General features: G+C 72.9%; 47 protein-coding genes and 1 pseudogene (1 of these 48 cut by a window edge). 22 read left to right on the top strand and 26 right to left on the bottom strand.

Going from position 1 to position 57,292, the window contains the following annotated elements:
• Positions 1 to 348 carry the 5' portion of a phosphoribosyltransferase gene (locus AC07DW_RS15170; protein WP_478858107.1) on the bottom strand. Its footprint begins 303 nt before the window's first position, so only the first 348 of its 651 coding nucleotides appear in the window; the start codon lies at positions 346 to 348; the stop codon falls past the left edge of the window.
• A gap of 167 nt (positions 349 to 515) precedes the next feature.
• Here AC07DW_RS15170 and AC07DW_RS15165 point away from each other — a divergent pair, with 167 nt between their 5' ends.
• Complete coding sequence (locus AC07DW_RS15165) at positions 516 to 2,855, top strand: phosphoketolase family protein (protein ID WP_478858106.1); 2,340 nt, start codon at positions 516 to 518, stop codon at positions 2,853 to 2,855.
• Here the strand turns inward: AC07DW_RS15165 and AC07DW_RS15160 are convergent.
• The 6 genes from AC07DW_RS15160 to AC07DW_RS15135 form a co-directional block, all read right to left on the bottom strand.
• The gene (locus AC07DW_RS15160; protein WP_478858105.1) at positions 2,830 to 3,333 is read right to left on the bottom strand and encodes a GNAT family N-acetyltransferase; all 504 of its coding nucleotides are present in this window, start codon (positions 3,331 to 3,333) and stop codon (positions 2,830 to 2,832) included. The two genes, AC07DW_RS15165 and AC07DW_RS15160, sit on opposite strands and share 26 nt — an antisense overlap.
• A gap of 190 nt (positions 3,334 to 3,523) precedes the next feature.
• A complete protein-coding gene (locus AC07DW_RS15155; RefSeq protein ID WP_478858104.1) occupies positions 3,524 to 4,849 on the bottom strand; it encodes a lysine N(6)-hydroxylase/L-ornithine N(5)-oxygenase family protein in 1,326 nt (441 codons plus the stop codon).
• Positions 4,846 to 5,430 carry a GNAT family N-acetyltransferase gene (locus tag AC07DW_RS15150; protein WP_478858103.1) on the bottom strand — a complete coding sequence of 195 codons (585 nt, stop codon included), beginning with the start codon at positions 5,428 to 5,430 and terminating at the stop codon, positions 4,846 to 4,848. The genes AC07DW_RS15155 and AC07DW_RS15150 overlap by 4 nt, the downstream gene beginning before the upstream one ends.
• Positions 5,427 to 7,214, bottom strand: a complete 1,788-nt coding sequence (locus AC07DW_RS15145) for an IucA/IucC family protein (RefSeq protein ID WP_478858102.1) — start codon at positions 7,212 to 7,214, stop codon at positions 5,427 to 5,429. Before AC07DW_RS15145 ends, AC07DW_RS15150 begins: the two co-directional genes overlap by 4 nt.
• Positions 7,211 to 8,749, bottom strand: coding sequence for a pyridoxal phosphate-dependent decarboxylase family protein (locus AC07DW_RS15140; protein WP_478858101.1), 1,539 nt, complete (start codon positions 8,747 to 8,749; stop codon positions 7,211 to 7,213). The genes AC07DW_RS15145 and AC07DW_RS15140 overlap by 4 nt, the downstream gene beginning before the upstream one ends.
• An 11-nt stretch (positions 8,750 to 8,760) precedes the next feature.
• Complete coding sequence (locus AC07DW_RS15135; protein ID WP_478858100.1) at positions 8,761 to 10,572, bottom strand: IucA/IucC family protein; 1,812 nt, start codon at positions 10,570 to 10,572, stop codon at positions 8,761 to 8,763.
• Between the two features lie 193 nt (positions 10,573 to 10,765).
• On the opposite strand from AC07DW_RS15135, the gene AC07DW_RS15130 reads away from it, so the two are divergent.
• Positions 10,766 to 12,289: an MFS transporter gene (locus AC07DW_RS15130; RefSeq protein WP_478858099.1), complete on the top strand. Its 1,524-nt coding sequence runs from the start codon at positions 10,766 to 10,768 to the stop codon at positions 12,287 to 12,289.
• A 10-nt stretch (positions 12,290 to 12,299) separates the two neighbouring features.
• On the opposite strand, the gene AC07DW_RS15125 is transcribed toward AC07DW_RS15130, so the two are convergent.
• The 3 genes from AC07DW_RS15125 to AC07DW_RS15115 are packed head-to-tail and all read right to left on the bottom strand — an operon-like array spanning position 12,300 to position 16,230.
• Positions 12,300 to 14,375 carry an iron ABC transporter permease gene (locus tag AC07DW_RS15125; protein WP_478858098.1) on the bottom strand — a complete coding sequence of 692 codons (2,076 nt, stop codon included), beginning with the start codon at positions 14,373 to 14,375 and terminating at the stop codon, positions 12,300 to 12,302.
• Positions 14,375 to 15,370, bottom strand: a complete 996-nt coding sequence (locus tag AC07DW_RS15120) for an ABC transporter substrate-binding protein (RefSeq protein WP_478858097.1) — start codon at positions 15,368 to 15,370, stop codon at positions 14,375 to 14,377. Before AC07DW_RS15120 ends, AC07DW_RS15125 begins: the two co-directional genes overlap by 1 nt.
• Positions 15,371 to 15,426: 56 nt before the next feature.
• Positions 15,427 to 16,230, bottom strand: a complete 804-nt coding sequence (locus AC07DW_RS15115; protein WP_478858096.1) for an ABC transporter ATP-binding protein — start codon at positions 16,228 to 16,230, stop codon at positions 15,427 to 15,429.
• A 490-nt stretch (positions 16,231 to 16,720) separates the two neighbouring features.
• Here AC07DW_RS15115 and AC07DW_RS15110 point away from each other — a divergent pair, with 490 nt between their 5' ends.
• Both AC07DW_RS15110 and AC07DW_RS15105 read left to right on the top strand, forming a co-directional pair.
• Positions 16,721 to 17,671 carry an NAD-dependent epimerase/dehydratase family protein gene (locus AC07DW_RS15110; protein WP_478858095.1) on the top strand — a complete coding sequence of 317 codons (951 nt, stop codon included), beginning with the start codon at positions 16,721 to 16,723 and terminating at the stop codon, positions 17,669 to 17,671.
• A gap of 65 nt (positions 17,672 to 17,736) precedes the next feature.
• A complete protein-coding gene (locus AC07DW_RS15105; protein WP_478858200.1) occupies positions 17,737 to 21,195 on the top strand; it encodes an aminotransferase class I/II-fold pyridoxal phosphate-dependent enzyme in 3,459 nt (1,152 codons plus the stop codon).
• On the opposite strand, the gene AC07DW_RS15100 is transcribed toward AC07DW_RS15105, so the two are convergent.
• The 7 genes from AC07DW_RS15100 to AC07DW_RS15070 form a co-directional block, all read right to left on the bottom strand.
• A complete protein-coding gene (locus AC07DW_RS15100) occupies positions 21,188 to 21,745 on the bottom strand; it encodes a toxin (protein ID WP_478858094.1) in 558 nt (185 codons plus the stop codon). The genes AC07DW_RS15105 and AC07DW_RS15100 overlap by 8 nt on opposite strands.
• Entirely contained in the window at positions 21,742 to 22,182 is a 441-nt protein-coding gene (locus AC07DW_RS15095) for a helix-turn-helix domain-containing protein (RefSeq protein ID WP_478858093.1), read from the bottom strand. Before AC07DW_RS15095 ends, AC07DW_RS15100 begins: the two co-directional genes overlap by 4 nt.
• Positions 22,183 to 22,614: 432 nt before the next feature.
• Positions 22,615 to 23,772, bottom strand: coding sequence for an MAB_1171c family putative transporter (locus AC07DW_RS15090; RefSeq protein WP_478858092.1), 1,158 nt, complete (start codon positions 23,770 to 23,772; stop codon positions 22,615 to 22,617).
• Between the two features lie 40 nt (positions 23,773 to 23,812).
• Positions 23,813 to 24,523 (bottom strand): TetR/AcrR family transcriptional regulator, encoded by a 711-nt coding sequence (locus AC07DW_RS15085; RefSeq protein ID WP_478858091.1) that lies wholly within the window; start codon positions 24,521 to 24,523, stop codon positions 23,813 to 23,815.
• A gap of 498 nt (positions 24,524 to 25,021) precedes the next feature.
• Entirely contained in the window at positions 25,022 to 25,696 is a 675-nt protein-coding gene (locus AC07DW_RS15080) for a DUF3618 domain-containing protein (protein ID WP_478858090.1), read from the bottom strand.
• Positions 25,672 to 26,112, bottom strand: a complete 441-nt coding sequence (locus AC07DW_RS15075; RefSeq protein WP_478858089.1) for a phage holin family protein — start codon at positions 26,110 to 26,112, stop codon at positions 25,672 to 25,674. The genes AC07DW_RS15080 and AC07DW_RS15075 overlap by 25 nt, the downstream gene beginning before the upstream one ends.
• Positions 26,109 to 26,849: a hypothetical protein gene (locus AC07DW_RS15070; RefSeq protein WP_478858088.1), complete on the bottom strand. Its 741-nt coding sequence runs from the start codon at positions 26,847 to 26,849 to the stop codon at positions 26,109 to 26,111. Before AC07DW_RS15070 ends, AC07DW_RS15075 begins: the two co-directional genes overlap by 4 nt.
• Positions 26,850 to 27,130: 281 nt before the next feature.
• Between AC07DW_RS15070 and AC07DW_RS15065 the strand changes: the two genes are divergently transcribed.
• Together AC07DW_RS15065 and AC07DW_RS15060 are read left to right on the top strand one after the other, a co-directional pair.
• Positions 27,131 to 27,619: a DUF2243 domain-containing protein gene (locus tag AC07DW_RS15065; protein WP_478858087.1), complete on the top strand. Its 489-nt coding sequence runs from the start codon at positions 27,131 to 27,133 to the stop codon at positions 27,617 to 27,619.
• On the top strand, positions 27,616 to 28,446 hold the full coding sequence (locus AC07DW_RS15060) for a cytochrome c oxidase assembly protein (protein WP_478858086.1): 831 nt from the start codon (positions 27,616 to 27,618) through the stop codon (positions 28,444 to 28,446). Before AC07DW_RS15065 ends, AC07DW_RS15060 begins: the two co-directional genes overlap by 4 nt.
• Positions 28,447 to 28,532: 86 nt before the next feature.
• On the opposite strand, the gene AC07DW_RS15055 is transcribed toward AC07DW_RS15060, so the two are convergent.
• The gene (locus AC07DW_RS15055) at positions 28,533 to 29,651 is read right to left on the bottom strand and encodes a magnesium and cobalt transport protein CorA (protein WP_478858085.1); all 1,119 of its coding nucleotides are present in this window, start codon (positions 29,649 to 29,651) and stop codon (positions 28,533 to 28,535) included.
• Positions 29,652 to 29,764: 113 nt separating this feature from the next.
• On the opposite strand from AC07DW_RS15055, the gene AC07DW_RS15050 reads away from it, so the two are divergent.
• A complete protein-coding gene (locus AC07DW_RS15050; RefSeq protein WP_478858084.1) occupies positions 29,765 to 30,871 on the top strand; it encodes a winged helix DNA-binding domain-containing protein in 1,107 nt (368 codons plus the stop codon).
• A gap of 122 nt (positions 30,872 to 30,993) precedes the next feature.
• On the opposite strand, the gene AC07DW_RS15045 is transcribed toward AC07DW_RS15050, so the two are convergent.
• Complete coding sequence (locus AC07DW_RS15045) at positions 30,994 to 31,878, bottom strand: helix-turn-helix transcriptional regulator (protein WP_478858083.1); 885 nt, start codon at positions 31,876 to 31,878, stop codon at positions 30,994 to 30,996.
• A gap of 92 nt (positions 31,879 to 31,970) precedes the next feature.
• Here AC07DW_RS15045 and AC07DW_RS15040 point away from each other — a divergent pair, with 92 nt between their 5' ends.
• Complete coding sequence (locus tag AC07DW_RS15040; protein ID WP_478858082.1) at positions 31,971 to 33,647, top strand: AMP-binding protein; 1,677 nt, start codon at positions 31,971 to 31,973, stop codon at positions 33,645 to 33,647.
• The gene (locus tag AC07DW_RS15035) at positions 33,644 to 35,248 is read left to right on the top strand and encodes an AMP-binding protein (protein ID WP_478858081.1); all 1,605 of its coding nucleotides are present in this window, start codon (positions 33,644 to 33,646) and stop codon (positions 35,246 to 35,248) included. The genes AC07DW_RS15040 and AC07DW_RS15035 overlap by 4 nt, the downstream gene beginning before the upstream one ends.
• Positions 35,249 to 35,429: 181 nt before the next feature.
• Here AC07DW_RS15035 and AC07DW_RS15030 read toward each other — a convergent pair whose 3' ends face one another.
• A complete protein-coding gene (locus tag AC07DW_RS15030) occupies positions 35,430 to 36,218 on the bottom strand; it encodes a hypothetical protein (RefSeq protein WP_478858080.1) in 789 nt (262 codons plus the stop codon).
• 196 nt (positions 36,219 to 36,414) lie between these two features.
• Between AC07DW_RS15030 and gcl the strand changes: the two genes are divergently transcribed.
• Entirely contained in the window at positions 36,415 to 38,199 is a 1,785-nt protein-coding gene (gene gcl, locus AC07DW_RS15025) for a glyoxylate carboligase (RefSeq protein WP_478858079.1), read from the top strand.
• A 177-nt stretch (positions 38,200 to 38,376) separates the two neighbouring features.
• Here gcl and AC07DW_RS15020 read toward each other — a convergent pair whose 3' ends face one another.
• Entirely contained in the window at positions 38,377 to 39,297 is a 921-nt protein-coding gene (locus AC07DW_RS15020) for a peptidoglycan recognition protein family protein (RefSeq protein ID WP_478858078.1), read from the bottom strand.
• Positions 39,298 to 40,037: 740 nt separating this feature from the next.
• On the opposite strand from AC07DW_RS15020, the gene AC07DW_RS15015 reads away from it, so the two are divergent.
• Positions 40,038 to 40,199 carry a hypothetical protein gene (locus AC07DW_RS15015; protein WP_189549229.1) on the top strand — a complete coding sequence of 54 codons (162 nt, stop codon included), beginning with the start codon at positions 40,038 to 40,040 and terminating at the stop codon, positions 40,197 to 40,199.
• A gap of 457 nt (positions 40,200 to 40,656) precedes the next feature.
• Here AC07DW_RS15015 and AC07DW_RS15010 read toward each other — a convergent pair whose 3' ends face one another.
• The 4 genes from AC07DW_RS15010 to AC07DW_RS14995 form a co-directional block, all read right to left on the bottom strand.
• On the bottom strand, positions 40,657 to 40,866 hold the full coding sequence (locus AC07DW_RS15010) for a hypothetical protein (RefSeq protein WP_478858077.1): 210 nt from the start codon (positions 40,864 to 40,866) through the stop codon (positions 40,657 to 40,659).
• Between the two features lie 420 nt (positions 40,867 to 41,286).
• Positions 41,287 to 42,744 (bottom strand): catalase, encoded by a 1,458-nt coding sequence (locus AC07DW_RS15005; RefSeq protein ID WP_478858076.1) that lies wholly within the window; start codon positions 42,742 to 42,744, stop codon positions 41,287 to 41,289.
• A 180-nt stretch (positions 42,745 to 42,924) separates the two neighbouring features.
• The gene (locus AC07DW_RS15000; RefSeq protein WP_478858075.1) at positions 42,925 to 43,815 is read right to left on the bottom strand and encodes a 2-hydroxy-3-oxopropionate reductase; all 891 of its coding nucleotides are present in this window, start codon (positions 43,813 to 43,815) and stop codon (positions 42,925 to 42,927) included.
• Positions 43,816 to 43,849: 34 nt separating this feature from the next.
• Positions 43,850 to 44,701: a TIM barrel protein gene (locus AC07DW_RS14995; protein WP_478858074.1), complete on the bottom strand. Its 852-nt coding sequence runs from the start codon at positions 44,699 to 44,701 to the stop codon at positions 43,850 to 43,852.
• A 395-nt stretch (positions 44,702 to 45,096) separates the two neighbouring features.
• Here AC07DW_RS14995 and AC07DW_RS14990 point away from each other — a divergent pair, with 395 nt between their 5' ends.
• The 9 genes from AC07DW_RS14990 to AC07DW_RS14950 all read left to right on the top strand — a co-directional run bounded on the left by AC07DW_RS14990 (position 45,097) and on the right by AC07DW_RS14950 (position 53,388).
• A complete protein-coding gene (locus AC07DW_RS14990) occupies positions 45,097 to 45,369 on the top strand; it encodes a YkoF family thiamine-binding protein (protein WP_478858073.1) in 273 nt (90 codons plus the stop codon).
• On the top strand, positions 45,366 to 45,743 hold the full coding sequence (locus AC07DW_RS14985; RefSeq protein WP_478858072.1) for a helix-turn-helix domain-containing protein: 378 nt from the start codon (positions 45,366 to 45,368) through the stop codon (positions 45,741 to 45,743). The genes AC07DW_RS14990 and AC07DW_RS14985 overlap by 4 nt, the downstream gene beginning before the upstream one ends.
• A 152-nt stretch (positions 45,744 to 45,895) precedes the next feature.
• A complete protein-coding gene (uraD, locus tag AC07DW_RS14980) occupies positions 45,896 to 46,441 on the top strand; it encodes a 2-oxo-4-hydroxy-4-carboxy-5-ureidoimidazoline decarboxylase (RefSeq protein ID WP_478858071.1) in 546 nt (181 codons plus the stop codon).
• Complete coding sequence (gene uraH / locus AC07DW_RS14975; protein WP_478858070.1) at positions 46,438 to 46,842, top strand: hydroxyisourate hydrolase; 405 nt, start codon at positions 46,438 to 46,440, stop codon at positions 46,840 to 46,842. The genes uraD and uraH overlap by 4 nt, the downstream gene beginning before the upstream one ends.
• Positions 46,843 to 46,849: 7 nt before the next feature.
• The gene (gene pucL, locus AC07DW_RS14970) at positions 46,850 to 47,773 is read left to right on the top strand and encodes a factor-independent urate hydroxylase (RefSeq protein WP_478858069.1); all 924 of its coding nucleotides are present in this window, start codon (positions 46,850 to 46,852) and stop codon (positions 47,771 to 47,773) included.
• Between the two features lie 70 nt (positions 47,774 to 47,843).
• Complete coding sequence (locus AC07DW_RS14965) at positions 47,844 to 49,244, top strand: nucleobase:cation symporter-2 family protein (RefSeq protein WP_478858068.1); 1,401 nt, start codon at positions 47,844 to 47,846, stop codon at positions 49,242 to 49,244.
• Between the two features lie 80 nt (positions 49,245 to 49,324).
• Positions 49,325 to 50,725, top strand: a complete 1,401-nt coding sequence (locus AC07DW_RS14960) for an 8-oxoguanine deaminase (protein WP_478858067.1) — start codon at positions 49,325 to 49,327, stop codon at positions 50,723 to 50,725.
• Between the two features lie 274 nt (positions 50,726 to 50,999).
• Positions 51,000 to 52,475, top strand: coding sequence for a nucleobase:cation symporter-2 family protein (locus AC07DW_RS14955; protein WP_478858066.1), 1,476 nt, complete (start codon positions 51,000 to 51,002; stop codon positions 52,473 to 52,475).
• A gap of 265 nt (positions 52,476 to 52,740) precedes the next feature.
• A complete protein-coding gene (locus AC07DW_RS14950; RefSeq protein ID WP_478858065.1) occupies positions 52,741 to 53,388 on the top strand; it encodes a dihydrofolate reductase family protein in 648 nt (215 codons plus the stop codon).
• Positions 53,389 to 53,631: 243 nt separating this feature from the next.
• Here AC07DW_RS14950 and AC07DW_RS14945 read toward each other — a convergent pair whose 3' ends face one another.
• A complete protein-coding gene (locus AC07DW_RS14945) occupies positions 53,632 to 54,213 on the bottom strand; it encodes a TIGR03086 family metal-binding protein (protein ID WP_478858064.1) in 582 nt (193 codons plus the stop codon).
• Positions 54,214 to 54,452: 239 nt separating this feature from the next.
• Here AC07DW_RS14945 and AC07DW_RS14940 point away from each other — a divergent pair, with 239 nt between their 5' ends.
• Together AC07DW_RS14940 and AC07DW_RS14935 are read left to right on the top strand one after the other, a co-directional pair.
• Entirely contained in the window at positions 54,453 to 56,630 is a 2,178-nt protein-coding gene (locus tag AC07DW_RS14940; protein WP_478858063.1) for a hypothetical protein, read from the top strand.
• Between the two features lie 63 nt (positions 56,631 to 56,693).
• Positions 56,694 to 57,197, top strand: a pseudogene (locus tag AC07DW_RS14935) (fibronectin type III domain-containing protein); the annotation flags it as partial.
• Positions 57,198 to 57,292: the final 95 nt, after the last annotated feature.

Genomic DNA, 57,292 nt, shown 5'->3' with positions numbered 1-57,292 from the left:
GCGGTACAGCTCCTCGCGGCGGCGCGCCTCCCGCCGCTCGGCGTCCACCCGGTCGCTCAGCCGCCCGGGGGTCAGGCCGAGCACCGTGAGCGCCCGCTCGTCGAAGACCGGCGGCTCCTCCCCGACCAGCGCCCCGATCCCGACCTCCGGATTGAACGGCGCGCCGATCTTCCGGACGACGAGCACGTCCAGCGGCGCCCCCAGCGCCCCGGCGACCTCGTCGGCCACGGGCACACCCCCGCGCGGCAGCGCCAGCACCACCGGGTCCTCCAGCAGGCCCTGCCGCCGGCGCTCGACAAGTGGGGCGGCCAGTTCACGCCCGGCCTCCCTGCGGTCCTGGAAACGCATCGCGCCGCCTCGCCTCCGTCTCGTGTACGCCCCGGACCCACGGGTACCGCCGCAGCGGGCCGTGACACCCCCGCCGGTGGGCCGACCGGCGTACACACCCGCGCATGACCCCCCGCGACGGGGTACCGGGAGAACGGGCAGTCACGGCGTACGAGGGAAGGTGCTTCATGGAGCGGGACACCGACGGAACCGAGGCGTACCGGCGGGCCGCCGACTACATCGCCGCCACCCTGATCTTCCTCCGGGGCAACGTCCTGCTCCGCGAGCCGCTCCGCCGCGAGCACCTCAAGCCGCGGCTGCTCGGCCACTGGGGCTCCTGCCCCGGCATCACCATGGTGTACGCGGCCCTCAACGCCCTCATCAAGGAGCGCGGCAGCGACGTCCTCCTGGTCACCGGACCCGGCCACGGCGCACCCGCCAACCACGCCAACCTGTGGCTGGAGGGCACCCACGAGCACTACGACCCCGCGCTCGAGCGCACCGAACGCGGCCTCGAGGAACTCGCCCGCCGCTACTGCGCACCCGACGGGTTCCCCAGCCACCTCTCCCCGGCCGTCCCGGGCACCATCCACGAGGGCGGCGAACTCGGCTACGCCCTGGCGACCGCCTTCGGCGCCGCCCTCGACGCCCCCGGCCGGCTGGTGGCCTGCATCGTCGGGGACGGCGAGGCGGAGACCGGCCCGACCGCCGGCGCGTGGCACTCCACCAAATACCTCGACCCCGCCACCAGCGGTGCCGTGCTGCCGGTGCTCCACCTCAACGGCTACAAGATCTCCTCGCCGACGCTCTTCGCCACCATGACGGACGACGAGCTGACGGCGCTGTTCCGGGGCTACGGCTGGGACCCCCGCATCGTCGACGCGGCCACCGACCCCGGCGCGGTGACCGCCGCGGTGCGCGACGCCCACACGGCCATCACGGACATCCAGCGCCGCGCCCGGGACGGCGACCCGCCCGCGCGGCCCGCCTGGCCGATGCTCGTGCTGCGCAGCCTCAAGGGCCAGGGCGCCCCGCACGAGGTCGGCGGCCGCCGCATCGAGGGCACCTTCCACTCCCACCAGGTCCCGCTGGCCCGGGTCCACGAGGACGACCAACAGTTCGAGGCCCTGGAGGACTGGCTGCGGTCCTACCGGCCGCACGAGCTGTTCGACGAGGAGGGCCGCCCCCGGCCGCACGTCCTCGCCGCCTGCCCCGAGGGCGGGCGCCGCATCGGCATGAACCCCGCCGGCGACGGAGGCCGGCTGCGCCGCCCGCTGGACCTGCCGCCGCTCGAACCGTACGCCGTCGACGTCGGCGCGGGCCCCGGGACCGCCTCCGCCAGCCCCAACCGGGTGCTGGCCGCCTGGCTCACCGAGATCACCCACCGGACCGAGAGCAGCCGCGACTTCCGCATCATGTCGCCGGACGAACTCGCCTCCAACAAGCTCGACAGCGTCCTCGGCGCCACCGGACGCGCCTACACATGGCCGGTGGAGGAGTACGCCGAGGACCTGGCCCGCGACGGGCGCGTCATGGAGGTCCTGTCCGAGCACAACTGCCAGGGCTGGCTCCAGGGTTACCTCCAGACCGGCCGCCACGGCCTGTTCCCGACGTACGAGGCGTTCGCCTCCGTCGTGGACAGCATGCTCAACCAGTACGCCAAGTGGCTGAAGATGTCCCACGAAGTGCCCTGGCGCACCCCCGTCAGCAGCCTGACGTACTTGCTGACCAGCGAGGGATGGCGCCAGGAGCACAACGGCTACAGCCACCAGGGGCCCGGCTTCATCAACAACCTGCTGACCAAGAAGAGCACCGTGACCGGCGTCCACCTCCCGCCCGACGCCAACACCCTGCTCGCCACCATGGAGCGGCTGTTCACCGACACCGGCCGGATCAACCTGGTCGTGTCCGGCAAGCACACCTCGGCCCAGTGGCTCGGCCTGGCCGACGCCCGCCGCCACTGCGAGGCGGGGGCGTCCACCTGGCGGTGGGCGTCCACCGGCGACGGCGAGGACCCGGAGGTGATCCTCGCCTGCGCCGGCGGCATCCCGACGGTCGAGACGCTCGCCGCGGTCGACCTGCTGCGCCACGACCTGCCGGACGCGCGCGTCCGGGTCGTCAACGTCGTGGACCTGTGCGTGCTCGCCCCGCCGGACCGGCACCCGCACGGCATGGCGGACGCCGACTTCCGGGACCTGTTCGGCACCGACACCCCCGTGGTGTTCGACTTCCACGGCTACCCGGCGGCCGTGCACCAGCTGCTGCACGGCCGGCCCCGCCCGGACCGCTTCCACGTCCGGGGGTACGCCGAGGAGGGCACCACGACCACGCCGTACGACCTCCTCGTCAGCAACGGCGTCTCGCGGCACGACCTCGCCATCACCGCGCTCGGCCACCTGCGCGGCCGGCCGACGGTCACCGGCGACCTCGCGGCCGCCTACGCCCACCGCCGGGACCGGCTGCGCGCGGAGCTGCGCCGCACCGGGGTCGACCCGGCCGAGATCACCGAGTGGAAGTGGCGGCCCTGACGCGGAATCGGGCCGTCGTCCCGTCCTCGCTCCAGCGCTCCAGCCCCGCCTTCTCCAGGACCCGGACCGAGGCGGGGTTCGACAGCTCCACCGTCGCGCACACCGTGTGCACGCCCGGAGCGGTCAGACCGTGCGCCGCCATCGCCCGGGTGGCCTCGGAGGCGTAGCCCCGGCCGCGGCGGGAGGCGACGACGCCGTACCCCACCTCCAGCACGCCGTCGGACGGCGGCCAGAACAGGCCGATGGAGCCGACGACGAGGCCGCCGTCCCGCTCGGCGATCAGGCGCTGGCCGTGGGCGCCGAGGCTTTCGGGGTGCTCGCCGACGAAGCCCGCGATGACGCGGTCGCCCTCGGCGGGGAAGTCCTCCGCCCAGTGGGGGAGGCGGGTGCCGCCGAGCACGGCGCCGAGGTCCTCGGAGGACCACGGCCGCAGCACGAGGCGGTCGGTGAACAGATCGGTGGTGGAAAGAGAGGACACGCGACACTCCTGGTCGTGGGGAAGGACCGGGTCGCGCCTCCGCCGGCTAGCGACGCGCGGCGACCCGGAGGTGGGCATGCTGATGAGGCGTGTGGCGGGCCATATTCATCAACCTCCCTCGTCGGTGCCGGTGCGGTGATGATCTTAACAAGGAGCCCGCCGGACCGGAGGGCGGTCCGGCGGGCCCGGCTCACGACACCGCCCTCGGTACGTCGAAGCTGGTGAACGCGCTCCGTTTCGGCAGCCGGTAGGCCTCCCGCCCGGTGACCGCGTTCAGGATCGTGGCGTTGCGCACGGCCCCGATGTCCAGGTTCGGGGCCGAGACGCCGTGGCTGTGGATCTCGGCGTTGGCCACGAAGACGCGGCCGGTGACGCCGTCGGCGAGCTCGACCGAGTGGTCGGCCCGGACGCGCGGGCGGCCGCGGTCGTCCCGCAGCAGCAGGTCGTCCACCGGAGCGAGGAAGGCGGGCGTCCGGTCGCGGTAGCCCGTGGCGGCCACCACCAGGCCGGTGGTGTGCGCGAAGGTCTCGCCCGTGTCCCGGTGACGGCACGTCAGCACCGCGCCGCCCGACTCCCCGTCGACGGCCGCCGACTCCACCGTGATGCCGAAGCGCAGCTCCACCTCGGCGAGCCCGTGCTCCAGCTGGCGCCGGTAGAGCAGCTCGTGGATCTCCTCCAGGGTGTCGGTGGAGACGCCCTTGTAGAACTGCCACTGCTCCTTCACCAGCCGGTCGCGCACGTCCTGCGGCAGGGAGTGGAAGTACCGCATGTACGCCGGGGTCGTCAGCTCCAGGTTCATCTTGGTGTAGTCGAGCGGCGCGAACGACGAGGTGCGGGTCAGCCAGCTCACCGCCGGCCCGCCCGCCACGTTCCGCCCGAGCAGGTCCACCACCACCTCGGCGCCCGACTGACCGGAGCCGACGACCGTGACCTTCCCCGCCGCCGCCACGTCGGCCGCCCGGTACAGGTAGTCGGAGGTGTGCAGCAGCATCGACCCGGGCAGCTCCGCCAGCGCGTCCGGGACGTGCGGAGCGGTACCGATGCCCAGCACGAGGTCGCGGGCGCGCATCCGCAGCCGGGTGCCGTCACCGCGTACCACGTCCACGGTGAACCGCTGCTCCGCCGCGTCCCACCGCACCTCCTCCGCCTGGTGCGAGAAGCGGACGGAGGGCAGTCTCGCCGCCGCCCAGCGCAGGTAGTCCTCGTACTCGCGGCGCGAGGGGAAGAAGTTCTCCCGCACGGTGAACGTGTACAGCCGGTCCATGTCGTGCAGGTAGGCGAGGAACGACAGGGGGTGCCAGGGGGCGACGAGGGTGACGAGGTCGGCGAGGAAGTTCACCTGCATCGACGCGTCGCCGAACATCATCCCCCGGTGCCAGGTGAGTTCGGGCCGCTCCTCCAGGACGACCAGGTCGACGTCGTCGACGGTGGAGGCCAGCGCGGCGAGGCCCAGGTTGAAGGGGCCGCAGCCGATGGCCACCACGTCGTGGTCACCGGTCGGGACGGTTCCGGTCATCGGGGCATGTCCTTCTCGCGGCGCGGACGGACCATCAGGGCGGCGGTCTTGTCGGGGAAGGAGATCTTTCCGGCGGGGCGGAAGCCCGCCGCCTCGAACGCCCTCAGCGAGGGCGCGTTGGTCACGTCGGGTTCGGCGACCACCCGGGCGCAATCGGGGTCGGCGGCCAGCAGGCCCTCCGCCAGGTCCCGCAGCAGGGCTCGACCCAGCCCCTGGCCGGTCCGGCTCTCCTCGCCGATGGCGATGTGGACGCCCAGGTCGTGGGGCAGCTCGGCGTAGTGGCCGGCGAGCCGGTCCCGCACCACCCGGTAGACCTCGATGTACGCGAACGGCCGGCCGTCCAGGTCGACCAGCACCGGCAGGATCGCGTCGCCCGCGAGGTGCCCGGCGATCTCCTCGTACCAGCGCTCGCGCGGCCACGCCTGGTGCCAGAAGGCGTCGATGTGCGCCGACTGCATCCAGCCGTGCACCAGGTCCAGGTCGGCACCCTCGGCCCGGGCCGGCCGGGCCGACCAGGGGGCGCGCAGTAAGGGCAGCGGCGGGCCCGGGACGGTGGACGCGGCCGACTGTGCCGAGGTCATGCGGTGGCCTCCTTGAGGGGGTTGGGGGCGTCGAGGTAGACGGACTGGGCGTCGAGGGGGGCGAGGACCTCGTCGATGCCGTGCAGCCGGGTCAGCAGATTGCCCTTGCACGGCAGGGTGGCGGCCTCCAGCCAGCGGCGCGCCAGCCGGTCGCCGTCCGGCCCGGCGGCGGCGAGCGCGGGCAGCGCGGCCCGGAGCCGGCCGGCGAGCACGGCGAGCAGGTCCCGCTCGTCCGCCAGGCCGTCGACGGCGAGGCAGCCGACGACCGACAGCGCCTGGTTGCGCAGCAGGTAGTACGAGAGCCGGTCGTCGACGAGGGCGTCGTCGACCACCGCGAGCGTCGACGAGTCCGACCCGAGTCGCTTCAGCAGCCCCGGCAGGTGCGACGCCGCCAGGTAGTAGCCCTGGTTGTCGCGGAAGACCGAGCCGGTGACCCGGCCCGCCGCGTCCAGCCGGACCAGGGTGTTCTGCTGGTGCGCCTCCAGGCCGATGCCGGTCGCGGCGTACAGGTGCAGCATCGGCACCAGCACCTTGTCGGTGTAGTCGGCCGTCCACCGCTCGGCCGCCCCGGGCCCGAGCGCGGCGACCAGTTCACCCAGCGGGCTGCGGCCCAGACCGGGGCGCGGGGCGACCAGGCCCACCAGGCAGCGCAGGTCGGCGATGCCGTCCGGGACCTCGCGCACGGCCACGTCGAGGCCGGTCACGTCCGGCCCTCCGGGGCGGCCCGGCTCGTCCACCGCGAGCCAGGCGGGATCGCGGGTGATGGCGAAGCCGGGGTGCGCGAGGAGGGTGCTCTCGGCGTACCCGGCGTCCAGGAGCCGGTTGATCTCCAGGCCGCGGCGCAGCTCCGTACGGGTGGACTCGCGGCGGGAGTTGGTCAGCCGCAGCCCGAGCGAGAGCTTCAGCATCACCTCGGCGTCCGGCCGGTACACCGTCCGCACGCTGGAGGTGGGCCACCACTCGGGCCCCAGCTCACCGAGCGGCTTCAGCGCGCCCGAGGCGACCAGCGCCCTGATCCGGGGCCGGTGCAGCAGGTCCCGGGCCTGCCAGGGGTGGGCGGGCACCAGTACCCGCCCGTCGTCCGGGCGCCGCCCGGCCAGATCGGCGAGGAGGGCCACGGTGTCGCGGCCCGCCAGCGAGGGCGCTCCCGCGACCGCGTCGTGGGAGACGACCGACTCGTCGGCGGCGAACCAGTGCAGCCGGAACGAGCCGCGCAGCTCGGGCGAGAAGGCGGCGGCGTCCCGGTCCGAGATGCCGTCCCGGCTCTTGGGCGCCGGGTGGTTCAAGTGGCCCAGCAGCAAGCCCTGTTCCGCGTCCAGGAAGCCGTCCACACCGGGCGGCGGCTCCGGCCGGGCCCGTCGCTCGGAGATGAACGTCGCGACCCGGCGTACGGACTCGGCGGTGCGCTCCACGAGGTCGGCGACCTCCCCGGCCGGGACGCCGCCGGGGCGGCCGCCGCCGCGCACGGCCGCCTCGGTGGCCAGCAGCGCGACCGCAGTCACCGGGTCGGCGGCCGGGCCGAGCGGCCCGCCGGGGCCCTCCAGACGGGCGGGGGCGAACCGGTGCCAGCCGGTGGGGGAGCAGTGCGTCACCTCGGTGACGAGGGCCAGCCCGGTCGTGGGCAGTTCCACCCGGAGCGGGCCGGGCGCGACCGGCGTGCCGGTCTCCCGCAGCCAGCACCGCAGCAGCGCCTCGATGTGGGCGTGCTCGGCGGCGCCCCGCGCGTCCGGCGCGTGCAACGGGTCCTGGCGGGTGGTGGTTGCCGCCGTGGTGGTGATGCTCATGCGGCGCCCTCCTCGATGAGTCGTTCACAGGTGCGGCCGGCGTCGAGGACGGTGTCCACGAGACCGTCGATGTCGTCGGTGGTGGCGGTGGGGTTGAGCAGGGTGAACTTCAGGCACACCCGCTTGGGCGAGCCCGGTCCGCCCGTCCTCGCCTCGGTGCGCCCGATGAGGGCGGTGCCGGACTCCAGCAGCAGGCGGCGCACGGCGCCGTTCAGCTCGTCGGAGGCGGCCGGGTCCGCGGTGCGGTAGCGGAACAGCACCGTGGTCAGCTCGGCCGGGGCGACCAGTTCGAGCCCCGGTTCGGCGGCGATGCGCCGCTCGGCGTGGCGGGCGAGGTCGTGGCACGCGTCGACCATGCGGCCCAGGCCGGCGCGGCCGTACGCCAGCAGCGTGGCGGCGGCCTTCACCGCGTCGGGGCGGCGCGTGGTCTGGAGGCTGCGGCCGAGGAGCCCGTCGTATCCGGCCTCGGCGTCGTCCACCGGGTTGAGGTAGGCGACCTCGCGGTCCAGCGAGGTGAACGCGGTCGTGTCGGAGACCAGCAGCACACTGGTGGCGGCGGGCTGCCAGCCGATCTTGTGGAGGTCCAGTGTGACCGAGTCGGCCAGCTCGAGGCCGGCCAGGCGGGTGGCCAGCCGCTGCGAGAACAGCGCGCCGAACCCGTACGCGGCGTCGACGTGCAGCCACATGCCGTGCCCGGCCGCGATCTCGGCGATCTCCGGCAGCGGGTCGATCGAGCCGAAGTCCGTGGTCCCGGCGGTGGCGACCACCGCGACGGGCGTCCGGTCCGGGCCGAGCGCGTCGAGGGCGGCGGCCAGCGCGTCCGGCCGCATGCGGCGGCGCTCGTCGACGGGCACCGGGTGTACGGCGGACTCGCCCAGCCCGAGGGCGGCGCAGGCGCGGTGGGTGGAGAAGTGGGCCAGCTCGGAGCAGAACACCACCGGCCGGGGCAGCGCCGCGACCCCCTGCTCCCGGGCGTCGACGCCCCGCCGCAGCGCGGCGGCGTCGCGGGCCAGCAGCAGGCCCATCAGGTTGGACAGCGACCCGCCGGGCGTGAGGACGCCGTCGGCGCGCTCGCCCAGGCCGGCCAGCCGGATCAGTACGCCGATGAGCCAGCGCTCCACGGCGAGGGCGGAGGCCCCGGAGTCGTAGGTGTCCAGGGAGGCGTTGTGGGCGCTCACCAGGGTGTCGGCGGCGACGGCGACCGCCAGCGGCGGCGGCTGGAGGTGGGCGGCTGCGCGGGGGTGGGACAGGTCGATGCCGCCCTCGACCAGCAGGGTCGTCAGCAGCTGGAGCGCGGCCTTGGGGCCGAGCCCCTCGGCGGGCAGCTCGTCGGGCCCCAGCGCGCGCGAGGCGGCGGCGAGGACCTCGGCGGGGGTGCCCGCCGGGACGGGGCCGGCGGGTCTGCGCGCGGCCGACGCGGTGTCGACCGCCTCGGCGAGCGTGGCGAGGACCTCGGCGAGCCCCTCGTGGGAGCCGGCCAGCAGGGCCGGCGGGAAGGGGGACAGCGGGGGCCGTGTCCCGGTCAGCGGTGTCACGCCCGGTCTCCTCAGTGCTCGGCCAGCGGGTTGGGGTGCGTGCCGTTCGGGTACAGCGCGTGCCGCAGTGCGCGGTCGGTGTACCGGGTGACCACGATCCGGTCGCGGTTGAGGCCGTAGCGGGGGATCTCGGGGGTGAGCAGGTCGTACTCCGCGAACCGCCCGGACAGTTCCGGGAACCGCCGCTGGAAGTCGAGGATCGTCTGCCGGACCAGTCGCCAGAACGTCTTCTCCGGTACGCCGAGCTGGTCGGCGCAGAGCGGCGCGAGGTAGCGGAAGTGGCCGACGAAGATCTGGTCGACGACGTGCTGCTTGATGATCGACGGGTGTTTGCGGGGCAGTACGTGGTCGTGCCCGTCCGGCTCGGGACCGCGCTCGGGCACGTCGGTGAACGACACGCACACGTCGTCCACGAAGTCCTTCAGGTACAGGCGGGCCGGCACGTCGTTCTCGTCGTACCCGATCAGCGTGTTCTGCCCGTGCGGGTTGAAGGTGACGCCGTACCGGTACAGCACGTGCATGATCGGGACGAGGAGGGTGTCGAACAGGCGCCGCAGCCACTCCCGCGGGTCGAGTCCGGAGGCGCGGACGAGTTCGGCGACGAACGCGTCGCCCGCGCTGTCGACGTGCAGCAGGGAGGCGAAGGTGCGCACCCGTTCGCCGGGCTCCCTGCGCGCCGACACCGAGTCGCGCCAGATGCAGCCGAGGGTCTCCAGGTGCTGGTAGGGCGCGTCGTCGAGCTTGGTCAGGTAGGGGTGCCGGACGGTCACCGAGGCGACCTCGCCGAGGAACACGGTGCGGCACTCCTCGGTCAGGAACGCGTCGCGCTCCACGAGGCCGCGCAGCCACTGGGTGACGACGGGCGCGCCCATGGTGCAGTGCGGCGGGATGCCGCGCCAGACGAGGGTGTTGAGGATCTTCAGGGGGAGTTTGACGTCGTACCGCTCGGGGGTGGTGACGTTGGCCATGGTCCGGATGGACTGTCCGGGCAGGTACGCGTCGGGGCTCTCGCCCAGCGGGATGATGCGGCGCTGCGCCACGTCGGCGGCGTGCAGGATCTGGACGGCGTGGTCCCACTGCCAGGGGTGGACGGGCAGCCAGACGTAGCCCTCGGGGTCGACCCCGGCATCCTGGAGGACGGCGGTGAACCTCTGGCGGGTCTCCTCGTCCAGCTCCCGTGCCAGCACCTGCTTTTCGGACAGTTCGGAGGTGCCGCGGAACTCGGCCAGGCCGCGGTGGACGGCCACCCAGAGGAGTGTCAGGGTCTGCGCGGACTCGGGGGCGTACCGGCGTACGTCGGTGGCGGAGAAGCCGATGCGCCCCTTGTTGGCCACGAGGAGGTTGTGCCCGGTCATGCGGCACTCCAGCTCGGTGTGGTCCAGGGCGCGCATCTCGGCCACGGTCTCGCCGCCGTGGGTGAGGCGGGCGGCGTCGACGGCCAGCGTGGCGGAGAGTTCGGTGAGGTACGTGGCGATGGTCGACGGGTCGCTGCCGATCGTCGACGCCGCCTCGATCAGGAACTCCTGCGCGTCCCAGGCCGGCTGGGCTATAGAGTTCCCGAGCATGCTGGTGGCGGTGCGGGTGATCGACGCGGGGTCGACGCGCAGCCAGCCGAACGCGCCGGGCGTGGCCGTGAAGGCGTACGTGGTGCCGCTGTCGAGGTCGACGCGGTGGCCGCCGTCTCCGGTCTCGACCGCCTTGAGCATGTCCTCGAAACACCACTCGCCCAGCGCTTTGGCGAGAAGCCGTCGGTTGGCCTCCCGCCATGCCGCGGGGGTGACGTCCGGCAGCGCGGGCACGGGATGGTCGGCGGGGGTGGGCATCTGGCGGCTCCGATGTCTGTCCGGATCATTGCGCTCGAACGCCTGGACGTCCAAGCGGAGTTAGATTAGGTTAGGCTTACCTAATGGGCAAGGTCAACTTTCGGCCATGAAGCCCCAGTTGACGACTGACGCCTCGTCAGTCACGAGGTGCCGATCGGGGTCAAGAAACCCCATTTCCTGGAGGTGATCAGCGGTGCCCTCCCGCCGTCGTACCCCGCGCTGGACCTTCGCCCTGGTCAGCGCCGGTGGCGTGATGATGACCCTGGACGTGACCGTGGTGAACGTCGCCCTGTCCGACATCGCCCGGGATGTCGAAGCGGGACTCGGCAGGGTGCAGTGGACCGTTTCGGCCTACTCGCTGGCGTTCGGCGCGCTGCTCCTGACCGCCGGCGCCCTCTCCGACCGGGTAGGACGCCGCACCGTGTTCACCGCCGGCATGGCGCTGTTCACCCTCGCGTCGGCCGGGTGCGGCCTTGCACCGGACGCCGGCACTCTCATCGCCGCCCGCGCCGCCCAAGGACTGGGCGGCGCGCTGGTGTTCGCCCCGACCCTGGCGCTGCTGGCCGCCGCGTACGAAGGCGCCCGCCGCCAGGCCGCGATAGCCGCCTTCGCCGCCATCGCCTCCGCGGCGGGCGCCCTCGGCCCCATCGTCGGCGGCCTGTTCGTCCAGGTGCTCGGATGGCGCTGGATCTTCCTGGTCAACGTGCCCATCGGCATCCTGGTCGTGGCCGGCGCGCTCACCCGGATGCCCGAGTCGGTGGCGCCGCGGGACGCCCGGCGCCGGCTGGACCCGACCGGCGCGGCCCTCGGCGTCGGCGCGCTCCTGGCGCTCCACTACCCCCTGGTCTCCGGCCCCGATTCCGGCTGGGCGGCGCCGCGGGTGCTGCTCTCGGCGGCCGTCGGCGTCCTCCTCGCCATCGCCCTCGTCGCCAGCCAGCGGCGCGGCGACGGCCTGCTCGACCTGACCCTCCTGAAGGTCCGGGCGTTCTCCGGCGCCGCCGTGCTCGGCTTCCTGGCCAGGCTGACCAGCCTCGGCGTGCTGGCCTTCGTCACCCTGTGGCTCCAGAGCACCCACGCGTACTCCCCGCTCGAAGTCGGGCTGCACCTCCTGCCGCTCACCGGCAGCCTGCTGGTCACCGGGCTCTTCGTCGCCCGGCTGCAACGGGCGTTCCCGCCCGACCTGCTGGTCGCCGCCGGCTTCGCCGCCCAAGGGCTGGGGCTGACCGGGCTGGCAGCCGCCGGGACCGGCCTCGGTGACGCCGGCCGGGCCGTCACCGTGGTCGCGCTGGTGCTCCTCGGCATCGGAGGGGCCGTCATCTTCCCGCCGCTCATGGGCATCGCGGTCGGCGCCGCACCCGCGGACCGGGCGGGGATGGCCTCCGGGCTGACCAACGCCTGCTACCCGCTCGGCACGGCGACCGGCGTCGCGGTCTTCGGCGCGGTCTTCTCCGCCCGGCTGAGCGACGGGCTCGCGACCGCCCCGGGCGTCACCGGACCGGTGCGCGAGGCCGTCGAGACCGGGCGGCTCGACCTGCTCGACCCCGCGCTCCAGCCACTCGCCCGCACGGCCTTCTCCGGTGCGTTCACCGCCGTGTGCCTCGCCTCCGCGTTCGTCTGCCTGCTCGGCGTCCTGGCCGCCCGGACGCTCCGGGCCGGGGCGGCGGCCGCCGGGGGTACCGCCGAGCGCCCCCGGTCCCGTATCGCTCAGACCTCCTGAACCCCGCCGGTCAAAGCCGCCGCAGCAGCCACACCAGGTACGGGGCGCCGACCAGCGCCGTGACGATGCCAACCGGGATCTCCGTCGGGGCCAGCAGCCAGCGCCCCAGGGCGTCCGACGACACCACCAGCACCGCCCCCAGGACGGCGGCCGTCGGCACCATCCGGGCCGTGTCGTTGCCGACGATCCGCCGGGCCAGATGCGGGGCGACCAGCCCGACGAAGCCGACCGCGCCCACCGCCGCCGCCGTACCCGCCGCCAGCACCGCGCCCGCGCCGAGCACCAGCAGCCGGGCGCGGCCCAGCTCCAGCCCGAGGGCGCGCGGCAGTTCGTCACCGAGCGACAGCAGGTTCACCGGCCGGGCCACGATCACCAGCACCACCGCGACCAGCGCCGGCAGCGCGAGCCAGCCGAGCGCGGAGAAGTCCCGGGCGTACGTACTACCCGCGAGCCAGCCGAGCGCGGACGAGACGTTCATCTGCACGCTGACCACCATGATGTTGACCAGCGCCATCGAGGTGGCGGCGGCACCCAGGCCCACCAGCACCACCCGGGTCGGGTCCAGCCCGGTCCGCCCGTCCTTGGCGTTCCCGCGTGCGACCAGCACCACCAGGGCGAGCATCGCGACGCCGCCGATGCCCGCCGCGGCCGGCAGGGCCACCAGCGGCGCCGACGGCACGGCGACGATGACCGCGATCGCGCCGAGCGACGCCCCGCCGGTCACCCCCACGAGCCCCGGCTCGGCCAGCGGGTTGCGCACGACCGCCTGCACCGCCGCCCCGGCCACCGCCAGGCACGCCCCGGCCAGCGCGGCCACCAGGATGCGGGGGAGCCGGTAGTCCACCACCGCTTCGGTGATCTGCTCCCCGGAACCGAACAGCGCCGTGACGAGCCCGCTCCAGGTGATCTCCACATCGCCCACCCGCAGCGAGACGGCGATCGCGACGGCCAGCGCCACCAGCCCGCCGCCCAGCACCACCGCGAACGCCGGGGCGCGCCGCCGGCCGGACACCACCACCGCGGCGCCCGTGTCGGCGTCCCCCGTGCTCACCCGGCGGGCCAGCGCCATGAACACGGGCCCGCCGATCAGCGCCGTCACCACACCGACCGGGATCTCCGCCGGCTGCGTGGCGGACGGCGTCACGATCAGCTGGGCGGCCGCGTCGGCGCCGAGGACCAGCGTGGACGCCAGCAGCGCCGCCATCGGGATGAGCAGCGCGTGCGTGCGGATCCCCAGCTGCCGCACGACCACCGGTCCGATCAGCCCGACGAAGCCGATCGGGCCGGCGAGCGACACGGCCGCCGCCGACAGCAGCACGGCGACCAGGAAGGCGGCGGGGCGCACCCGTTCCACCCGTACGCCCATGGCCTCGGCCGTCTCGTCCCCCAGCGCCAGCAGGTCCAGCGGCCGCGCCAGCAGCGGGGCGAGCAGCGCGCCGGCGGCTACGACCGCGCCGAGCGTCAGGGGCCGCTCCAGACCCGACTGCATCAGGGTGCCGTTGCCCCAGAAGAACAGTCCCCGGGTCGCCTGCACATCGAGCATCTGGAGGAACTCGGCGCCCGCGGTGCCGGCCAGCGCCACGGTCGCACCGGCGAGCAGCACCCGGCCGGGCGTCATCACACCGCTGCGGCTGAGCAGGTACACCACCGCGACCGCGACCAGCCCGCCGAGGAACGCGGCGCCGCCGGCCGGGACCGGGCCGAGGCTGATCCCGGTGAAGGCCACCAGCACCACGGCGAAGTACGCCCCGGCGTTCACGCCCAGGGTGTCGGGCGCCGCCAGCGGGTTGCGGGTCGCGCCCTGGACGAGCACGCCCGAGACGCCGAGCGCGACGCCGACGACCAGCCCGGTCAGCGTGCGCGGCAGGCGGCTGCCGAGCAGCACGTCCTCGGTACGGGCGTCGCCGTGGCCGAGGAGCAGCTCCAGGATGTCGCCGATGCCGACGCCGGACACCCCGAGACCGAGGTGGACCACGCCGACCAGACACAGGGCGAGGGACAGGCCGCCGCCCACGAGCACGGCCCGTGGGCGGCGGCCGGGCAGACGGGCGGCGGGTGCGGCCGTCGTCAGTCCTTCCGGAGTCATCAGACCTTCAGAGCCTTGCCGGTCTCGTCGAGGATGTGCATCGCCGACAGCGGACCGCCGAAGAGCCAGGTGCCCGGGTCGAGCGCCAGGGCCTTGTCCGTCTTGACGAACTCCAGGCCCTTCCACACCGCGTTGCCGGCGAGGTCGCCGGTGAACGGGTTGTCGGCGGCGGCGGCGACGTACAGGAAGGTCGCGTCCTTCTCGACCTTGGTCAGGCCCTCGACGCCGACCGTGGTCATGCCCCAGGCGTCGGACTGGCCCTTCCAGCCGTTCTTCAGCCCGGCCAGGCCCAGCACCTGCGGGGCGATCGCGTCGTCGGTGAGCATACGGATCGAGGCGGCGCCGTTGGCGGTGAAGCCCTGCGCGAGCGCGTACTTCAGGCCGCTCTTGCCCGCCTTGTCCAGCCGGCCCTTCAGCTCGGCGGCCTTGGCGTCGATCCGCCCGGCCACCTCGGCGGCCTTGTCCTCCTTGCCGACCGCCTTCGCCAGCTCGCCGAAGTTCTTCTTCATCGTCGCCAGCTGCGGCTTGGTGGTGTAGGTGAAGGACAGCACCGGAGCGATGGCCTGCAGCTGCTTCAGGTTGGCCTTCGACCGGTCGTTGTCGATCACGATGAGGTCCGGCTGGAGGGCGCGGATCTTCTCCAGGCTGGGCTCGTTGCGGTCGCCCACGTCGGTCACCTTGTCCGGCAGGTCCGCGCCCTCGGCGGTGATCCAGGTGCCGTAGCCCTTGTTGTCGGCGTTGCCCACCGGGGTGACGCCGAGCGCGACCAGTTCCTCGGTGTACGTCCACTCCAGCGCCACGACCTTGGCCGCCGGCTTGTCCAGGGCGACCTTGCCCTGGGCGGTGTCGACGGTGATCTTCCCGTTCGCGGCCTTGTCCCCGCCGGTCCCGCCGTCCGCCGTCTCGCCCACCGTGCCGGACCCGCAGCCAGTGGCGGTCAGTACCAGGGCCACAGCGGTTCCGCCGGCCGCGAGGGCGCGCAGCATTTTTCGCATGGTGAATCTCTCCTTGTTCGCTGGTGGTGCGGGCGGACCGCCGTGGGCCCTCGGGTTCAGGGCGCGGCGGGAGCCTGGGACCGCTGGGGGAAGCAGGCGAGATGACCCGTGGCCGGATCCCGTACGACGTTCACGCGCAGCCCGAAGGCCCGCTCGATGACGTCCGGGGTGAGGACGTCGTCGGCCGTACCCGCGGCGGCGATCCCGCCGTCCGCGACGACCACGACGTCGTCGGCGTAGGCCGCGGCCTGCATCAGGTCGTGCAGGACCACGCCGACGGCGATGTCGTGCTCCCGTGCCAGGCGCCGCACGACGTCGAGCACCTCGAACTGGTGGCGCATGTCGAGGTACGTGGTGGGCTCGTCCAGCAGGAGCACCCCGGCGCGCTGCGCCAGCACCATGGCGAGCCAGGCGCGCTGGCGCTCGCCGCCGGACAGTTCGTCGAGGCGCCGCTCGACGAGGGGAGCCGCGTCCGTGACCTCCAGCGCCCAGTCGATCGCCTCGGTGTCCTCGCCGGTGTGCCGGGCGAGCGCGCCGCGGTGGGCGTACCGGCCGTGCCGTACCAGCTCGCGGACGGTCACCCCGGCGGGGGCCTGCGAGGTCTGCGGCAGGAACGCCAGGCGCTGGGACAGCGTGCGGCGGGCGAACGACCCGAGGGGCGTGCCGTCGACGCGCACCTCTCCCGCGACCGGCGGCAGGAGGCCCGCCACGGTGCGCAACAGGGTGGACTTCCCGCAGCCGTTGGGCCCGACGAGCACGGTGATCGCCCCGGCCCTGAGGGACAGGTCCACCCGCTTCAGCACGGGGCGGCCGCCGTGCCCGACATCGAGGTCCTTCGCCACCAGGCGGACATCGCCCATGGACACCACGTTCCTTCCCCCGTTGCCGGTCCGACCGCGCCACCATACAACTTAGGTAAGGCACACCTTAGGGCTGGGGCGGAGATCGTTCGGCTTGTGACCATGTCGAGATCTTTCGCACTACCCCGCGCCCCCGTCGCACACACTCAAGCCACTTCTGCCGCACGGTGGTTCCGGTGTACCGGACCCCCGGACAGCCGGAACGGCAGGGGGAGGGCGGATGATCGTCAGGGGCCGCCCCTGAACCCGACGGAACAACGGGTTCCCCGCGCCCCTTGCACGGCCCCGGGTACAGCCCGTCGACGCGGCCGGCGAAGCCCACCACGCGGCCCGGCTCGCTGAGGGCGGTACGGCCGCCGCGCTTCCACCGGGCGGCGGTAAGTCCCTTACGGCGAACGGCCGTTAGTCGAAGGCGCCCGTCGGTGCGACCGCAACGCCGGGAGGGGGCGTCCCCGACGTCCGGGGTGCGTGGCCGGGTTAGTGTGCGGGGGTGAACCTTCATGTCGTCATAGGTTTCGGGCCCGCCGGCGCGGCCACCGCGCGGCTGCTGGCAGCACAGGGCCACTCCGTACGCGTCATCACCCGCTCGGGCCGCGGCCCGGAGCCGGGCATCGAGCACCTCGCGCTGGACGCGAGGAACAGCGGACCACTGATCGACGCCGCCGAGGGCGCGTCCGCGATATACAGCTGCGCCGCGCCGCCCTACCACCGCTGGGTGAGCGAATGGCCACCGCTGGCCTCGGCCGTCTTCGAGGCGGCCGAGGCGACCGGGGCCGTTCTCGTCATGCTGGGCAACCTCTACGGCTACGGCCCGGTGGACCGCCCGCTGACCGAGGACCTGCCGCTCGCGGCGACCGGCCCCAAGGGGCGGGTGCGCGCCGGCCTGTGGGAGCAGGCGCGGGCACGGCACGAACAGGGCCGTATCAAGGCGGTCGAGGTAAGGGCCTCGGACTTCTTCGGACCCGGCGTGACCGACGGCGGACACCTGGCCGCCCGGGTCATGCCCCGGCTGCTGCGCGGCAAGCCGGTCACCACCCTCGGGAACCCGGACGCCCCGCACAGCTGGACCTACCTCCCCGACGTCGCCAGGGCACTGGTTGAGGTCGCCGCCGAGGAACGGGCCTGGGGACGCGCCTGGCACGCGCCCACGGCGCCCGCCCTCTCCACCCGGGCCATGGTCGACCGCCTCGCGGCCCGCGCCGGGACCGCGCCGGTCGCGGTCCGCGCGATGCCACCGGCCGTGCTGGGCATCGCGTCCCTCCTGTCCCCGCTGGTACGCGAACTCAAGGAGGTGCGCTACCAGTTCGACCGCCCCTTCGTCGTCGACTCGAGCGCCTACACATCCGCGTTCGCGGTCCGCGCCACCCCCGTCGACGAACAGATCGGCGCGACGGTCGACTGGTGGCGGGAACGACTGGCGGCCACCGGGTCACGGCGATGACGGTGACCGGCGACATCCTCGAGGACACCGGCGCGGCACGGCGTGACGACATCGCGATCGTGGGAATGGCCTGCCGGTTCCCCGGGGCGCGCGACCTGAACCAGTACTGGCGCCTGCTGATGTCCCCGCGCGCCCAGTTCTCCGCCGTCCCGGACTCGCGCTGGCGCAGCGCCGCCTTCCTCAGCGACAACTTCCGCGACCCGTCCTCCGTCTACACGAACACCATGGCGCTGCTGCCGGACGTGGGCCATTTCGACGCGGCGCACTACAACATCCCGCCGCGGCGGGCCGCCGCGATGGACCCGCAGGGCCGGCTGCTCATCGACCTCGCCCGCGAGGCGATCCAGGACGCGGGCTGGGAGGCCGAGGGCTTCGACCGCGAGGAGACCTCGGTGATCACGTCGCTCACCGAGAGCGGCTACCGCGAGATCAGCACCCTGCAGATCCGCATGCGCCAGCTGGCCGGCGGCGAGTTCGGGGCACGGGTGGCCGACCCGCGGTGGCGTGAAACGGCGCGCGCCGTGGACGGACTGCACGGCTCGTCGGCGGCCGGGCTCCTGCTCAACATGGGCCCCAACACCATCAGTTCGGTCTTCGACCTGCACGGCGAGAGCTACGCCCTCGACTCGGCGTGCTCCGGCGGGCTGATGGCCGTGGCCAACGCCGTGTTCGCCCTGCGGGCGGGCCGGTGCCGCATCGCCCTCGCGGGCGGCGCCCAGCTCCAGCTCACCCCGGACCTGCTGGTGGGACTGTGCCGGATCGGCGCCATCTCGCGCAGCGGCAGATGCCTGCCGTTCGGCGCGGAGGCCGACGGGTTCGTCCTCGGGGAGGGCGCCGGAGTGCTGGTCCTGCGACCCCTGTCCGACGCGCTGGCCGCCGGCGACCGGGTGTACGCGGTGATCCGCGGCGTCGGCACGGCCAACGACGGGACCGTGCACGGCGGGATGCACCCCCAGGCCGCCGGTCAGCTGCGCGCCCTGCGCCGCGCCTACCGCGACGCGGGCCTGAGCCCCGGCACGGTGGGCTACCTGGAGGCGCACGGCACCGGGACCACGGTCGGCGACCCCGTCGAGACCGAAGTCCTGCGCGACCTGCGCGAGGAGGCGGACGCGGCGCCGGCCCTCCTCGGGGCGGTGAAGGCGGTGGTCGGGCACTCGCTGAACGCCGCGGGCGTGGCCGGGCTCATCAAGACCGTTCTGGCCGTGCACCGGGGAGTGGTGCCGCCGCAACCGGACTTCGACCTGGCCGACCGCTCCGCGCTCGACGCCGCGCGGCTGACCGTGCCCACCGGGCCGACGCCCTGGCCGGACTCCGGCCTGCCGCGCCGCGCCGGTGTGAGCGCCTTCGGCTTCGGCGGCACCGGTGTCCACCTGGTCGTCGAGGAGCCCGCCCGGGCACCGGCCCGTTCCCCGGTAGCGGACGGCGGGCCGCACCTCCTGCTCCTCAGCGCCCGCGACCGCGCCGGACTGGCCCGGCACGCCCGGGAACTGGCGGAGGCCATCGCCGCGGACCGGCCGCCGGCCGCCCGGGTGGCGGACACCCTCGCCCGCCGCGCCGCCCTCGCCGAACGCCTCGCGCTGGTGGTGGAGGACACCTCCGACGCCGTGACCAAGCTGACGGCGGCGGCCGAGGAGGTGGCGGCCGGCCGCACCGGGGAGCTCGGCCCGGGACGGATGGCCGGCACGGTGCCGCCCGGCGAGCCGCCGGAGGCCGCCGTACCGGAGCCCGGGGCACTGACCGCGGAGGCTCGTACGGCCGCGCTGACCCGCCTCGCGGAGCGCGCGGTCAGCGGTGCGGGGCTCCGCCCCGTGACCGAACGCGTACCCCCGTGCACCCTGCCGCCCAGCCCGCTCGCCCCCCGGCACCACTGGGTGGTGGACGAGTCGGCCCGCGAGGCGGCGGAGGACGCCCCCGTACCGGCCCCGCCGGCGCACGTGCCGCAGCCCGCGCGCGAACGCCCGCCCGCGCACGTACCGGCGCAGCGCGCACCCCGCCCGTCCGGCGCTTCCGTCGTGCTCGGCGAGGTGTCGCGGATCGGTGTCTTCCCCCTCGCCGACCTGGACGAACGGATGGCGCTCGTCGAGGACCTCGGCTTCGACTCCCTGATGCTCCACGAGCTGGAGGCCGGTATCGGCAGGCGCGTACCGGGCTTCCGCACCGAGGAGATGTACGCGCCCGGGCTCACCATCGGGCGGCTGATCGCCCTGGTCGATCCGCACCGCGACGAACCGCCCGCCCCCGCCGCACCGCTCCCGCCACCGGCCCCACCGGCCCTGTCCGCCCCACCGGCAGGGGAGGCCGGGACCGGACGCATCGAGGACTTCCCCGAGGTGCGGCAGTTCGAGGAGCGTCTGGAGGCCGTCACGTCCGGCGGCGCGGCCTACCCGTACTTCCGCGTCCACCAGGGCACCATCCGCGACACGACGGTGGTCGGCGACCGCTCGTACCTCTCCTTCGGCAGCTACAACTACCTGGGGCTCTCCGGCCACCCGGCGGTCAACGAGGCCGCCCACCGGGCGGTGGAGCGGTACGGCACCTCCGTCTCCGCGAGTCGGCCCCTGTCCGGCGAACGGGACCTGACGGTACGCCTGGAGCGGGCGCTCGCCGACTTCCTCGGCGTCGGCGACTGCCTGGCGCTGGTGAGCGGCCACGCCACCAACGTCACCGCGATCGGGCACCTCGTCGGCCCGGACGACCTGGTGCTGCACGACGCGCTCGCGCACGACAGCATCCTCCAGGGCTGCGCGCTGTCCGGCGCGGCGCGGCGCCCGTTCCCGCACAACGACACCGACCGGCTGGAGCACCTGCTTCGGCTCAACCGGTCCCGGTTCCGGCGGGTGCTGATCGCCGTCGAGGGCGCGTACAGCATGGACGGTGACCTGGTCGACCTGCCGGCCGTGATCGCGCTGAAGAAGCGCCACAGTGCCCTGCTGATGGTCGACGAGGCCCACAGCATCGGCACCGTGGGGGAGACCGGCCGGGGCGTGGGGGAGTTCTACGGCGTCGAGCGCTCCGACGTCGACCTGTGGATGGGCACCCTCTCCAAGGCCTTCGCCAGCTGCGGCGGATACCTGGGCGGCTCGGCCCGGATGGTGCGCTGGCTGCGCCACACGCTGCCCGGCTTCGTCTACAGCGTGGGCCTGACCCCGGCGAACGCGGCCGCAGCGCTGGCCGCCACGGACCTGATCCTCGCCGAGCCGCACCGGGTGCGGACGCTGCGGCGCAACGCGGAGCTGTTCCTCGGACTGGCGGCCTCGGCCGGGCTGACGACGGGCTCCAGCGCCGGCACTCCCATCGTGCCGTGCCTCCTCGGCGACTCGGCCAGGACGCTGCGCGTCGCGGACCGGCTGTTCGACCGCGGGGTCATCGCCGACCCGATCCTGCATCCGGCGGTGGAGGAGGGGCTCTCGCGGCTGCGGTTCTTCGTCACCAGCGACCACCGCGAGGACGACATCCGACGGACCGTCTCCGTGCTGGCCGAGGAGGTGGCGTCCACCGCGCAAGGAGCGGGCCACGTCAGATGAGGGTGCGTTCTATCCGGCTGAGCGTGGCGCTCTTGCCCGCCTCCGGCGGGGCCGGGGCGTGCCGTCCCTCGGTGCTGCCGACCCGCTGGGAGAGCAGGTAGGCGATGATCTCCGCCTCCTGCTCCTGGACGTCGTCGTAGGTCGCGCGCAGGAGCATGTCGCGTACGAGGTCGGGGTCGAGGTCGGGGAAGAGGAGGCGGGCACTCGCCTCGTCCAGCCAGCCGGCCCCGCGATGGCAGCAGATGATGTGACCCAGCTCGTGCAAGATGATGTGCTCCTGATGCGCGCTGGTCGTGTTGGCGTCGTAGAAGATCAGGTCCTCGTCGCGTGCGGCCACCCACATGCCGCACGGGTGCGACGCGGGCATCTGCATCGGGACCAGCGTGATCGGGCGGCCCCGGACCTCGCTCAGGTGACGGCACAGCTCGGCCACGTCGGCGACGCGCGGCAGGTCCAGGTCGGCGATCCGCTGCGCGCCGGCCTTCCGGAGCCTCTTGAGGCGGTTGCGGCGGTCCTGGTCGGCCGACCGCCCCTTCCTGCCGCCCCTCACTCGTGGTCCGCGGGGTCGGTGACGGGCGGGAGGCCCTGCATCTGCCGGTACTGGTCCATGATGGCCGTGATGGCCTGGAGGTTCTCCTTCTTCATCCCGGCGGCCCGCATCGCCACCGAGCGGACCCCGGCCTGGCGCAGCGCCTCGATCGCGGCGACCTGGCTCAGGACGGACTCGGCGACGTCGTCGTCGAAGAAGTAGGCGACCGACACCCCGAAGAAGCGCGCCAGGGCGGCCAGCAGGTCGGGTGAGGGGTTGCAGCGCTTGCCGGTCCGCAACTGCGACAGGTACACACCGCCGACTCTGAGGTCGGGGTTGGCCTGCTTCAGCTCCTCGGCCACCTCGGCGTTGGTCCAGTGCCTGCCCTTGGGACGAACCGTCTTGAAGAGGTTGTCCAGACGCACTGCCAGCACGGGCCGGTCATCAGTCCCGGACATTCGCGATCTCCCTCCCGTCACCTCCTCGGCATTAGCCCTTGGCTAATCGTCAGTTTCGCAGATTAGCCGCCAGTTGACAATTGAGCGCGTCTCAGACAACGTTGGAGCTCGCCGATAGCTGGCAGCTAACTTGGTTCACGGGGGTGGCCGAGTCGGATGCCGGTGATCTCGGCTGGTCCGGCCCTCGGGGGATGGGTCGGGCCAGGACCGGGCGGGCACCCGCCCGTCCGGTCCCGCCGGCCATGTGCGAGGGGGAGACCCGCGGGTGGAGTGGAACGACGGGGGCGCCCACGGGGACGGGGGAGGCCCGCCCGGTCCGACGGGGGACGTCGGGACCGGGCGGGGTGCGTCACCGCCGTGGGGACGTGTACGAGTCACGCACGAGGACGCCGGCCGGGCGCCGTGGCCCCGGGCCCTGGGGGCCGAGGACCGTCAACTCCCGCTCCTGGCCAGCCTGCGGTAGGCGGAGGCGACCTTGGTCAGCCAGTCGACCTCCGCGGTGAAGTTGTCCGTGTCGCGGTCCTCGAAGTCGCCCGCGTCGGCGTTGTCCGCGGGAATGGTGCCGACCCGCTTGGCGTGCAGCGCCTGCCGGATCTGCGCCGCCTCGGTGTACGCCTGACGGCACTCCTCGCCGCCCCCCGGATCCGCCCCGGCGGGGTTGGCGGCCGTGCGGTCGATGTACGGGCGCAGGTCGCGCCAGCCGTCGCGTATCTCCACCACCCGGCGGTGCAGGCGGTAGTCGAGGTCCGACACCGAGGCGCCGGGCGGCTCCAGGACGATGTCGGGCGAGGACTCGTACAGGTCCCGCCACAGCGGATAGAGGGCCCGGTACGCACGGTACCTGCGCGCCCAGTCGACCATGCCGATGACCGACGCCCACCAGGAGGACATGGTGAGGCTGAGGGAGAGCATGACGATGCCCAGGGCGCTGAAGACGGACGCGGCGACCTTCCACACACCGATGTCGACCCCGGCCGCGGCGGTGAGGATGTTGACCGTCCGCGCCGCGCAGTACAGGAAGAGGACGACCGCGGCGACCGAGAGCAGGCGCAGGGCCTGCCGCAGCGAGGCGTTGTCGGTCATGCGCGCGTACGGCCCGCACTGACGGAAGATGGTGACGCACGGAACCGCCTGCGAGACGATGAACAGCAGGAGGTACGTGAGGATCAACGGCCGGCCGCTGCCGGTGTCGAAGTCCGACGCAGGCCGGTTCGGACCGTCGGCGACGAAGAAGAGCGCCGCCAGCACCACGTCCAGGACGACGCCGGTGACCAGCCATTGGCGGGACTTCCGCGCGGCCTCCTCCTCGGGCGTCGCCCAGCGCAACAGGATGATCTGCGCGCTGACGCAGAAGGCGACGGCCGCCAGATGCATCACCAGGATGGCGAGGTTCCCGACACCCAGGAAGCTCCCGCCGCCCATGGCGACGGCCCCCATCGTGAAGGTGAGGCACTGGAACAGCAGCGTGACGACGAGGGCGCGGTAGGCGTTCTCCCGCCAACTGCGCCGCACTTGGCACAGCCGGTAGAACAGCGCGGCGTACGAGGAGAGCGCCGCGATGACGAAGCAGAGGGTTCTGGTGGTGTTCAACGGCCTGGTTCCCTGCGGGTGACCCGCACGCGGCGGACGGTCAGTCGGTCGTCTCGCCGGCGGGGACCTCGAGCCCGATGCTCTCGGCCGCCACGGCGATGGCGTAGTCGAAGAACGCGGACTCGTCCCGGACGCTGTCGTGGGTGCGGCTGAAGACCTGGAACACCAGCAGCCCGATCAAGTTGCTCCACAGGACGATGCCGCGCTCGATGATGTCCGAGAACGGCGCCTCCGGCACGCCGCCGAACAGCTCCACCGCCTCCGGCAGCAGCAGCGGCGGGCCCGGCACCGCCCGCCGCGGCGGGGCGAGTTCACCGGCCTCCAGTGCGGACCGCACGATGCCGGCCAGCACGGCGGGGGTGCGCGAGGCGGGCGGGACCGTGTCCTGCGGGGCGTGGTACCCGGGAACGGGGGAGCCGTAGATCAGCGTGAACTCGGCGGTGTTGTCGAAGGACCACCGCCGCAGGGCGCGCGTGACCGCGAGGAGCCGCGCTCCCGCCGACGCGCCGGTGTCCCTGGCGGCCTGGTCGGCCCGCTCCATCGCGGCGCCCGACTCGTTGTAGGCGTCGATGACCAGGGCGGTCAACAGGGCGTCCCGGTGGGGGAAGAGGGCCTCGACATCGGCGACGGGCACGCCGCTGTCACGGGCGACCGCGTCCAGGGAAACCCCCGCGGCGCCCTCCTTCGCCAGCAGTTGGCGTGCGGTGGACTTGAAGTTCTCGTCGGCGGAGCCGATTCCGGATGCGTCCATGGTCGAACCGTACCTGTCGGCTACGACAGCACAGGTGTTCAGCGGCCGGAGCGCCCGGGCCATGCGCGTGATCCGGCCACCCGCTCACGGACGCCACGGACGGTACCGACGCCACGACGCCGTGCACGCCGCGACGCGATGCACGGTACCGGCGCCGCGACGCGACGCACGCCATGGACCGGGGCCCGAAGGGTGGTGGGCGGCCGGGAAAAGGCGGCGGGGCCGGTCGCGGTGCCTGCCGACCACCGGGACCGGCCCCGCCGGTGCCAAACCGCCCGCCGCCGGGTCCGCCGAGCCCGTGGGTACGGTCCGGCCCCGGCTCCCGCGTGGGAGCCGGGACCATGCCCTCGGCGGGCCGGCGGCCCCGGGCCGGTCACCCCGTGCCGGTCACCCCGGGCCGGTCACCCCGTGCCGGTCCCGGTGCCGCTGCTGGTTCGGTTCGGTCCGCTTCGTTCGGTCGGTCCCGGTCCGGTTCGGCGCGCGCACCCGCCGCGCGGGTCAGCGACCCGTCTGGTCGCGTACCTCGGCGACGGTGTCCTGACCGGTGCGGCGCAGCCCCTCGGCGGTGTCCTGGCCGGACGTCCGGGCCTGTTCCTTGGTGGTGTCCACCGCGTCCTGCGCCGTGGACTTCACGGACTCGACCGCCTGCGCGGCCGGTTCCCGCAGCTCCTCCTTGACCTCCTGCGCGGCCTGCATCGCCTGCTGCTTCACGGGCTCCAGCAGTTCGTCGGAGTGCTCCCGGATCCGCTGCCCGGCCCGCTCCTCGGCGCTGGTGGTCGGCAGCAGCGCGGCGGTGAGCATACCGGCGCCGAAGGCGATGAGGCCGGCGGCCAGCGGGCTGCCCTGCGTCTGCCGCTTCACCCGGGCCGGCGCCTGCTGAAGGGCCTCGCCCGCCTGGCTGGTGGTCTCCTGTACCGTCCGTGCCGCGCTGCCCGCCGTGTCACCGGCGCTGCCGGCGATCCCGTGCGCGGACTGCGCCAGTCCCTCGGCGGCGTCCCGCGTCGTGCCCATCACGCGCTCCTTCATTCCGGTGATCCGGTCGCGGGCCGAGCCCGCCTTGCGCCGTACGACCCTGCCGGGCGTCACCTTGTCCGCGAGGAGATCGACGTTGCGGGCGAGATGAGCGCGGCGGTATTCCACGTCGCTCCTCAGCTCTTCGGGTGTCGCGCCCATCGGGCGTCCTCCTTCAAGGTCTCCATGGTCTGTTCGGGCTTGAGGTTGACGGTGCGCAGCCGCTTGCGGCCGGTCGTGTAGAGCACCGCGCCGACGACGGCCCACACGGCCGTGACGATGAGAGCCGCCCAGGCGATGTCCATCACGTTGCCGAGCGCGAAGATCACCGTGAAGCTGCCGAGCAGCAGCACCAGATGTCCGGCGTACCCGGCTCCGCCCAGCATGCCCATGGCCTTGCCGGCCTTGGTGGTCTCTTCCTTGATCTCCGCCTTGGCGAGCTCGATCTCGTCACGGACCAACTGGGAGAGGTCCGTGCTGATGTCGCTGATCAGGTCGCCGATGGAGGTGTCCTGCGCGGCGGCGGGCGACGGGGTGGGGTAGGGGACCCCGTCGCGCTCGGGTACGCGTGTCGTCACCGGTAGCCCCCTTCTCCCGGCGGGGGAGTGGTCGGGTACGAGGGCGGCGGCGGTGCCACCACGGGCGGCGTGGGCGGCGGTGACGTGGGAGGTGCGACCGGTGGTGCCGGGGGCAGCCCCGTCGGTGCCTCCACACCGGTGCCCGCCCCGGCGCCGAGCCCGGCCGACGGCGTCGAGTAGCGCGGCCCGCCCTCCTGCTGCCCGGTCCCCGCCGGGGACGAGGCTTCGGACGTACCCGCCGCGCTGACGCCCTTGCCGGCGCGCGCGATGACGAACCCGGCGAGTGCCGCGCCCGCGAGGAACACGCCGGGCCGGCGCCGGGCGAAGTCCTGGAGGTCGCCGACGAGACCGTCAGGACCCCGCTGTTCCAGCCGGTCGGCCACCTGGCGGCCGCCGTCGGATATCTGCCGCACCACGCCGCCGACGCTCGAGTCCGGCTTGCCGTTCTCGCTCATCTCCCGCAGCTCGTCGGAGAGCCGGCGGACGTTGTCCGCCAGTCGCTGCGTCTGGCTCTGCGCCTGGTCGCGCAGCTGACCCCGCAGCTCTCCCACGAGGTCACGTGCCTGTGCCGTGGCCTCATGAGTCACACCTGCCACCTGCTCCTTGGCGGTGCCGGCAACCTCGGCGGCCTTGTCGCCGACCATCCCCGCGCTTTCGGCCGCCTTTTCCTGCGCTGTGCGCGCCACCGCGCCGGGCGTGCTCTGATCGCGGCGCCCTGGCTCCTCGAAGCCGCTCATGAATCCTCCAGAGATGGAAGGGAGTGCTCGTCTGCCGCTTCCGCGTACCCGCATTCAGGTCGGGCATTTACGTGAATTCCGGAAACCGTCGAGCTCGGGCGATTCCGGCCGAGAAAGCCGCTCCTCCCGCCTGGACCGCCAATCGCGCCATCCGGCGGATCCGCCGGGCGCGGGCGTACCCGCCACGCGCGTCGGCGGGCCGCGCCACGCCCCAGCCTCGATCATGACCTGCCGGGTACCCGCTTCCCGGGCGTGTTCCCCCCTCGGAAAGGCAGGATCGGATGAGCCGGTCGGCACCTGGCCCGGACCCTCTCGAAAAGCTCTCCCGACCGCGCAGGTCACTGCTAATGAGCGCGGTCATCGGGGCGGCCGTCATGGCGGCCGCCGACGAGATCGTCTTCCACCAGATCCTCGGTTGGCACCACTTCTACGACCGCTCGACGACCGCCGTCGGCCTGCTGTCCGACGGGCTGCTGCACACCGCGGAGCTGCTGGCCCTGGTCGCCGGGTTCTTCCTGTACGCGGACCTCCGCCGGAGGGACGCCCTGGCTCCCGCCCATGCCCGGGCCGGCTTCTTCCTGGGCCTCGGGGCCTTCCAGCTGTTCGACGGGATCGTGGACCACAAGCTGCTGCGCCTGCACCAGATCCGCTACGGCGTCGACGTCACGCCCTACGACTGGGCGTGGAACGCGTCGGGCCTGCTGCTGCTCCTCGTCGGCCTCGTCCTGGCCGTCCGGGCACCCCGGCACACCCCGGGTCCGGCCGCGTGACACCGGCCCACGTCCACCCCGGCCCGGCCGACGCGCCCGCCGCCCTCGCCGGGCCGGTGACCGCCACCGTCGCCGTGCTCGTGGCCGGCGCGTACCTGATGGCCGCGGCCCGGCTGCGCCGCCGGGGCGATGCCTGGCCCGCGTACCGGGACGTGTCCTTCGCCTGCGGTGGCGCCGCGCTGGCATGGGCGGCGGTGGGCGGCCCGGTGGGCGGACCGTTCACCACCCACATGGCTCAGCACCTGGTCGTCGGCATGGCGGCGCCCCTGCTGCTCGTCCTCGCCCGCCCCCTGTGCCTGGTCCTGCGCGCCACCCCGGCCGGCTCCGTACGCCGGGGGCTGACGGCGGTGCTGCGGTCACGGCCCGCCGGGTGGCCGGCCGTCCCGCCCGTGGCGGCGCTGCTGGACCTCGGCGGCCTGTGGCTGCTGTACCGCACCGGCCTGTTCGCCGCCACCCGGGAGCACGCCATGGCCCACCTGGCCGTGCACGCGCACGTGCTGCTCGCCGGGCTGCTGTTCACGCTCTCCGTATGCCAGACCGAACCGGTCCGCCACCGCTGGAGCCTCCCCCTGCGCGGTGGCACGCTGCTCGCCGCCGGTACCGCCCACGCCGTCCTGGCCAAGACCCTCTACGCGGCCCCGCCCCCCGGCACCTCTTACGCCACGGCGGACCTGCGCGCCGGGGCGCAGCTCATGTACTACGGCGGCGACCTGATCGAACTCGCCCTCGCGCTGGTCCTGGCCGCCCAGTGGTACGCCAGGACGGGCCGTGCCCACACCCGCCACCTCGCGCGTACGCCGGCTACGACGGCCACGCCGAGCCGGTGACGGGGGCCGCGCGGCCGGCCCGCGCGAGAGGGAGCCGGCGGTGCCACCGCGTACCCCTCCACCCGGCACTCCCGCCACTCGGCGGGCTACAGCCAGTCCCGTCGCTTGAAGATCACGTACAGGCTGCTGCACACCACCGCCATCAGCAGGATCGCGAAGGGGTAGCCGTACACCCAGTGCAGCTCCGGCATGTGGTCGAAGTTCATGCCGTAGATCGTGCCGACCAGCGTCGGGGCGAAGAGGATGGCGGCCCACGACGAGATCTTCTTGATCTCCTCGTTCTGTTCGAAGCCCGCCTCCGCCAGCGCCCGCATCTCCGCGTTCTGCTGCTGGGTGACCAGCGTCGCGTTGACCGTGAGGATCTCGGTCAAAGCCTGGCGGAAGCCGTCGACGCGTTCGCTGGTGTGGGTGACGTGGTCGGCGACGTCCCGCAGATGGCGCTGGAGTTCCTCGTCCGTGCCGTACTTGGCGAAGCCGGCCATCAGGTTGTGGAGCATGCCGACCAGGGGGCGGGTGGCGCGCTGGAACTCGACCATCTCGCGGGAGAGTTCGTAGATGCGGCGGGACACCTCCGGGTCGCCCCGGAAGACCTCCGTCTCGATCTCGTCGATGTCGTTCTGGACGCCCTCCACCACCGGGGCGTAGCCGTCGACGACCGCGTCCAGGATCGCGTACAGCACCGCTTCCGGGCCCAGCGCCAGAAGTTCCGGGGTCTCCTCCATGCGGCGGCGGACGGCGGAGAGGTCGGGGGCGGCGCCGTGCCGGACCGTGATGAGGAAGTCCGGGCCGAGGAAGACGTGGAGTTCGCCGAAGTCGACCTCCTCCTGCGCGTCGAGGTACCGGGCGGCGCGCAGGACGACGAAGAGCGTGTCGCCGTACCGCTCCAGTTTGGGGCGCTGGTGGGCCTCCATGGCGTCCTCGACGGCCAGCTCGTGGAGGTCGAACTCGGCGGCCAGTGACAGCAGTTCCGCCTCCGAGGGGCGGTGCAGCCCTATCCAGGCCATGCCGTCCGGCTCGTCACGCAGCTGGCGGAACGTCTCGGCCAGGGAGCTGGGGGAGGAGACCTCGCGCCCGTCCCGGTACAGGGATGCCTGCACCACGCTGCCCCGGTCGGGCGACGCGGCGGGCGGGTCGGCGGGTACGTGGGCGGGCTCGGGTGCCGTGGAGCGGCGCCGCCAGTTCGGCTTCTTCGAAGGCAGGGTCATCGGGGTCTCACCTCCCGGGTCGAACCATATACGTCCCGGTTTGCGGAGGCAGGACCGGGCCGTGACGATGTTGAGGACGGTACCTGTCCTCAAGGGTGCGTAGCGTGCGGAGCATGGTCTCCCGGAACACGCCCGTGCTCTGCGCCCGCGCCCTCAACCGCGCCACCCTGGCACGGCAGCTCCTGCTGCGTCGTACCCCCATGACGGCGAAGCAGGCCGTCGCCCACCTCTTCGGAATCCAGGCCCAGAACACCGCACCGCCCTACTACGCCCTCGCCGCCCGCCTCGCGGACTTCCGTCCCGAGCGGCTGTCCGCGCCGATGGAGGCGCGTGAGGTCGCGCGCATCGTCACCCTGCGGTCCACCCTCCACACGCACACCGCCGACGACGTCCTCGCGCTGCGCCCGTTCGTCCAGGCGGCGTGCGACCGGGAGCTCGGGGTGTTCCGCAAGGGACTGGTGGGCGTGGACCTCGACAGGCTCGGGGCGATCAGCCGCGACCTGGTGGAGGAGCGGCCCCGTACGCCGAGGGAGATCCGCGAGGCGCTGCTGAAGGAGTGGCCGGACGCCGATCCGCTCGGGCTGACCGTCGCCGCCCGGTGCCTGCTGCCGCTGGTGCAGGTCACCCCGCGCGGCCTGTGGGGGCGCAGCGGCCAGGTGGCCCTGACCACCGCCGACGCGTGGCTCGGCGGGTCTGCCCAGCCGGTCGCCCCGGACGAGGCCGTCCTGCGCTACCTCGCCGCCTTCGGCCCCGCCTCCGTCAAGGACATGCAGACCTGGTCGGGCCTGACGCGGCTGCGCCCCGCCTTCGAACGGCTGAGGCCCCGGCTGACGGCCTTCCAGGACGAGTACGGCGCCGAACTCTTCGACCTGCCCGACGCGCCCCGCCCCGACCCGGACACGCCCGCACCGCCGCGCCTCCTGCCCGAGTTCGACAACCTGCTGCTCTCGCACGCCGACCGTCGGCGCGTCGTACCGCAGGAGTACAAGGACCGCACCTGGAAGGGCAACCAGGCGTACCGCACCTTCCTCGTCGACGGGTTCCTCGCCGGCGTCTGGCGGCCGGAGGAGACGGCGAAGGACCGGGTGACGGTGACGCTCCAGCCGTTCGGGACGCTCACGCGGGAGCAGCGCGCCGCCCTCGCGGAGGAGGCGGAACGGACGATGGCGGTGCTGCACCCGGAGAGGGCGGGCGACGTGCGGTTCGGGACGGTCCGGTAGGAGGCCGTCGCCCTCGGTACGCCGCGAACGGGCCGAGGCCCCTCGAGCGGGTGACCCCCCGCCACGACAGCGCCCGGGCCCCCGGGTTCCGCGAAGCCCGGGCCGCCACCGCCTCCCGCCGGTCACGGCAACACCCCCGCCCGCCGGGCCGCCACCACCGCCTCCAGCCGCGTGTGGGCGCCCAGCTTCCGCATCGCGGACCGCAAGTAGCCCTTGACCGTCTCGGGCCGCAGCCCCAGCCGCTCCGCCGCTCCCGCGTTCGTCGCGCCCGCCGCCACCGCCGCCAGCACGTCCACCTCCCGGGGCGCGAGGGGCGTAAGCGGCGCGACGGGCGCACAGGGCCCACGGCGCGCGAGAGGCGAGCGTGCCGTCGCCCCCGAGCCGGGCGACGGCGCCCGCGAGCCGGCCAGCCGCTCGCACACCGCCAGCAGCTCCGCGCGCAGCTCCGGGTCCACGATCCGCGGCGCCAGCGCCCGCAGCTCGCCGTGCGCCGCACGGACCACCTCCCAGCGCGCCGGGTCACCCGGCGGGCGTTCCGTCCCGGTGGCGGCGAGCCGCTGCGCCTCGTCCCGCACCGCCAGCGCCTGCTCCACGTCGCGCGCCGCCGCCACCGCCGCGTCGAGGACCCGCTCCCCGAGCGGCAGCGGCTCGCGCAGCGCGCCGTACAGCACCCCCCGTACCCGCCGCCGGACGACCACCGGTACGGCGAGCACCGACCGCAGCCCCTCGGCCGCCACCGGTCCGTCGTACTCGTGGCTGATGTGCCGCGCCGACGCGTAGTCGGTCACCGCGCACGGCCGGGCCAGCGCCATCGCCCTGCCGCCGAGCCCGTTGCCCGCCCCGATCGCGAGTCCGCTCAGGGCGGTCGACAGCGCGCCGTTCACCTCGGCGATCCGCATCCGGCGGCCGTCGCCCAGCAGCCCGCCGAACGCGATGGGCAGCCCGGTCGTGCGGCGCAGGCGCAGCAGCGCCGCGCGTATCTCCACAGCATCCGCGTGCTCGGCCACGTGCACCGCTCCTTCACCCCCGTTCGGGGGTAGTGAGACCTGGGTCACCGATTACACGATGTCGGCGACGGGTCAGGCAATGAGGAGGACGCATGGCGGAGAGCGGCGCGACACGGGAGTTCCGGGAGGCGCGGGACTTCCTGCTGCGGCACCGGCAGGACTACGAGGCGGCGTACGCCGGCTTCACCTGGCCCCGGCCCGCCCGGTTCAACTGGGCGCTGGACTGGTTCGACGTCATCGCCGAGGGCAACGACCGCACCGCGCTGCACATCGTCGAGGAGGACGGCACCGAGACACGCGTCAGCTTCGCCGAGATGCGCGGCCGCTCCGACCGGGTCGCCGGCCGACTGCGCCGGCTGGGCGTCCGGGCCGGGGACCGGATCCTGGTGATGCTCGGCAACCAGGCCGAGCTGTGGGAGACCGCGCTCGCGGCGATGAAGCTGCGGGCGGTCGTCATCCCCGCCACGCCGCTGCTGGGCCGCGCCGACCTCGCCGACCGCGTCGAGCGCGGCAGGGCGCGGCATGTGATCGTACGGGCCGAGGACACCGGCAAGTTCGACGCCGTACCCGGTGACTACACGCCGATCGCCGTCGGGGCGCGCGTCCCGCGGTGGATCGCCTACGAGGACGCGGACGAGACCCCCGCGCCCTTCGTCCCCGACGGCGACACCGCCGCCGACGACCCCCTCATGCTGTACTTCACCTCCGGCACGACGGCCCGCCCCAAGCTCGTCGAGCACACCCACACCTCGTACCCCATCGGCCACTTGTCGACGATGTACTGGATCGGGTTGAAGCCCGGTGACGTGCACCTCAACATCTCGTCGCCCGGCTGGGCGAAGCACGCCTGGTCCAACCTGTTCGCGCCCTGGAACGCCGAGGCGACCGTCTTCATCCACAACTACACGCGCTTCGACGCCGCCCGCCTGATGGCCGAGATGGACCGGCACGGCGTCACGAGCTTCTGCGCGCCGCCCACCGTGTGGCGCATGCTGATCCAGGCCGACCTGTCCGCGCTGCGCACCCCGCCCCGTGAGGTCGTCGCCGCCGGCGAGCCGCTGAACCCCGAGGTCATCGAGACGGTCCGCCGCGAGTGGGGCGTGACCATCCGGGACGGCTTCGGGCAGACGGAGACGGCCGTCCAGGTCTCCAACAGCCCGGGACAGTTGCTGAAGGCCGGTTCCATGGGGCGGCCGAGCCCCGGGTTCCGCATCGAACTGCTGGACCCGGTGACGGGGAAGCCGGGCGCGGAGGAGGGCGAGATCGCCGTCGACCTGTCGGCCGCCCCGGTGGGCGTGATGGCCGGCTACCACGGTGACCCGGAGCGTACGGCCGAGGCGATGGCCGGCGGCTACTACCGCACGGGCGACATCGGCTCGCGCGACGCCGACGGGTACGTGACGTACGTGGGCCGCGGCGACGACGTGTTCAAGGCGTCCGACTACAAGATCTCGCCGTTCGAGCTGGAGAGCGCGCTGCTGGAGCACGAGGCGGTGGCCGAGGCGGCGGTGGTCCCGGCGCCCGACCCGGTGCGGCTCGCGGTGCCGAAGGCGTACGTCGTCCTCGCCGACGGCTGGGAGCCGGGCCCGGAGACGGCGAAGGCGCTGTTCGCGCACTCCCGCGCGGTTCTCGCGCCGTACAAGCGCATCCGCCGCATCGAGTTCGCCGAGCTGCCCAAGACCGTGTCGGGGAAGATCCGCCGGATCGAGCTGCGCGAGCGTACGGCGGCGGGCTCGGCGGCCGAGTACGCCGAGGGGGACCTCGCGTGAGCGCCGGACCGTCCTACGCGCACGGCACGAGTGACACGCCTCTGCTCGGTGACACGATCGGGGCGAACCTGGCGCGGGCGGTGGAGCGGTTCCCCGGCCGGGAGGCGCTGGTGGACGTCCCCTCGGGGCGGCGCTGGACGTACGCCGAGTTCGGCGCGGCCGTCGACCGGCTGGCCCGGGCGCTCATGGCGGCCGGTGTCGGCAGGGGCGACCGGGTCGGGATCTGGGCGGTGAACTGCCCGGAGTGGGTGCTCACGCAGTACGCCACCGCCCGGATCGGCGCGATCATGGTGAACATCAACCCGGCGTACCGGGCGCACGAGCTGGCGTACGTGCTGAACCAGGCGGGGGTGTCCCTGCTGATCGCGTCCCTCGCCCACAAGACGAGCGACTACCGGGACCTGGTGGGCCGGGTGCGCGGCGACTGCCCACGGCTGCGGGCGGTGCACTACATCGGCGACCCGTCGTGGGACGGGCTGCTGGCCGGCACGGTCCCGGACGGCGAACTCGCCGCGCGGGAGGCGGAGCTGTCGTGCGACGACCCCATCAACATCCAGTACACCTCCGGCACCACCGGTTTCCCCAAGGGCGCCACCCTCACCCACCACAACATCCTCAACAACGGGTTCTTCGTGGGGGAGATGATCGGCTGCACCGAGCGGGACCGGATCTGCCTGCCGGTGCCCTTCTACCACTGTTTCGGCATGGTCATGGGGAACCTGGCCGCCACCTCCCACGGGGCGTGCGTGGTGATCCCGGCCCCCTCCTTCGAGCCCGCCGCCACCCTGCGCGCCGTCGAACGCGAGCGGTGCACCGCGCTGTACGGCGTGCCCACGATGTTCATCGCCGAGCTGAACCTGCCGGACTTCCCCTCCTACGACCTGTCCTCGCTGCGCACCGGCATCATGGCGGGCTCGCCCTGCCCGGTGGAGGTGATGAAGCGGGTCGTGGCCGAGATGCACATGGCGGAGGTGTCCATCTGCTACGGCATGACGGAGACCTCCCCGGTCTCCACCCAGACCCGGCGCGACGACGACCTGGAACGACGCACCGGCACGGTCGGGCGGGTCATGTCGCACGTCGAGGTGAAGGTCGTCGACCCGGCCACCGGTGCGACCCTGCCGCGCGGCGAGGCGGGCGAGCTGCGCACGCGCGGCTACAGCGTGATGCTCGGCTACTGGGACGAGCCGGAGAGGACCGCCGAGGCGATCGACGCGGGCCGCTGGATGCACACGGGTGACCTCGCGGTGATGCGGGAGGACGGGTACGTCCGGATCGTCGGCCGGATCAAGGACATGATCATCAGGGGCGGTGAGAACGTCTACCCGCGCGAGATCGAGGAGTTCCTCCACGCCCACCCCAAGATCGCCGACGTGCAGGTCGTCGGAATCCCGGACGAGCGGTACGGGGAGGAGATCCTCGCCTGCGTGATCCCCCGCGACCCGGCCGACCCGCCGACCCTCGACGACATCACGGCCTTCTGCCGCGAACGGCTGGCGCACTACAAGGTCCCGCGCCGGCTGGAGGTCCTCGACGCCTTCCCGATGACGGTCAGCGGCAAGGTACGGAAGGTGGAGCTCCGCCGCGCCTACGGCGGCTAGCGCAGCGCCGCCCGGGGCCTTTGCCGCCGGGTGGGCGTGACCCCCGGGGCGGGCCGGTGCGCGGCCGTACGAGGCCTCCCGGCGCGCCTGCCGGGCCACCGGCCGGGCCGCCCGGCGCGCCACGCCGTCCGGGGCGCGGCCGCCCCCGCGTGCGGGACCCGGGACGGCCGGGACCGGGGGGTCAGGCGCCTCGGGCGACGAGTTCGTCGGCGGCGCCGTTGACCGGCTGCGGGGTGCCGGTGAGGTCCATGACGAACAGCGGCAGCCGCAGCCGGTCGGCGCGGGCGCGGGCCCGGTCTTCGTACCCCGCCAGGGAGAACGACACGCTCGTCGCCGACGCGGCCAGGCCGGTCAGCCACAGGCACTCGACGGCGCGCAGGGACGTGGGCCGGGTGGTCGGGTCGACCTGGGCGACCAGGCCGGGGCCGCGCAGGTCGACCCCCGACCCGGAATCGGCGCCCGAGTGGTTCTCGGGCTGGACGACGTCACGGAAGCCGAGCCACCGGAGGTACAGCGCGGCGGTGGTGACCGCGTCCCGCGCGGTGCGGATGGTCACCGGCCGGAAGGAGGGGCGGGGTACGGCGGCGGTGCGGGGCAGCGGTATGTGCGCGGGGACCGTCGACAACCCGGTGGTGGAGGCCGTGCCTCCGGGCGGCGGCCCCTGGGGATCGTTTCCGGCCGCGGGGGAGGGCTGCTGCGGTACGGCGGTCACCGGCCGTACCGGGACGCGCAGCACCGTGCCGCACGGACAGCCCAGCTCCGGCTGCGGCCACTGGTCCTGGCGCCCGCACTCCGCGCACCGCACGGTGACCCACTCGTCGGTCCAGGTGCGGTGGGTGATCGGCTCGGCGGGGGCGCCCCTGAGCAGCGGCGGGACGACGGGGGCGCCGCAGGGGCACGGGTAGACGGGCGGCGCGTAGCCGTGGGTCCGGCGGCAGGCCGGGCAGCGTACCGGGACGTTCTCTCCCACGTATGACCCCCTTCGTCCGTGACCCATCGTCCACCAACGGCGACGTGTTGGGGAGGGAGTTCGGCCATCCCTTGACGGCGTCTCTCCCACACCCTAGATTGCTTCCGTATAGCAGAACTAAACTTCCGCATTACGGAATCGATGCTCTCAGGTGGCGCGACAGAGCCGAATCCGCTGGCCGAAGCAGGAGCACCCAATGCCTCGTATGACCGCCGCCCGAGCGGCAGTGGAGATCCTCAAGCGCGAAGGCGTCACCAACGCGTTCGGTGTGCCGGGCGCGGCGATCAACCCCTTCTACAAGGCCCTCAAGGAGGGCGGCGGGATCGACCACACCCTCGCCCGCCACGTCGAGGGCGCCTCGCACATGGCCGAGGGCTACACCCGCACCAGCCCGGGCAACATCGGCGTCTGCATCGGTACGTCCGGCCCCGCCGGCACCGACATGATCACCGGCCTGTACTCGGCCATCGGTGACTCGATCCCGATCCTGTGCATCACCGGTCAGGCCCCGACCTCCGTGATCCACAAGGAGGACTTCCAGGCCGTCGACATCGCGTCGATCGCCAAGCCGGTCACCAAGGCCGCGACGACCGTCCTGGAAGCCGCCCAGGTCCCCGGCGTCTTCCAGCAGGCCTTCCACCTGATGCGCTCCGGCCGCCCCGGCCCGGTCCTCATCGACCTGCCGATCGACGTCCAGCTCACCGAGATCGAGTTCGACCCCGAGACGTACGAGCCGCTCCCGGTCTACAAGCCGGCCGCGACCCGCGCGCAGATCGAGAAGGCGATCTCCTTCCTCCTGGAGTCGGAGCGCCCGGTCATCGTCGCCGGCGGCGGCATCATCAGCGCCGACGCCTCCGACCTGCTGGTCGAGTTCGCCGAGATCACCGACACCCCGGTCATCCCGACCCTCATGGGCTGGGGCGCCCTGCCCGACGACCACGGCCTCAACGCCGGCATGGTCGGCGTCCAGACCTCGCACCGCTACGGCAACGCGAACTTCCTGGAGTCGGACTTCGTCCTCGGCATCGGCAACCGCTGGGCCAACCGCCACACCGGTTACAAGCTCGACGTCTACACCAAGGGCCGGAAGTTCGTCCACGTCGACATCGAGCCCACCCAGATCGGCAAGATCTTCGCCCCGGACTACGGCATCGCGTCGGACGCCAAGGCCGCCCTGAAGCTCTTCGTCGAGGTCGCCAAGGAGCTGAAGGCGGCCGGCGAGCTGCCCGACCGCTCGGAGTGGGTCGCCTCCACCCAGGAGCGCAAGACCACCCTCCAGCGCCGTACGCACTTCGACAACGTGCCGCTGAAGCCGCAGCGCGTGTACGAGGAGATGAACAAGGCCTTCGGTCCGGAGACGCGCTACGTCACCACCATCGGCCTCTCCCAGATCGCCGGCGCGCAGATGCTGCACGTCTACAAGCCGCGCCACTGGATCAACTGCGGCCAGGCCGGTCCGCTCGGCTGGACCATTCCGGCCGCCCTCGGTGTCGCCACGGCCGACCCGGAGGCCCAGGTCGTCGCGCTGTCGGGCGACTACGACTTCCAGTTCATGATCGAGGAACTGGCGGTCGGCGCGCAGCACCGCATCCCGTACGTCCACGTCCTGGTGAACAACGCCTACTTGGGCCTGATCCGCCAGGCGCAGATCAACCTGGACATCAACTTCCACGTCAACCTGGAGTTCGAGAACCAGAACTCGCCGGAGCTGGGCGTCTACGGCGTGGACCACGTCAAGGTCGCCGAGGGCCTGGGCTGCAAGGCCATCCGGGTCACCGAGCCGGACCAGCTGCTGCCGGCTTTCGAGGAGGCCAAGAAGCTGGCCGCCGAGTACCGCGTCCCGGTCGTCGTCGAGGCGATCCTGGAGCGGGTCACCAACATCTCGATGAGCAAGACCATGGACATCAGCGACATCTCCGAGTTCGAGGAGCTCGCCACCGAGCCGGGCCACGCCCCCACGGCGATCCGCCCGCTCGTCTGACCCACACCGGGTCCGGCGGCCGCCCGCCCGACGAGTGACCGCCCGCCCGGCGAACTGCGTCCGCCCGGCGAGTGGCCGTCCACCCGGCGAGCTGCCGTCCGGCGCGTGACGCCGACACGGCCCCCGTCCCCGCAGCCGAAGCCGCGAGGACGGGGGCCGTTCCCGTGCCGCCGCCGCTCAGGAGGACCAGCGCAGGGCGCGCAGCACCCGCCAGGTGACGGAGGCGGCGCGGTCGGCCAGGATCTCCACCCGTAACACCTCGTTGGTGTCCAGGACGCCGTTGCGGGTCACCGCGACGTTCAGCACCCCGTTCGCGCCGATCGTGCCGCAGTCGATGGGCAGGTCGTGGGAGCGGTGCTTGGTGGTGAGGTGGTAGTCCTGGAAACGCATGGTGACGCGGGTACCGGCCTGGCCCTTGACCGTGGCGTACGCGGTCGCCGAGTAGGCGCACGGGCCCTGGAGCAGCGCGGCGTCGTTCGCCATGGCCAGTTGCTTGTACTTGCCCGCTTCGAGGACGGGCCCGCCCTCCTGGGTCTCGTTGATGACGGTCGGCATGGGGTCCTCCTGTGACTGGCCGCTCGCCCGGGCGACGATCCCCGGGAAGACGACGTTCTTGAACTGACGCACCCGGGCGTCGCCGGGGCAGGCCGTCCCGCCGCCGGACCACGCCGCGTGCAGCCGGTGGTAGCCGTAACCGGGGTCGGACGCGGTGCGGCACATCCGCAGCGGTATGCCGTGCCGCTGGTGCAGCCACACCCCGAGGCGGATCAGCTGCTCGACCTGACGGTCGGTCCAGGGGTCGGTGTGCTGAAGGTTGGACGCCGTCTCGACGGACACCGCCCCGGTGCCGTCCGGGCGGAGGTTGGCCTGGTAGTTGGCGTCGGCGCGGGTCTCGGTGCCGATGTACTGCCCGAGGTCGCCGTCGTACCCGAGGCCGAAGTGGCTCTCGAGGGAGCTGGTCTGCCAGTACTCGTAGATCCTCTGCGCAGTCCATGGCGCGGCAAGGCTGTGCAGGATGAACTGCGTCGGCCTGATAGCGGGTTGCTGATCGCTCTCGGGTTGCAGCTCCAGTCTTTGCGCGAACGGGCACCAGGCCATCAGGGTGCCTCCTCCGTCTCGGCAACGTCCTCTCGGGGGACATCGGTATGGATGAACTCACTTGTGGCGTCGAGGGCTGTGGTCGTCCTGTGCGGGTGGTGGCTCGGCGGTGGTGCGCGATGCGCTACCGGCGGTGGCAGACCCACGGAGGGACAGGTCCCGCGGCGGCGCACCGCGTGCACGCCGGCGGCCCTACCGTTTCGGCCCGGCGCTGAGAGTTTCCCCGGTGCACCCGGAGGTACATGAGCAGGGGCCTGTGCGCGAGCCGCAACTGGCAACGGGACGCGGGCCGGGAGCTGACCGCGCTGCCGGACCGGAGGCATGCCAAGCCGCATGACCGGAACCCGCAGGGCGAGATCTGTGGGCGCCCCGACGGGGAAGGACGCGCTCTGTCCGTCGACCACGATCACGGCTGCCCCGATGGTGACCTGATACCTGGAGCGGCACGCCTTGCGATAGCGCTGCACCGCACCGTCCCCGCCGGCGCGCCAGTACTCGTGGATCCGGCGCGCGGTCCAGGGAGCCGCAATGCTGTGCAGGATGATCTGGGTGGGCCGGATCGCCGCCTGGGCGTCCGACTCTGGCTGCAACTCCATGCGCGTCGCAGCGGGATACCACGCCATGGCCCCCCTTTCCGGAGCTCTCACAGACACGCGGGGTGAACGTCCAGTGAGGTGATACCCACCCTGCGTAATCGGCACCCATGCGCGCAACCGCCGAATCCGGGGTACCCGTCTCCCATGGCAGACGTAGTGGACGCGGACGAACTGCTGCGCCGTATCCGGGTCACCCGCGACTGGGTGCACGGACAGGAGCAGCAGGCACCGGACGAGATGACGGCAGCGGCGTACGAGGCGGTGAGGAGGGCCCTGGACAAGCTGATCGACCCGTCGTCCGGCTAGCCGGGCGACCCGCGGGCGGCCCCGTCCGGGCGCTGTTCCGGGCGGGGCCGATCGGTCCGCAGCACGCAGCAGCCAGCAGCGCGGGTAAGGACGTCTCCCACGGTAGGGCCCACCACTGACAACGCCGGTTTCCCGGCGGCGGCCGGCAGGGCACCCTCCCGGTGTGTCGCTCGACGGGCTTGGGAGTAATGCACGCACTTGGCGAGGCGGCCCGCCTCGCGGCGGCAGGAGCGGCAGCCTCCGGAGGCGACCCTGGACGTGGCGGCCATGCCCCGGGCGAGGGAGGACTGCGTCTCGTTGATGTCGGTGGACGTCCGCGGCCGTACGAGCGCAACAGGCCCGACGGCGTCGACCCGCGCGAGCCCGCGGCGTACGGCCCGCGCTCCGTCTCGTGCGGTGCACGGTCGCCTCGGGTCGGGCGGTATGCCCCCGGCGGCCCCACGGTGCCGCGACTTGATCAGGCGGCGGGCGGCACCTTCATGGGGACGATGCGCGGCTCGCCGAGGGTGGTGGAGCCGTCCGGGGCGGTGACGACCTCGCGGTAGCGGATGAACCTGCCGCTCACGATCTCGACGTCCTCCGCGATCTTCGCGGGGTCGAGGCCATTCGCCCTGGCCCAGTCCATGGCGGCCGGACCCATCCGGATGACGCGCTTCTTCAAATTCATGCCGCCATCATCCACGCTTCTCGGCGTCGTCGGCGTCGTCGGCGTCCCGGTTCCGCTCGTTCCTGGTCGGGAGCAGGGGAAGAGCGCGGAGCCGGGGGACCGTAAACCCCGGCTCCGCGCTCTGGTCCTCACTTGTCGCGCTCTTGCAGCCGTCCGACGGTGCGAGGCTGGCGCGACAGGACGTTCGCACCGCCGGACGGGGGTTTCGAGGGGGGAGGGACCGCGGCGGTGGCGACGGAGATCCGGCTTGCCCTTCCTTCAGGTCAAGAAGGGGGCCGGAAATCCTTACCACCGCACTGGCACGCGCACCGCCGCGGTCCTCACCTTGTCCGTACCGCCGACCACCCCTCATCCGGGCCCGCGGTGCGGACTGCGTACGGCTGCCGACCTCCCGTCAGGAGCCGTACGCGGTCTGGGCGCTCAGTCCTCGCGCAGGGCGCGGACCGCTTCCTCGACGCGCTTGCCGTAGTCCGGGTCGGCGGCGTGGAAGTGAGCGAGGTTCTTCTCGACGACGTCCTCGCGGGAGACCTGGGACAGGCCGCCGGCGATGTTCGCCACGAGGCGGGACTTCTCCTCCTCCGACATCAGGCGGTACAGCTCGCCCGCCTGGAAGAAGTCGTCGTCCTTGACGTGCTGCGGGGCCGCGTGGGTGCCCGTGTAGCCGGCGACGGCCAGCGGCGCGGAGAGCGCCGCGTCGGTCTGCGCCGGGCCGGAGTACGAGTTGGGCTCGTAGTTCTTGTCGTGGCGCGAGCCGTTGCGGGTGGCCATGAGGCCGTCGCGGCCGTAGTTGTCGGCCACGGTCGCCTTCGGGGCGTTCACCGGGAGCTGGGTGTGGTTGACGCCGAGACGGTAGCGGTGGGCGTCCGCGTAGGCGAACAGTCGGCCCTGGAGCATCTTGTCCGGGGAGGGGCCGATGCCGGGGACGAAGTTGTTCGGCGAGAACGCGGCCTGCTCGACCTCGGCGAAGACGTTGTCCGGGTTGCGGTCGAGGACCAGGCGGCCCACGCGCTGGAGCGGGTAGTCCGCGTGCGGCCACACCTTGGTGAGGTCGAACGGGTTGAAGCGGTAGTCCGCCGCCTCGTGCGCCGGCATGATCTGCACGTACAGGGTCCAGGAGGGGTTCACACCGCGCTCGATGGCCTGGAGCAGGTCGGTCTGGTGCGAGTTGGCGTCCTTGCCGACGACCTCGGCGGCCTGCTCGGACGACAGGCAGCGGATGCCCTGGTTCGTCTTGAAGTGGTACTTGACGAAGAAGGCCTCGCCCTGGGCGTTCGTCCACTGGTAGGTGTGCGAGCCGTAGCCGTTCATGTGGCGGTACGAGGCGGGGATGCCGCGGTCGCCCATCAGCCAGGTGATCTGGTGCGTGGCCTCGGGGGCGTGCGCCCAGAAGTCCCAGACGTTGTCCGGCTCCTGCTTGCCGGTGAACGGGTCGCGCTTCTGCGAGTGGATGAAGTCGGGGAACTTGATCGGGTCCTTGATGAAGAACACCGGGGTGTTGTTGCCGACGAGGTCGTAGTTGCCCTCCTCGGTGTAGAACTTCACCGCGAAACCGCGCGGGTCACGGACCGCGTCCGCGCCGCCGAGGGAGTCGGCGACGGTGGAGAAGCGGAGGAACAGGTCCGTGCGCCTGCCGACCTCGCCCAGGAAGTCCGCCCTGGTGTAGGCGGTGACGTCGTCGGTGACCTCGAAGTAGCCGTACGCACCGGATCCACGGGCGTGCACGACACGCTCCGGGATGCGCTCACGGTTGAAGCGGGCGAGCTTCTCCAGCAGGTGCTGGTCCTGGAGGAGGAGCGGGCCACCGACGCCGGCGGTGGCGGAGTTCTGGTTGTCGGCGACGGGGGCGCCGGACTCGGTCGTAAGCACGCGCTTCGACATCGTGACCTTCCGATACGTACGGGGCTGCTGGCGGTGCGAGGAGCGTAAGGACGCCTCCGAGCTCACGTCAACAGTTCGTTGAAAGTGAAGAAGGGGTGTTCCGGACGGCGCCGCCGCCTGGGCGCGACAGGACAGGTGTCAGCGACGACGCCGCCCGGAAATCTGGAGGAGCCGGAAGGCTCAGACCTGCGAGCCGGAGAGGCGCTCGACGGCGCGCAGCAGGGCGGAGTGGTCCAGGCCGCCGTCGCCCTGCGCGCGCAGGGAGGCGACCAGCTGGGCGACCACGGCGCCGACCGGCAGCGCGGCACCGACGTTGCGGGCGGCGTCGGTCACGATGCCCATGTCCTTGTGGTGCAGGTCGATGCGGAAGCCGGGGGCGAAGTCCCGCTTCAGGAAGTTGTCCTTCTTGCGGGTCAGGACGGTCGAGCCGGCCAGGCCGCCGTTGAGGACGTCCAGCGCCGCCGTGAGGTCCACGCCGGACTTCTCCAGGAAGACCACGGCCTCGGCGCACGCCTGGATGTTGACCGCGACGATCAGCTGGTTGGCGGCCTTCACCGTCTGACCGGAGCCGTGCGGACCGCACAGGACGATGGTCTTGCCGAGCGCCTCGAGGATCGGCAGCGCCGCGTCGAAGTCGGCCTGCTCGCCGCCCACCATGATCGAGAGTACGGCCTCGATGGCTCCGGCCTCGCCGCCGGACACCGGGGCGTCCAGCACGCGGACGCCCTTGTCGGCCGCGGCCTTGGCCAGGTCGACGGAGGTCTGCGGGGTGATCGAGGACATGTCGATCAGCAGGGCGCCCCGCCTGGCGTTCTCGAGGATGCCCTCCGGGCCGTACGCGATGGCCTCGACCTGCGGGGACGCGGGGACCATGGTGATGATCACGTCCGCGTCGGCGACCGCCTCGGCGATCGACTTCGCGGCCGTGCCACCGGCCTTCGCCAGCCGGTCCAGCTTGTCCTGCTCCAGCGTGTAGCCGGTGACCGGGTAACCGGCCTTCAGGAGGTTCTCGGACATGGGCGAGCCCATGATGCCGAGACCGATCCACGCGACCTTGGGGAGCGTGCTCATGAGGGTACCTCTCTCAAAGCTGTTGTACGTGAAGTCAGTTGGCCGCGCGCTGCGGCCGGGGAAGCCACTCGAAGCTCTCCGCGCTCGGGCGGTCGCCGGCCTTGTACTCCAGGCCGACCCAGCCCTCGTAACCGGCCTTCCTCAGGCGGTCGAGCAGGCCGGCGAGGTCGAGGTCGCCGGTGCCCGGCGCGCCTCGGCCCGGGTTGTCGGCGATCTGGACGTGACCGGTCCTGTCGGTGTACTTCTCGATGACCTCGTGGAGGTCCTCGCCGTTCATCGACAGGTGGTAGAGGTCCAGCAGGAACTTGGCGTTGCCAAGGCCCGTGGCCGCGTTGACCTTGTCGACGACCTCGATCGCGGCCGGGGCGCTCACCAGCGGGTAGCGCGGGGACTCCGGCTTGTTGAGGGCCTCGATCAGCAGGATGGCGCCGATCCGGTCGGCCGCGCGGGCCGCCAGCACCAGGTTCTCCAGGGCCAGCTCGTCCTGGGCGGCCGGGTCGACGCCGTCGACACGGTTGCCGTACAGGGCGTTGAGCGCCTTGCAGCCGACGGAGGCGGCGAAGTCCGCGGCCACGCCGATGTTGGCGCGGAAGCGGTCCGACTCCTCACCGGGGACGGACAGGGCGCCGCGGTCGGGGCCGGGCAGCCGCCCGGCGTAGAAGTTCAGGCCGACCAGCTGGGTGCCGGCGTCGTCCAGAGCCTTCCTGAGGGCGTCGAGCTCGCTCTGGTCGGGCGTCGGCGTCTCGATCCAGGGCCACCACAGCTCGACCGCGGTGAAGCCGGCCGCGGCGGCGGCCGCGGCGGCGGCCGCGGGGCGCTCCAGGAGCGGGAGTTCGGTGAAGAGGATCGACAGGTTCACATTGAAGCGCTGGTCCGTGTATCCCATGAGGGGTTCGGCGCTCCTTCCGTATTGCGGAAGTTCGTTTCTGCTTAACGGAAGATTGCCCGGCGTGGGGGAGGGCTGTCAAGGGCGCCGCTCAAAAAAGGCGCCTTCCGGGCGATGCCCCGAAACGTGCGCGCCTCGCTTGTACGCCGCTACAGCCGACCGCCGCCGTCACCCCTGTGACCTGCGCCTTCGCCGCCGTACGCCGAGATGCGGGGCCCCGCGTACAGGCGCCTTGGGTCTGCCGGCCGCCACGGGCCGCGCGGGGCGGCCCCGGGTCCCCGGCCGCGCACCACCCGGCGGCCGGGGACGCGCCGCCGGCGGCCGGGGTGCCTCCCGCGAGGCCGGGGCCGCCGCCCGTCGCACCGCGCGGCACCGCGATTGCTTAACGTGGGGGCATGCAGCGACTGAGAGTGGAGTTCACGACAGAGCCCTTCGATCTCGACGAGGCGCCCGCCCACGCGGTGGTCGCCCGCGAGGTCATCCAGGCGGCCGAGCTGGACGCCGTGGACGTGGGCCCGTTCGGCAACACGGCCGAAGGTGGCGCGGACGCGGTGCTCACCGCGGTCGACGCCCTCCTCCGCCAGGCCCTGGGGGCGGGCGCCACGCGGGTGTCGCTACAGGTCAACGTGATCGGCGAGGCCGGGCAGGGCGGAGGGGGCGAGAAGTGACCGAGCCGGGAGATCACCCTCTGGTCACCGCGGTGAAGCCGCTGGTGGACGCCATGGGCGCCACGCTGCTGGCCCCCGAGCAGGCCGAGGCCGACGACGTCGTCCTCGCCTGGGAGGGGGAGGAGGTCCTCGCCGTCCGGCTGCCGCAGCTCGCCGACTCGCTGGACCACATCCTGGCCGCGATGGAGCGCCGGCACGGCAAGCCGCTGCCGGAGCTGGACCGCAAGACCAAACAGGCGGTCGTCCGTACGCTGGAGGCGCGGGGCGCGTTCTCCGTACGCCACGGCGTGGAGACGGTCGCGGGCGCTCTCGGGGTCAGCCGGTTCACCGTGTACAACTACCTGAACAGGGAGAATGCCGCGAAGAGTGAGTAGCTGACCACAGCGCGCAGTCGGCCGCCGTCCGGATGCCGGGACGGCGGCTTTTGTGTCACCGAAGTTTCAACAAAGTGTTGACGGGGTGTTGCGGCAGGGCGTTAGCTATCCGCAGCCCGTCCAAGCACAGGAAAACAGCCACGGAGGCTCCCGTGACTTCGAGTACACAGCGCCTTTCGGGGGAGACCCCCGAACCCTCCACGGGCCTCACCCGGTTCAACACCGCCAAGGACAGCGACGCGCTCGCCGCCCTGCACGAGGTGTGCGCCAGCTCGGCGTGGGGGAGCAAGCTGCTCGCCCAGCGCCCGTACGCCACCACCGAGGCCCTCCTTCTCGCCAGTGACGCCGCCACGGCCGAGCTGACCGCGGAAGACCTGGCCGAGGCGATGGCGGGGCACCCGCCGATCGGCCGCCCGAAGCCCGGCGACCCGACCTCCTCCCGCGAACAGAGCGGAATGGCCGGCGCCTCCGAGGACCTCAAGACCGAGATGCTCGAACTGAACCTGGCCTACCAGGAGAAGTTCGGACACGTCTTCCTCATCTGCGCCACCGGCCGGACCGGCGAGCAGATGCGCGACGCGGTCCGCGACCGGATCGACAACTCGCCCGAGCGGGAGCGGGAGATCGTCCGCACCGAACTGGGCAAGATCAACCGCATCCGGCTGACCCGTCTCGCAGAGGAAGAGAGCGCCGCATGAGCACCGAGACCACCGCGTCGGTGTCCACGCACATCCTGGACACCAGCATCGGACGCCCCGCCGAGGGCGTCGCCATCTCCCTGTCGGCCCGCAGTGGGTCCGGCGCGCAGTGGGAGGCGCTCGGCGGCTCGGCGACCGACGCGGACGGGCGCTGCAAGGACCTGCCGGCCCTGCCGGAAGGCACCACCCACGTACGCCTCGACTTCGAGACCGAGGCGTACTTCACGCGTTCGAACAACACAGTGAAGCAAGCCGAGGCGCAGCAGGACGCCCCCCGCGTAAGGGACAGCGGCGCGTTCTTCCCGGAGGTGGCGATCACGTTCGCCGTCGTCCCGGGCGAGCACTACCACGTACCGCTGCTGCTCAACCCGTTCGGCTACTCCGTTTACCGAGGGAGCTAGCAGACACATGCCCACGATTCTCGGCCAGAACCAGTACGGCAAAGCAGAGAACCGCGTCGTCAGGATCACGCGGGACGGCGACACCCACCACATCAAGGACCTGAACGTCTCGGTCGCCCTCTCCGGCGACATGGACGACGTCCACTACTCCGGCTCGAACGCCAACGTCCTGCCGACCGACACCACCAAGAACACGGTGTACGCGTTCGCCAAGGAGTACGGCATCGAGTCCGCCGAGCAGTTCGGCATCCACCTCGCCCGTCACTTCGTGACGTCGCAGGAGCCGATCCACCGGGCGCGCATCCGCATCGAGGAGTACGCCTGGGAGCGCATCGAGACCTCCGACGCCAATTCCAAGTTCATCGGCGCCGACGAGGTCAAGCACTCCTTCGTCCGCAAGGGCCAGGAGACCCGCGTCTCGGAGATCACCTACGACGGTGAGAACTGGCAGGTCATCTCCGGCCTGAAGGACCTGGTCGTCATGAACTCCACCAACTCGGAGTTCTGGGGGTACGTGAAGGACAAGTACACCACCCTCCAGGAGGCGTACGACCGCATCCTCGCCACCCAGGTGTCCGGCCGCTGGCGGTTCAACTGGACCGACGACGAACAGCGGATGCCCAACTGGGAGAAGTCCTACGAGCAGGTCAGGAAGCACATGCTCCAGGCCTTCGCGGAGACCTACTCCCTGTCGCTGCAGCAGACGCTGTACCAGATGGGCGCGCGCATCATCAACAACCGGTCGGAGATCGACGAGGTGCGCTTCTCCCTGCCGAACAAGCACCACTTCCTGGTCGACCTCGAGCCGTTCGGTCTGAAGAACGACAACGAGGTCTACTTCGCGGCGGACCGCCCGTACGGCCTCATCGAGGCCACCATCCTCCGGGACGGTGTGGAGCCGCAGATCCCGGTCGACATGACCAACCTCTGATTGCCAGGCCGATGACCGCCCCGCCCGCCCTCAAGGAGAGCGGGGCGGCACCGGACCGGAGGGACCAGCAATGGCACAGCCTGCACCGGGGCCCGCACCAGAAGGCCCGTGTTCCACCCCACCGGAGAAGATCCCCTGTCACCCGGTGGACGAAAAGCTCCCCTTCTCGCGGCTCGTCCCCGCCGCACTCCAGCACATCGCCGCCATGTACGCGGGCGTCGTCACCCCTCCGCTCATCATCGGCCAGGCCGCCGGCCTGGACACCGCCGGGATGACCCGGCTGATCGCGGCGAGCCTGCTCATCGCCGGCCTCGCCACCATCCTCCAGACCGTCGGCGTCGCGGGCTTCGCGGGGAACCGGCTCCCGTTCGTCAACGCCGCCTCCTCCGCCGGCATCGCGCCCATGCTCGCCATCGCCGAGACCAGCGTCCCGGGCCGGCAACTTCCCGCCATCTACGGCGCCGTGATGGTCGCCGGGGTGTTCTGCCTCGTCGTCGGCCCCTTCTTCGGCCGGCTCCTGCGCTTCTTCCCGCCGCTCGTCACCGGGGTCGTTATCACTCTCATCGGGGTGACCCTGATGCCGGTACCGGTGAGCTGGGCGCAGGGCGGGGACAAGCACGCCGCCGACTTCGGCGCCACGAGGTACCTGGCGCTCGCCGCCTTCACCCTCGTCGTCATCCTGCTCTTCCAGCGCTTCGGCCGGGGATTCGTCAAGCAGATCGCCCTGCTGCTCGGCCTGTTCATCGGTACCCTCGCCGCGATCCCCTTCGGCATGGCGGACTTCGCCGCCCTGAAGGAGGCGCCGGTCGCGGCCCTGCCCGCGCCCTTCGCCTTCGGCGCCCCCGACTTCCAGCCCGCCGCGATCCTCTCCCTGTGCATCGTGATGCTGGTGCTGATGACCGAGTCCAGCGCCGGAATGCTGGCCCTCGGCGAGATCTGCGAACGCCGCACCGACGGCCGGACCATCACCCGGGGCCTGCGCACGGACGGCATCGCCACCCTGATCGGCCCCGTCTTCGGGGGGTTCCCCACCTCGGCCTTCGCACAGAACGTCGGCGTCGTCTCCCTCACCCGGGTGCGCAGCCGCTACGTCGTCGCCGTCGCCGGCGGCGCGCTCCTGGTCCTCGGGATCTTCCCGGTGCTGGGCGCGGTCGTCTCGCTCGTCCCCATGCCCGTCCTGGGCGGCGCCGGTATCGTCCTGTTCGGCTCGATCGCGGTCAGCGGCATCCGTACGCTCTCCGAAGCCGGGCTCGACGACAGCTCCAACATCATCCTGGTGGCCGTCGCCCTGGGAGCGGGCATCATCCCGCTCGCCGCTCCCACTTTCTACGCACAGTTCCCGGCCTGGGCACAGACCGTACTCGGCTCCGGGATCAGCGCGGGAGCGCTCGTCGCGGTCCTGCTGAACCTGTTCTTCCACCACCTCGGCACCCGGAGCCCTCACACGGCCCCGGCACTCAAATCCTCCTAGGGTCCTGCCGTGCCCTCCCCCGGGGACTCCCGTCCACGGGGGACCCCCAGCCACCGCCACTGACAGAAGAAGGAAGCACCATGGCACCTTCGGCAGCCCAGAGCGCGCCCCAGCGCATCGTGATCGAGAACTGCGCGATCGCGACCGTCGACGCCCACGACACCGAGTACGCCTCGGGCCACCTGGTCATCGCGGACAACAGGATCGAGTCGGTCGGAGCGGGCAAGGCCCCCCGGGGGCTGGAGAACGTCGTACGGCGCCTGGACGCCACCGGCCACCTGGTCACCCCCGGCCTGATCAACACGCACCACCACTTCTACCAGTGGATCACCCGGGGCCTGGCCACCGACCACAACCTCTTCAACTGGCTGGTCGCCCTCTACCCCACGTGGGCGCGCATCGACGAGCGGATGGGGTACGCGGCGGCCCAGGGCTCCCTGGGCATGATGGCCCGCGGCGGCGTCACCACCGCCATGGACCACCACTACGTCTACCCGAAGAACTCCGGCGACCTGTCCGGCGCCATCATCAAGGCCGCGTCCGAGATGGGTGTCCGCTTCACCCTCGCCCGCGGCTCCATGGACCGCAGCGAGAAGGACGGCGGTCTGCCGCCGGACTTCGCCGTCGAGACCCTCGAAGGCGCCCTCGCCGCCACCGAGGAGACCGTCAAGAAGCACCACGACGCCTCCTTCGACGCCATGACCCAGGTCGCCGTCGCCCCCTGCTCACCGTTCTCCGTCTCCACCGAGCTGCTCAGGCAGGGTGCCGAGCTGGCCCGCCGCCTCGGCGTACGGCTGCACACCCACGGCTCGGAGACCGTGGAGGAGGAGCAGTTCTGCAAGGAACTGTTCGGCATGGGCCCCACGGACTACTTCGAGTCCACCGGCTGGCTCGGTGAGGACGTGTGGATGGCGCACTGCGTCCACATGAACGACTCCGACATCGAGGCCTTCGCCCGGACGAGGACCGGCGTGGCCCACTGCCCGTCGTCCAACGCCCGCCTCGCCGCCGGCATCGCCCGCGTACCCGACATGCTCAAGGCCGGTGTGCCGGTGGGCCTCGGCGTCGACGGCACCGCCTCCAACGAGTCCGGTGAGCTCCACACCGAGCTGCGCAACGCGCTGCTGATCAACCGCCTGAACCCGGTGCACCGCGAGGCCGCCCTGAACGCCCGCCAGGCCCTGCGCCTGGGGACGTACGGCGGCGCGCAGGTCCTCGGCCGGGCCTCGCAGATCGGCTCCCTGGAAGCCGGCAAGCTCGCCGACCTGGTGCTGTGGAAGCTCGACACGCTCGCCCACGCCTCCATCGCCGACCCGGTGACCGCCCTGGTCTTCGGTGCGGCGGCGCCGGTCACCGCGTCGTTCGTCAACGGCAGGCAGATCGTCGCGGACAACCGTCTGCTGACGGTCGACGAGGACGCCATCGCGCGCTCCACCCGGGACGAGGCCCAGCGCCTCGCCCGTATCGCCGCCCAGGGCTGACCTCCTGGTGGCGCACATCGCCGCCCGCGCCTGACGCGGGTGGGCGATCCACGAAGTCCGGTCGAGGGGGACGGCCCTCGACCGGTCGCCGCGGACCCGAGCGGGGTCCGCGGCAGCCGGACCGGGGGGTGCCGTACCGCAAGGAGGTACGCACCCCCCGGAACGGTGAAGGGTGTCGGCATCGCTGACGGCACACCCCCCCCGGGCGCAACACCTGCACCACCTCCCTGAAACCCACGTCCCCGAGCACGTGTAACCGACCGGAGGAACCCACGTGGCCGCCAAGCCCAGGTTTCGCAACGACGCAGACGCCCCCGACGCCCCCGAGGGCGCCGGCGCAGGAGCCGCCCCGGCGGACCGGAAGCACCCGGTCGACGAGACGCTCCCGCCCCTGAAGATGTTCACCAGCGGCCTCCAGCACGTGGCCGCCATGTACGCGGGCGTGGTGGCCCCGCCCCTGATCGTCGGAGCCGCAGTCGGGCTCTCAGGCACCGAACTCACCTTCCTCACCGGCGCCAGCCTCTTCACCGCCGGCCTCGCCACCTTCCTGCAGACCCTCGGCGTCTGGAAGATCGGCGCCCGGCTGCCGTTCGTCAACGGCGTCACCTTCGCCGGTGTCGCCCCGATGCTCGCCATCGTCGACACCACCGACGACAAGGCCGACGCCCTCCCGGTCATCTTCGGCGCGATCATCGTCGCCGGCCTGCTGGGCTTCATCGCCGCCCCGTACTTCAGCAAGCTGGTCCGGTTCTTCCCGCCGGTCGTCACGGGCACCGTCATCACCCTGATCGGGGTCTCCCTGCTGCCGGTCGCCTTCGGCTGGGCCCAGGGGCCCAATCCGGCGGCGAAGGACTACGGGTCGACCACGTACCTCACCCTCGCGGCGATCACCCTGGCCCTGGTCCTGGTGCTGCGGCGGTTCACCCGGGGGTTCGTCAAGCAGATCGCCGTCCTCATCGGCCTGGTCCTGGGCACGCTGATCGCCATCCCGTTCGGCGTCACCGACTTCAGCCCCGTCACCGAGGCGGACATCGTCGGCTTCCCGGTGCCGTTCCACTTCGGGGCACCGCAGTTCGCCCTCGCCGCGATCATCTCCATGTGCGTGGTGATGCTCGTCTCGATGACCGAGTCGACCGCCGACATGCTGGCGCTCGGTGAAATCGTCGAACGGCCCGCCGACGAGAAAACCATCGCGGCCGGCCTGCGCGCCGACACCCTCGGCTCGGCCATCAGCCCGCTGTTCAACGGCTTCATGTGCAGCGCCTTCGCGCAGAACATCGGGCTCGTCGCCATGACCAGGATCCGCAGCCGGTTCGTGGTCGCGGCGGGCGGTGGCTTCCTGGTCCTCATGGGACTGTCGCCGGTCGCCGCCTCCCTCATCTCGGTCGTGCCGCGCCCGGTGCTCGGCGGCGCGGGCGTCGTCCTCTTCGGCTCGGTCGCGGCCAGCGGCATCCAGACCCTGGTCAAGGCCGGCCTGGAGAAGGACAACAACGTCCTGATCGTGGCCGTCTCGCTGGCCGTGGGCATCATCCCGATCACCGCGCCGGAGTTCTACCACGCCTTCCCGGAGACCGCGAAGATCATCCTTGACTCCGGCATCTCCACCGGCTGCGTCGCCGCCGTCCTGCTCAACCTGGTCTTCAACCATCTGGGCAAGGGAGGCCGCGACGCCGACGAGGTCACCGCCCCCATGGAACCGGGGGAGGAGATCTCCGAGACCCGCGCCGCCAGGCCGGCACCGGCGCACTGACGGCCGCAGGGCCGGATCGGTGGGCGCGTACGGCACCGCCGGTGCCGTACGCGCCCGCGCGCCCGTTCAGGCCCCGCGCCAACGCCATCCGGCGGGGGCGTCGATGCCGGCGACGAGCGGGCCGTAGCGGGAGCGGGTGTCGTCGTCCCGGGCGCGGCGGCTTCCCGCCCGTCCGGGCGCACGTCCGACCGGTCACGGACGGAGCGATGATGTTCTTCGGCCCGGGGAGTCTCACCACCGTTGTCCGACAACTCTGGAGGAACACGTGGCTCAGCTGTTGCGAGTCCAGAACTTCACCGTCTCGAGTGACGGCATCGGTGCCGGCGAGCACCAGACCTTCGAGAACCCGTTCGGCCACGGCGTCGATCCCGCGAAGCTGTTCGCGTGGGCCGGCGCCACGGCGAGCTGGCCCAGGCGCACGGATCCCGGCGGGAGCCGGGGTCTCGACGACTACTTCACGCGGGACTACCCGCGCAACATCGGTGCCGAGATCATGGGCCGCAACAAGTTCGGGCCCCAGCGCGGGCCCTGGAACGACCACGAGTGGCTCGGCTGGTGGGGCGACGAGCCGCCGTTCCGCACCCCGGTGTTCGTCATGACCCACCACAGGCGTCCGTCGTTCACGCTGTCCGACACCACGTTCCACTTCGTGGACGGCGACCCGGCCACGGTCCTCGAGCAGGCGCGGGAGGCGGCGCGGGGCAAGGACGTCCGACTCGGCGGCGGGGTCACCACCGTCCGGCAGTTCCTCGACGCCGACCTCGTCGACACCATGCATGTGGCGGTCTCACCGGTGAAGCTCGGGTCCGGACTGCGACTGTGGGAGTCACCCGATGAGCTGCTCGACCGGTTCCACCTGGAGGTCGTGCCCAGCCCGAGCGGCATGACGCACCACCTGTTCTGGCGAAAGTGACCGAACCTCAGGGCAGTCCCGGCCGGCCGTTGCGCCCCGGGCTGCCCCGAGGGGGCCGGCGAGTCCGCCCCGGGCGGTCAGCCGGCCCCTGGGGGGTACCCCGGCTCGTGCCCGGGTGGACGCGAGCCGGTGCGACCGGTCCCGGGAGAGTCACCTCCCGCCACGGCTACTGAGGCGCCCGGGCCCCGTCCGGAGCGCGGTACGGGGCCCAGGGGGCGGGTACTGACAGGGCACGCACCGGGGTCAGGCGTTCGCCGAGGGGCTCCAGTCGGGGCGGCGGCCGCTGAGGCCGACCACACGGTCGAGCAGCGGAGCGCCGTCCGGTACCGGTACGGGCCGGCCGAACGGGCTCTCGTCGGAGTCCTCGGCGGCGGAGGCGAGCAGGGCGCGGGAGGCCTCCAGGGACGCTTCGTCCGGCGCGTACTCCTGGCCGGTGGCCCGCGCCAGGTCCCACCCGTGGACCAGCACCTCGTTCAGCGCGACCAGCCCCGCCACCTCGCCCGGCAGGACGACCCCGCCCGCCCGGGTGGTGCCCGCCCAGGCGTCCGGCGCCCGCCACACGACGGCGAGCTCGTCGAGCCGGCGGGGGAGCGCGGCGCGCCAGTCGTCGCCGAGGGGCGGCAGGCCGTTCTGCGGGCTGGTGTCGGTGGTGGGCCCGAACGCCTTCCTCCCGGCGTCCCGGAAGGCGACCGCGAGCCCCGCCAGATGGGCCAGCAGGTCCCGGACGGTGTAGTCCGGGCAGGGCGTCGGGCCGTCGAGCCGGTCGTCGGTGACGCCGTCCAGCAGTTCCGCCACCCGGCGCGTCGCGGGTCCGAGATCGAGCATGGCCGCCTCCGTGTGCATGTCCATGTGGGGGCAGACCGCCGACGGCCCGGAAACTCATCGGTCCACCGGACCGGAGGCGGGCGCCGCACGCGCGTGCCCGCCGTCCGCTCGCCGCAGCCCCGCCCACCGGGCCGTCGCGTGCCCCACCGCGCGCCCACCGGGCGACGGCGTCGCCCGAACGGGCTAGCCACCCGGGCGCGCGACCGCGCCGACGCGGACGGGGCCCATACGCTCCCCGAGTGACCGTTCTCCGTACACCCGCTCCGAACACCGGACTCGCGGACTTCCTGGCCCGGGCGGACAAGGAACGCGAGGCCCGCGGCGGAGCCCCCCTGCCCTCGCGCCCCGCGGACGCCGTCCTGACACTGCTCGCCCTGCGCGGGGCCGACCGCAGGACCGGTGTCCCCGAGCCGACGGCGAGACTCCTGGGCCCGCTGCTCCACGAGGACCTGCCCGTACTGCTGTGGGGCACCCCGGCGGAGGTCGACGCGGTCCCGGAGGTGCTCACCGCGCTCGCCGACCGGCTCCGGGACGCCGGGCGGCTCAACGCCAAGCGGCACGCCCGGCTGCTCGCCGCGATCGAGGAGGCCGTACCGGAGTTCCGCCGGGCCATGGCCGACCCGTGGAACCTGACCTGGCCGCGCTGGTACGCGTCCCTGCTGCGCGACGACGGCGTGGACGCCGGCGACGCCGGCGCCGTACGGGCGTGGCTCGCGGTCCACGAGGACACCCCGCACGCCGACCGTCCGGCCCTCCCCGCCCCGCTGCACCGCTCCGACGTCGCCGCCCGCACCTTCGCGGTCCGCGTCCGGCTGGCCGAGGCGCTGCTCGCGGCCTTCGCCCGCGACGTGGAGACGCCGTCCCCGGCCGGCCCGCTGCTGCCCGGCCTGCTCCTGGACACCGACCGCCCCGACGAGGAGCTCCCCGCCGAGCTGGAGCGGATCGCCGCCGCGCTCGGCGACCGCTGGACGGCCGCGGGCCTGGGCGACGCGCTCGCCGAACCGGACGGCCCGCACGCCGCCCTCGCGCCCGGCCCCGAGTCGATCCCCCACTTCGCCCTCGCGGACCGGCTGCTCGGCGAACACCTCGACTACTACGGCGACGCGACCAGGCCCCTCCCTCCACCGCCCGGACCGCCCGCCCGGGACGCGATCCGGGCGCTGCTGCACGCCGCCCCGCTGCCGGCCGCCCTCGCGGCGGGCTCCGGCGACGCGCCCCCCGCGATCGCCGAGCGCTGCTTCACCGGACCGGCCGCCACGGTCTGGACGGACGGCACCCCCGAGGAGTTGACCGACCTCGCGGCGGACATCCTGGCGGCGGTCGTCGAGGACGTCGGCGCCACCTCCGGCTCGGAGTACGCGCCGGACGCCGCGCACCTGCTGTACGCGCTGTACGAGCGGGGCGGCACCGCCGACTCCGTCGTACGCAAGGCGGCCGAGAGCGGCGGCCTGCCGGTCGACCCGGACCTGGAGGACGCCCCCGTCCCGGTCCCGGAGGGCGGGCCGGACGGGCGGCCGTACACGATCCCGTCCCCCGACCGGCTCCCCGACCTCCTGGGCGCCCCGGCCCCGGGGGACGAGGACCTGGCGGACCTGGAGGCCCACGCCCGGGCCCTGGCGGACGTGGTCGACCGGCTGGCCGCGACGGGCTGCGTCTTCCGGGCGGGTGACGCGTACGGCCTCACACCGCTGGGCGGAGCCGTGCTCCGGCGCGTCCTGACCGCCGGTCACGTCGCGGCCCCCGGCGACGAGGAGGTCTCGGAGTGGGAGGCCGCCGAGGTGGTCGCCGCCGTCGGGAGCTGGCCGGAGCGGACGGCCGCCGACACGCTGTCGCGGTGGACGGCGGGCCGGGGCGTCACCGCCTGGGGCGAGCTGCTCGGCGCCGTCGAGGCGGCCAAGGGCGCGGACTTCCGCGGCGTCGACACCGCCGCGCTGTACGCCCGCCTCGCGCTCGCCGCCGTCCCCGCCGAGGCCCTGCGCGGCGCGCTCGCCCACCCCGCCACCGGGGCCCGCGCCCACCGGCTGCTGACCGCGCGGGGGGAGGCGACCCCCCAGGACGCCGAGCGTGTGCCGCCCGCCGCCCGCGCGGTGCTGACCCTGGAGGAGCTGGACGGCCACCGGCACCGGGACCTGCGCGCCCACCCGCCCGCCGCCGAAGGGGAGGAGCCGTACGCGGGCGCCGCGCCCCGGACGCTGCCCGGCGCCTTCGACGCCGCCGCCTCCCACTGGCCCGGCGGCGCCCGCGCCCTGGCCGAGGCACTGGTCCGGGCCGACCGGGACACCGCCCGCGACGTCATGGACGCCCTCGCCGCCCACCATCCCGACCCGCGGGTCACGGCGCTGGCCGAGCGCACCGGGAAGGCGCTGCGACGGACGGACGCGGGGAAGCGCCGCGACCGATGGCGTCCGCGCTCTTGAAGCCTCTCCCCACGTATGCCATACAGGTCTGGACCAATATCCAGTCGTACGTGGAGGCCGACCGTGCAACGCCCCCTCACCGCCGCCGTGCCGACCGTCGTCGCCGTCCTCCTGCTCAGCGCGTGCGGCGGCGGCGCGGACGCGGACGAGGCCAGGGACACCGAACGCCCCTCCACCCCCGCCGGGGTCACCGCCCAGGCCGGCAGCGCCACCTCCGTCCACGTCATGTGGGAGCGCTCGACGGACGACCGGGGCGTCACCGGCTACGACGTGCTCCACAAGGGCCGCAAGGTCGCGGCGGTCCCCGCCGGCCGGACCATGGTCGACGTGGAGCGGCTGACGCCCTCGACCGCGTACAGCTTCACCGTCCGCGCCCGGGACGCCGCCGGCAACCTGTCCGCGCCCAGCGCCGCCGTACCCGTGACCACCCCCGCGGCCGCCCCGGACGACACCACGCCGCCCACCCGTCCGCCGGCCCTGCGCGGCGCGGTGGAGGGCAGCCGGGCGGTCACCCTCACCTGGGGGCGCGCCACCGATGCCGCCGGGGTCACCGCCTACGACATCTACTGTCCTGCGCCGGGAATTCGATTAAGATATGAGGCCAGGCGTTCGAGGATCTCGTCGGCGCTCTTCGTCCATGTGAAGGGGCGGGGGTTCTCATT

It is taken from the genome of Streptomyces sp. NPDC045701 (assembly GCF_056432045.1).
This window is presented reverse-complemented; position numbering and strand designations above follow the sequence as displayed.

Excerpts from the sequence above, each read along its gene's own strand:
- AC07DW_RS15165 (WP_478858106.1), top strand. The coding sequence starts at position 516 with ATGGAGCGGGACACCGACGGAACCGAGGCGTACCGGCGGGCCGCCGAC.
- AC07DW_RS15155 (WP_478858104.1), bottom strand. The coding sequence starts at position 4,849 with ATGACCGGAACCGTCCCGACCGGTGACCACGACGTGGTGGCCATCGGC.
- AC07DW_RS15150 (WP_478858103.1), bottom strand. The coding sequence starts at position 5,430 with ATGACCTCGGCACAGTCGGCCGCGTCCACCGTCCCGGGCCCGCCGCTG.
- AC07DW_RS15145 (WP_478858102.1), bottom strand. The coding sequence starts at position 7,214 with ATGAGCATCACCACCACGGCGGCAACCACCACCCGCCAGGACCCGTTG.
- AC07DW_RS15135 (WP_478858100.1), bottom strand. The coding sequence starts at position 10,572 with ATGCCCACCCCCGCCGACCATCCCGTGCCCGCGCTGCCGGACGTCACC.
- AC07DW_RS15125 (WP_478858098.1), bottom strand. The coding sequence starts at position 14,375 with ATGACTCCGGAAGGACTGACGACGGCCGCACCCGCCGCCCGTCTGCCC.
- AC07DW_RS15120 (WP_478858097.1), bottom strand. The coding sequence starts at position 15,370 with ATGCGAAAAATGCTGCGCGCCCTCGCGGCCGGCGGAACCGCTGTGGCC.
- AC07DW_RS15115 (WP_478858096.1), bottom strand. The coding sequence starts at position 16,230 with ATGGGCGATGTCCGCCTGGTGGCGAAGGACCTCGATGTCGGGCACGGC.
- AC07DW_RS15105 (WP_478858200.1), top strand. The coding sequence starts at position 17,737 with ATGGCCTGCCGGTTCCCCGGGGCGCGCGACCTGAACCAGTACTGGCGC.
- AC07DW_RS15095 (WP_478858093.1), bottom strand. The coding sequence starts at position 22,182 with ATGTCCGGGACTGATGACCGGCCCGTGCTGGCAGTGCGTCTGGACAAC.
- AC07DW_RS15085 (WP_478858091.1), bottom strand. The coding sequence starts at position 24,523 with ATGGACGCATCCGGAATCGGCTCCGCCGACGAGAACTTCAAGTCCACC.
- AC07DW_RS15080 (WP_478858090.1), bottom strand. The coding sequence starts at position 25,696 with ATGGGCGCGACACCCGAAGAGCTGAGGAGCGACGTGGAATACCGCCGC.
- AC07DW_RS15070 (WP_478858088.1), bottom strand. The coding sequence starts at position 26,849 with ATGAGCGGCTTCGAGGAGCCAGGGCGCCGCGATCAGAGCACGCCCGGC.
- AC07DW_RS15065 (WP_478858087.1), top strand. The coding sequence starts at position 27,131 with ATGAGCCGGTCGGCACCTGGCCCGGACCCTCTCGAAAAGCTCTCCCGA.
- AC07DW_RS15055 (WP_478858085.1), bottom strand. The coding sequence starts at position 29,651 with ATGACCCTGCCTTCGAAGAAGCCGAACTGGCGGCGCCGCTCCACGGCA.
- AC07DW_RS15050 (WP_478858084.1), top strand. The coding sequence starts at position 29,765 with ATGGTCTCCCGGAACACGCCCGTGCTCTGCGCCCGCGCCCTCAACCGC.
- AC07DW_RS15040 (WP_478858082.1), top strand. The coding sequence starts at position 31,971 with ATGGCGGAGAGCGGCGCGACACGGGAGTTCCGGGAGGCGCGGGACTTC.
- gcl (WP_478858079.1), top strand. The coding sequence starts at position 36,415 with ATGCCTCGTATGACCGCCGCCCGAGCGGCAGTGGAGATCCTCAAGCGC.
- AC07DW_RS15020 (WP_478858078.1), bottom strand. The coding sequence starts at position 39,297 with ATGGCCTGGTGCCCGTTCGCGCAAAGACTGGAGCTGCAACCCGAGAGC.
- AC07DW_RS15015 (WP_189549229.1), top strand. The coding sequence starts at position 40,038 with ATGGCAGACGTAGTGGACGCGGACGAACTGCTGCGCCGTATCCGGGTC.
- AC07DW_RS15010 (WP_478858077.1), bottom strand. The coding sequence starts at position 40,866 with ATGAATTTGAAGAAGCGCGTCATCCGGATGGGTCCGGCCGCCATGGAC.
- AC07DW_RS15005 (WP_478858076.1), bottom strand. The coding sequence starts at position 42,744 with ATGTCGAAGCGCGTGCTTACGACCGAGTCCGGCGCCCCCGTCGCCGAC.
- AC07DW_RS15000 (WP_478858075.1), bottom strand. The coding sequence starts at position 43,815 with ATGAGCACGCTCCCCAAGGTCGCGTGGATCGGTCTCGGCATCATGGGC.
- AC07DW_RS14995 (WP_478858074.1), bottom strand. The coding sequence starts at position 44,701 with ATGGGATACACGGACCAGCGCTTCAATGTGAACCTGTCGATCCTCTTC.
- AC07DW_RS14990 (WP_478858073.1), top strand. The coding sequence starts at position 45,097 with ATGCAGCGACTGAGAGTGGAGTTCACGACAGAGCCCTTCGATCTCGAC.
- uraH (WP_478858070.1), top strand. The coding sequence starts at position 46,438 with ATGAGCACCGAGACCACCGCGTCGGTGTCCACGCACATCCTGGACACC.
- pucL (WP_478858069.1), top strand. The coding sequence starts at position 46,850 with ATGCCCACGATTCTCGGCCAGAACCAGTACGGCAAAGCAGAGAACCGC.
- AC07DW_RS14965 (WP_478858068.1), top strand. The coding sequence starts at position 47,844 with ATGGCACAGCCTGCACCGGGGCCCGCACCAGAAGGCCCGTGTTCCACC.
- AC07DW_RS14960 (WP_478858067.1), top strand. The coding sequence starts at position 49,325 with ATGGCACCTTCGGCAGCCCAGAGCGCGCCCCAGCGCATCGTGATCGAG.
- AC07DW_RS14945 (WP_478858064.1), bottom strand. The coding sequence starts at position 54,213 with ATGCTCGATCTCGGACCCGCGACGCGCCGGGTGGCGGAACTGCTGGAC.